The organism is Shewanella sp. SR1, from assembly GCF_020447145.1.
GTDB lineage: Bacteria > Pseudomonadota > Gammaproteobacteria > Enterobacterales > Shewanellaceae > Shewanella > Shewanella baltica.
Genome location: NZ_JAJAEF010000003.1, coordinates 57672 through 115342, shown reverse-complemented (window position 1 = coordinate 115342; position 57671 = coordinate 57672). Strand labels below are relative to the sequence as shown.

Here is a 57671-nt window from a genome sequence, read left to right as displayed (position 1 = left end):
GCTGTGCTCATCGAAGCCTTTGCCTGTGAATTACCCGAACAGGTAAAAGCGCAGTTGGTTTATTTACATCAGAACGACCCCGAATCTGTGCCTATCTGGTTGAATTTAGAATATTTAAGCGCTGAGGATTGGGTCGAAGGCTGCCATGGTTTGCCTTCATTACAAGCCAATGGTTTAAAGAAGTATTTTTACTTCCCGGGCTTTGGCGCAAAAACCGGTGGGCTCATCTGCGAGCAATATTTGTTTGCCGAACGCGATGCTTGGCAAGCTAACTCAGCTAACAAATTACAGCTTTTTAGTCAGCTAGGTCTTAAGGGGATTGAGGCTAAAGATACTGTGATTAGCATCTTTAGCTATGAAACCGAGGCACTGCCGGCGTTATGCGAGTTATGGCAGCAATCGGCCGAGAAAATCCATGCGCTTATTCCCAAGGGTCGCAGCTTAAACAGTCTGACGCATTTACTGCCCTGTGATATTGCCGCGCTAGTGCCGGGTCAGCAGATAAATCATGGCAATTTAACCCTGCATATTTTACCCATGACAGACCAACAGGGGTTTGATCGCCTGCTCTGGAGCTGCGATTTTAATATTGTCCGCGGTGAAGATTCCTTTTTACGCGCCCAATGGGCCGCAAAACCCTTCATTTGGCATATTTATCCCCAAGAAGATGATTATCACCTCGTAAAATTAGAAGCTTTTCTCAAACTTTACTGCGATAATCTGCCACCTAAAATTGCTTGTTATTGGTCTGAATTGAATCTTGCGTTCAACCAAGCACAGCAATCTGCCGTGAGCCTTCACTGGCAAAACCTTAATCCTGTTAATTTGCCCTTGTTGCACCATGCTAAACAATGGCCAATTAATGCATTAAATGCTGCAGATCTCGCTACTCGACTAGTTCAGTTCGTTAAAAACAGCTAAGATACTGCGCGAAAACAGAAAAATCTAAATATAGGAAATAGTGTAATGAAAACTGCTCATGAAATCCGTCCTGGTAACGTGATCATGTTAGATGGCAGCCCATGGGTTGTGCAGAAAACTGAAACAACTCGTTCTGGCCGTAACGCTGCTATCGTTAAGTTAAAGTTGAAAAACTTACTGCTTAACTCTGGTACTGAAACGACTTTCAAAGGTGAAGATAAGTTAGAAGACATCATCCTAGATCGTCTTGATTGTACTTATTCTTACTTTGCTGATCCTATGTTTGTATTTATGGATGCAGAATATAACCAATACGACGTAGAAGCTGAAAACTTAGGTGATGCAGCGGCTTATATCGTTGACGGTATGGAAGAAACTTGCCAAGTGACTTTCTACGATGGCAAAGCTATCTCTGTTGAAATGCCAACCACTATCGTACGTGAAGTGATCTACACTGAGCCTTCAGCTCGTGGCGATACTTCAGGTAAAGTGATGAAGCCAGCAACTATCACTGGCGGCGGCACTGTTACTGTTGCTGACTTCGTGAAAGTTGGCGACAAGATTGAAATCGATACTCGTACAGGCGAATTCAAGAAGCGCGTTTAATCGCCCTTCTGGTTTCCAGCCGAAGAAAAGCCAGTGCTTGCACTGGCTTTTTTGTTGCTGTTTTTTAGTCGCGTGATTTGTGGGATGTATTTGTGGGATGTTGAGTCACTCAAGGAAATAAAGCGTTATCCAGCAACATCCCCTCAGCAATTAAGCGCTAGCATTGCGGCCCTAAGAAACGTCGCTCCCAAGCACCTATCTCACTCAAATAACTTTGAAACTCAATCTCCTTCACTGACACAAAACCCGTGACAAAATCATCCCCGAGTAAACGCCTTGCCGAATCACTTTGGCGCATTTGCGTTAATGCAGCGAGAAATGTCTGCGCTAAGTCATGGCTGCTCTCATAAGCACTACCGGTTTCAGGCGCGCTTGGGGATAGTTTTTCTTCCATTCCCGCAAGTCCCGCAGCAAGTGACGCCGCAATCATCAAATACGGATTGGCATCGGCGCCCGCAATGCGATTCTCTACCCGTCGCGCCACCGGAGCACTCAATGGCACACGTAAGCCTGTGGTGCGGTTATCTACGCCCCAGCTTAAATTAATCGGCGCTTGGCTGCCGGAAATGTAACGTCGGAATGAATTGATATTGGGTGCGAATAACAACATTAAATCAGGTAGATACTTTTGTAATCCGCCGATGTAATGGTGAAAACGTTCAGTGTCACTACCATCTGCATGGCTGAAAATATTCTTGCCTTTATCATCCACAACACTTTGGTGCAGATGCATAGAACTGCCGGGTTGGCCTGCTATGGGTTTCGCCATAAAAATCGCGTTCAAGCCATGTTTAATGGCGATTTCTTTCGCCGCGTATTTAAACATAAAAGCTTGATCTGCTAAGGCCAGCGGATCGCCATGCACTAAGTTAATTTCATATTGCGATAGCCCCATCTCATGGATCCAAGTATCACCTTTAATCCCAATCGCATCGATGGCGGCATTAAACTCATCCCAAAATGGCGCGAGTTCATTGAGCATATTCATGCTAAACGCAGATTGGCCGTTTTCAGCTCGGCCACTTTGTGAAATGGGCGCCTGATACGGCGCACTCGGATCGGTATTGGCTTCAGTCAGATAAAACTCAATCTCAGGTGCGACCACGGGCGTTAACCCAAGGGCTTGGTAACGGGCCAACACATTTTTTAAAATGGAGCGCGGCGCAAATGGACATAAATTGCCATCGAGCAACACACAGTCATGGATGGCAAATGCCCGCGGCACTGTGCTCCACGGGATCGTTTTTAGGGTGCTGTAATCGGGGACGAGTAACAGATCAGGATCAGCATCGGGGAAAATAGGATCGTAGGAATACTCACCGGTAATCGCCTGCATCGAAATCGCTTGGGCAATACGTAACTCAGCACCCTGAGCAAAGCTTCGGGCTGGCATGAGCTTCCCCCTTGGATAGCCTGAGATATCAGGGAATAAACATTCGACATCACGTATTGTGCCGTGCTGGAAAAACGCAGTAAGAAGGGTTGAGTCCATTTGATTCGTTTGCCACTAATGTTGAAAATAACACCATGAAGGATGCAAAGTATAATCAGGCTTTGATTTGAAAAGCTACATGGCAACGATGAAATATGTAAAATATAAATGACAATTCCGTAAAATATAATTTGACATCAGCTGGGCGTCTTCATTTAAGAGTGTAATCACGGTTATCCTAGTTCAAGCCTATAGCCACTCTCCACTCGCCTTTTCCCCACTTCAACCGCTAAACCCAATGACGGCAGATATAAAAAAACCAGCCGCAGCTGGTTTCTTATTCTAATCATGAAAGTATTTACGCAATCACGATAAAGCCGATAAACGCCAGTACAGCGGCGATCAGCGCATAAGGTAACTGAGTCACTGCATGGCTCACTAAGTTACAACCTGAGCCTTGTGCGGCCAATACGGTTGAATCTGAGTAGAAGCACGCTTGGCTACCAAATGATGATGCCGACAACAAGGCACCAATCACTAATGGGATATCCGCGCCCACCGATTGCGCTAATGGCATCACGATAGGAATGGTCACCGCAAAAATGCCCCAGCTAGAACCCGTCGCAAACGCGAGGATCGCCATGGATAAGAACACCACTGCAGGCAGCAATTTAGGTGTCATAAACGGGCTTAAGGATTCAATCACGTACTGCGGCAGTAATAACTGATCGCATACGTCCTTAAACACAAATGCCGCAATCACAGTGCTAATCGCCGGTAGCATGCTCTTAAAGCCATCAATCATCTGATCCATCATCTCGGATAACGGCATCAAACGCTGCACAGCATAATAAGGAATAGTGATGACTAAAGTCGCCAGCAAGCCTTTCCACACGTCGATATCAAAGTACACGGTAAAAGCCACTAACAGACCTATCGGCACTAAAAAGTTGTGTAATTTGCCATGATTATCGGCGTGCTTAAATTCCTCTTCGATAGCTTTAACCGCATATTCGTCCGAGGTTTGCACTTGGTCGAAATCCACTTGAGCTTCTGCTGGCTCGCCTTGGGCGGCGCGCAGCTGCGCAGTTTTCATCGGGCCAATGGCAGGCACTATGCCGAGTACTACAAGTAGCACCATAGCCACGGCTAACCAAGCGTAAAGCATGTAAGGAATCGCTTGCATGTAGACAGCAATGCCCTGACCTTCGGCCGCAACACCGTTATCGACCAATAACCCACCAAAGAATACTGCCCAAGTCGATAATGGCACTAACACGCACACAGGCGCGGCAGTGGAATCTACAACATAGGCGAGCATCTCACGGGACACTTTAAATTTATCCGTTACACGCTTCATGGTTTCACCCACGGTCAGCGCATTGAGATAATCATCAATAAAAATCACGATCCCAAGAATAAACGTCATCAACAGGGAAGATTTGGGTCCCTTAGCAAATCTCAGTGCATTACGACCGAACGCTAACGCGCCGCCGGTGCGGACCAAAAGCGCAATCAGCGCACCAAAACCACCACACACCAGAATCAACCAACCTATGGTTTCATCGGCCATGACCTTCAATGACACACTGGCAAAATTGTTTAAGACTTGACTGGGATCGAGTAACAGGAAACCGGTTACCGCACCTATGATCAGAGATAAAATGGGACGGCGTAACCAAATAGCTAACACCAATACCACCAAAGGTGGGATGAGACTTAACGCTGTCGGTTCAGACATGCACTTAGGTCCTCTAAATAAATCGCCTAAAAGGCAAATGGTTTTAGAATAACGTCTGAAATCAACATGATTCAGAACGTCAACACAGCTGCTTCATGATGACTAACCCTGAAGATAAAACCCGCTAATTGCTTGCTATCTGAGGTGCCTTGCCAAAAACATCGCGCAGAAAATAAAGCGCATCGAATATTGAGTCAACTATAAATTTAACTTGATAGAAAATATTTTTAACGACCACAAACAAAATCAATATAACATCATGACTTTAAAGTCTTTTAACTCACTCGCAACGAAACCGTTTATGATCCTCTCAGCTTAATAAGCATTCAATAAATATGCCTATTTATCACAAGGTCATATACAGCTTGCATAAGTTGATCTTATCGAGGAACTGTGATTAAAAATCAACCATTAAGCTTTTGCTAACATACACTTTTCCCCTACTAATATTTATAGGGCAAACAAATAAAACAAAATAGCCGTCAACCACTGAAAACGCATTTCCATCAAGCGTGATTATTTTCTTTCTACATCCAAAAAACACGTAAAGCGGGTTTTATTTACCGTCAGCATTAGCTAAACACTCTTAAAATTCTCTAAAAGTCAGAATATAAAACTTGTTCTTATTTCATTAATTGACTGTTAAAGCATATTTAACTAAGTGGTATTTACAAAAAAAGTCCCATTCTGTGCTGCTCCCCCCTTTCATCTACAGTGAAATTTCGTTATGGTGCGCTAACTTAAGCCAAACTTTATGCATGTTCCGAGGTGTAAATGCGCCCTATCATCAAATCCAACAAGCTGGATAGCGTTTGCTATGACATCCGCGGCCCAGTGCACAAGGAAGCCAGACGTTTAGAAGACGAGGGTCATCGGATCCTCAAACTTAACATTGGTAATCCCGCCCCCTTCGGTTTCGAAGCGCCGGAGGAAATTGTGCGCGATGTGATCCTTAATCTACCCAGTGCCCAAGGCTACTGTGAGTCAAAAGGATTATTCTCTGCCCGTAAGGCCATAGTGCAGCATTATCAAGCCCAAGGGATTTTTGGTGTCGATATCGAAGATATCTATATAGGCAACGGCGTCTCTGAACTCATTATGATGGCGATGCAAGGTTTGCTTAACACGGATGATGAAATTTTAATCCCCTCGCCTGACTATCCACTGTGGACGGCGGCGGCCAATCTCGCCGGCGGCAAAGCGGTGCATTATCGTTGTGATGAAGAAGCAGACTGGTTCCCCGATCTCAACGACATTAAAAGCAAAATTTCATCGCGTACCCGCGGTATTGTACTGATCAACCCGAACAATCCTACGGGCGCGGTTTACAGCAAAGAATTACTACTGCAAGTGGTTGAGCTTTGCCGTGAACACAGTTTGATTTTATTTGCCGATGAAATTTACGACAAAATTTTGTATGACGAAGCCAAGCATGTTCCTGCTGCTGGCCTGTCGGACGATATTTTAACTGTTACCTTCAATGGTCTATCAAAGGCTTATCGCGCAGCGGGATTTCGCGTCGGTTGGATGATGTTGTCTGGCAATCTTAAGGCAGCGAAGAGCTATATCGAAGGTTTAGAGATGCTGTCCTCAATGCGCCTGTGTGCAAACGTGCCCAATCAACATGCGATTCAAACCGCGCTCGGTGGCTATCAAAGTATTAACGAGCTGATTTTACCTAAGGGTCGCCTGACAGTTCAACGGGATGCCTGTTACGAGCTGTTGAATCAAATCCCGGGCGTCAGCGTGAAAAAGCCTAAGGGCGCACTGTATGCTTTCCCTAAACTGGATATGAAGAAATTCAATCTGCGGGATGATGAGCGCTTAGTGCTGGATTTACTCAGAGAAAAGAAAATTTTGTTAGTGCACGGCACCGCCTTTAATTGGCCTGAGCCCGACCATTTACGCGTGGTTTTCTTACCCTATAAAGAAGATCTGAAAAAAGCATTTACCGAGTTTGGCGCCTTCCTCGAAAACTATCGGCAGTAGGTTTAGCCTCGGCTAACGGTTTGAGTCATAAAGCGATCCTAGTGGTCGCTTTATTTTTAGCGATTTTTACAAAATCTCCCGCTCATACTCACGTGTCATCCGAGGCTGTGATAATCTAAGACTTCATTAGCGTCAATACTGCTTATTCAACGCGTGTCACGTCTTCCAATGCAGCTTGTCGCCTTTCTACTCACTCATTAGCAGGCAAACTAAGAATCATTTATGTGCCGTTTTTAGAACACGAATGACGCTTATCCAACGCTGACCCTCGAATTAACAGGAAAACTATGAGTCACTTATTTGCCCATTTAGCTCGAATGAAACTTATCCAACGCTGGCCTTTGATGTACAACGTTCGCACTGAAAATGTTCAGGAACACTCGCTACAAGTCGCCATGGTCGCCCATGCACTGGTGATCATCAGCAATAAAAAGTTCGGCACGACGCTTGATCCCCATCAAGCCACGAGCCTGGCGATTTTTCACGATGCCAGTGAAATTCTCACGGGTGACTTACCGACGCCAGTGAAATACTTCAACAAAGAAATCGAAGCCGAGTATAAAAAGATTGAGGCGATTGCCGAGCAGCGCATGCTGGATATGGTGCCTGAGGAATTTAAAGAAGATTATCGCAGTCTGTTCATCAGTGATTACGCCGATCCCATTTACAAGACCATAGTGAAATCCGCCGATACTCTGTGCGCTTACCTTAAATGTCTTGAAGAAAACCGCGCCGGCAACAGTGAATTCAATACCGCCCGTAAGCGTCTCGAAGATATGCTGGCGACAAATCCTGATCCCGCAGTACAGTATTTTATGAGCTGCTTTGTGCCCAGTTTCACCTTGAATTTAGACGAAATTAACAAGATGCTTTGATTTTCCACTCTCGCTAGGAATGCATATGACTTCAAGTGTTTGGCAAGAACGCCGCCATGGTGAAGATAAACAACGGCGTAACGATCACCGCAGCCCTTACCAAAGAGACAGGGCGCGTATTCTCCACTCGGCCGCCTTTCGCCGCCTGCAGGCCAAAACGCAAGTGCTCGGCGTTGGCATGAATGACTTCTATCGTACTCGATTAACCCACTCACTCGAAGTCTCGCAAATTGGCACTGGCATAGCCGCGCAGCTCAGACGTAAATATCCACAGCATAAGCAGCTGCTTTGCTCTATGAGCTTATTAGAGTCCTTGTGTTTAGCCCACGATATTGGTCATCCTCCCTTCGGCCATGGCGGCGAAGTCGCATTGAATTACATGATGCGCGACCACGGAGGCTTTGAAGGTAACGGCCAAACTTTTCGAATTCTCTCTAAGCTTGAGCCCTATACATTAGATTTTGGGATGAACTTATGTCGGCGTACCATGCTCGGGATTTTGAAATACCCCGCGCCGCACTCGAAGCTGTTTGTCGCTGGCGAGCATAGTGAAATAACCAACCATAGACAGCTCAAGCCGTCACAATGGCCGCCGGTTAAGGGCATTTTCGACGATGATAACGACATTTTCGCTTGGGTGCTTGAGCCTTTGTCTGAGGCAGACCGCAGTCGTTTTACCTCGACGCAGCAAGGATCACACCCCGCCCTGCACCACTATCCACATCTGCGCACTCAGTTTAAATCCTTCGATTGCTCGATTATGGAACTGGCAGATGACATCGCCTATGCGGTGCACGATCTCGAAGATGCGATTGTGATGGGCATAGTCACGGCATCCCAGTGGCATCAAGATGTGGCGCCGACACTCACAAACAGCGGCGATACGTGGATACGACAAGAGCTTGCCGATATTGGCAATAAGCTGTTTTCCCATGAGCATCACCTACGTAAAGATGCCATAGGCACCCTCGTTAATGGCTTTGTCACCGCGATTGTTATCTCAGAAGATGACGTGTTTGAAGAACCATTATTACGCTTTAATGCCACCTTAGAGCCGGAATTTGCCATTGCGCTCAATGTGCTCAAGCAACTGGTTTATAAATACGTGATCCGTAAACCTGAGATCCAAATGCTCGAATATAAGGGCCAGCAGATTGTGATGGGCTTATTCGAAGCCTTCGCTTCCGATCCAGAGCGTTTACTGCCACTGAACACCCAAGAGCGCTGGCGCGAAAGTGAGCAACAAGGCTTAAACAGCCACAGAGTCTTGGCGGACTATATTTCGGGAATGACCGATGAGTTTGCGGGGCGACTGTATCAACAGCTATTTAGCCCCAAAGCGGGTTCGAATGTGGAACTGAGCAAGGAAATGTAGGCAAGCAGACATTGCGCTGCCCGACTTGCTATGAAGCCAGACCGTTTGTAAATGTGCGAATTTCTATAAAAGCTAGACTTTCTATAGCGCCAGCTATCGCAGACATTCTTTATCAAAGGCTAAAGATGAAAGACAAAAAACCACCTTACGGTGGTTTTTTATTTTTGTCGCTATTTCAAGCTCGACTTATAAAGCGCCGATGGCATCTTTACAAAGTTGAGTGATACGATCCCAATCGCCGTGTTCCATTGCATCCGTTGGCGCAATCCAGCTGCCACCAATACAATCGACGTTTTTCAGCGCTAAATAATCTTTATAGCTGCTTGGCGTAATGCCACCTGTTGGGCAGAAGCGAATATCCGCTAGCGGACCCGAGAAGGCTTTCAGTGCATCCACACCACCCGAGGCTTCGGCTGGGAAAAATTTAAAGTGGGTGTAACCAAGCGCCATACCCGTCATCACTTCTGAAATGCTCGCAACGCCTGGGATCAATGGTACAGGACCATGCATACCGGCTTTGAGCAGTTCAACTGTAGCGCCTGGGGTAATAATAAACTGCGCACCAGCGGCAATCGCAAGATCAAGCTGAGCTTCGTTTAAGATAGTACCCGCGCCCACTAAGGCCTCTGGCACTTCTTTGGCGATTTTAGTGATAGCTTCGAGTGCGCAAGGTGTACGCAAAGTCACTTCTAACACGCTAATGCCGCCGGCAACCAGTGCTCGCGCTAATGGCACCGCATGTTCAATCTTGTTAATCACCATAACAGGAACAATAGGGCTGCGTTTAAAAATATCTTGTGGCTGTAGTGACCAGTTATTCTCAAGCATTGCGTTATTCTTCCTTTGTATTAATAAAGTTCATCGATGGCATTAGTACAACGCGCACCAGTTTCTGGACTGCTTAGATTGGAACGTAGCGCACTAAATAACTCGCGGCCCATGCCATAACGTGACCGATGTAAATCGACTATTCCGGCGGTTCTGGTGGCAAGTTCAGCTTCAGAGACGAGCAGACTCAGTTCGCCTGTTAACGCATCGACACGGATCAAGTCGCCATCTTTGACTTTGGCAATTAAGCCGCCATCTAAAGCTTCCGGCGTCAAGTGAATGGCCGCAGGGACTTTACCCGACGCGCCAGACATACGACCGTCGGTCAGCAGCGCGACTTTAAAGCCTTTGTCCTGAAGCGTGCCCAATAATGGGGTTAACTTATGCAGTTCTGGCATACCGTTGGCTTTCGGACCTTGGCCTTTAACCACAACCACACAATCTCTATCCAGAGCACCGGCTTGGAACAAGGCATCGAGTTTGTTTTGATCGTCAATTACCACAGCGGGCGCTTCAACGACACGATGTTGTTCTTGTACCGCTGATACTTTGATCACAGCGCGGCCCAAGTTACCTTTCAGTAATTTCAAACCACCGTTACCTTGGAAAGGCGATGCGACTGAAGTTAACACTTCAGTATCTAAACTTGTCGTTGGGCCATCGACCCAGCGCAATTCACCGTCGAGCAGTTTTGGCTCTTGGGTATAACGGCGTAAACCAAAGCCCGCAACGGTATTCACATCTTCATGCAATAGACCCGCATCAAGTAATTCTTTGATTAAGTACGCCATGCCGCCTGCAGCGTGGAAATGGTTGATATCGGCGTGACCGTTTGGATACACGCGCGCCACTAATGGCACGGCATCGGATAATTCAGAAAAATCATCCCAGTTCACGATAATACCGGCAGCTCTAGCCGCGGCGACGATGTGCATAGTCAAGTTAGTAGAACCGCCGGTAGCCAAGAGTGCCACAATGCCGTTAACCACAGACTTTTCACTGACCACTTCACCGATTGGGGTATATTGAGTACCCATTTCTGTTAAACGACACACTTGCTTAGCGGCCATCTTGTTTAAGGCTTCGCGCAGTGGATCATCAGGATTTACAAACGACGAGCCTGGTAACTGCAGACCCATCACTTCAAGCATCAGCTGATTCGAGTTTGCAGTGCCGTAGAAGGTACATGTTCCTGCACTGTGGTAAGACTGGGCTTCTGCTTCGAGCAGCTGCGCGCGATCCACTTTACCTTGGGCAAATTGCTGACGAATACGGGCTTTTTCTTTGTTCGGGATACCTGATTTCATCGGCCCTGCGGGCACGAATAACATAGGTAAGTGACCAAAGCTTAAGGCGCCGATAAGCAAACCTGGAACGATTTTATCGCAAATGCCGAGCAGTAAAGCACCATCGAACATGTTGTGAGACAAGCCCACAGCCGTTGCCATAGCAATCACTTCACGACTCAGTAAGCTCAATTCCATACCGGGTTGACCTTGAGTCACACCGTCACACATGGCCGGAACACCGCCCGCCACTTGTGCAACACTGCCGACTTCCTGACAGGCTTTTTTAAGCAATTCAGGATAGCTTTCATAGGGTTGGTGCGCAGATAACATATCGTTAAATGCCGTCACTATGCCGATGTTCGCCTTATTCAATTGACGCAATGCATTTTTATCGTCTGGATTACAGGCGGCAAAACCATGGGCTAAGTTGCCACAGCTCAATGAGCTACGGTGTACGCCATGGTTACGGGCATCATTCAATGCGGCGAGATAACCTTCACGTGACGCTTTGCTACGGGCAATAATTCTGTCGGTAACAGCTTGAACTACTGAGTGCATCTTGACTCCTTAAGCGCTCCAGAACACATCAACGGGCGTTTTACGCTGCGCTAATACGGCTCTGATAGGCATAGCATGGACATCATCACTTTCTAACGCTTGACGATATACGGATAATTTCTGTTCCCCGACCAAGTGCAGATAAATTTGTCTGCTGTTCAGAATCGCACTCTTAGAGAGCGTGATCCTGCCGTGGGGCGCTGTGGTGGGGTTAGTCGCCACGCACAGGGCTTGGGTTGTGAGCGCATTTTCAAGCTCAGCGCTACAGGGAAACCAAGAACAAGTATGACCATCGTTACCCATGCCTAATACCACCACATCAAAAGGACGTGGGAAATTAGACAAAGACTCGGCGGCCATATCGGCGCCCGCTTCTGCGGTCGAAAACATGTTTTTTAAACCACGGAATTTGGCATTCGACGCACGGTTTTGTAATAAATATTCACGCACTAGACGTTCATTAGAAGCATCGGCGTCGGCTTCAACCCAGCGCTCATCGGCGAGAGTGATATAAACATCACTCCAATCGATGGACTTCATGCTCAATAGTTGAAATAACTTAAGCGGCGTCGAACCACCGGAAACCACTAGGCTCGCTTTTCCGCGGGCATCGACGGCTTCCTGCAACTGGCTTGCAATCTTGCTGGCCAGTTGCTGTTCTAACGCACTTGGCGTATCGAAAGATTTGAATACGGTTTCTTTAATCATCAAAGTCTCCTACTCGTCCCACGAACGGCCATCTTTGGTGATCAAAGCAACTGACGCAACTGGACCCCAAGTACCCGCAGGATAAGGTTTTGGTTTTTCGTTGCTTTGTTCCCACGATTGGATAATGCCATCCACCCAAGTCCATGCCTGCTCGACTTCATCGCGGCGCACGAACAGCGCTTGATTACCGAGCATAGCTTCGAGTAATAGACGCTCGTAGGCATCGGCGATACGTTCATTTTTGAAGGTATCGGAGAAGCTCAAATCGAGTTTAGTGGTTTGTAGACGTTGTTTTTGCTCCAAACCTGGCACTTTGTTCATCATCTGGATTTCAACCCCTTCATGGGGTTGCAGACGAATAGTCAGCTTGTTGGGTGGCAGATTACGGTAGCTTGAGCGATACAAGTTATGCGGTGGGTTTTTGAAATACACCACAATTTCAGAGCTCTTAAACGGCATACGTTTACCGCTACGCAAATAGAAAGGCACGCCCGCCCAACGCCAGTTGTCGATATCCACACGAATAGCCACGAAGGTTTCTGTGTGTGACTGAAGGTTAGCGCCTTCCTCTTCTAAATAACCCGGTACTGGGCTGCCCTTTAAGAAGCCTGCGCTGTACTGACCGCGTACGGTATTTTCATACACATTGTCAGAATTAATCGGACGCAGTGATTTAAGCACTTTGACTTTTTCATCACGGATGCTGTCAGCGTCTAAGTTGACCGGTGGATCCATAGCAACGAGCGTTAACACTTGTAGCAAATGGTTTTGGATCATGTCGCGCATCTGACCCGCTTTGTCGAAGTAACCCCAACGGCCTTCGATACCCACTTCTTCTGCTACAGTGATTTGGACGTGATCAATCGTACGGTTGTCCCACTTAGAGGCAAATAAAGAGTTAGCAAAACGCAGCGCAATCAAGTTCTGAACGGTTTCTTTACCTAAGTAATGGTCGATACGGTAAACCTGACGTTCTTTGAAGTAAGCGGAAACTTGATCATTGATAACGCGAGAAGAGTCTAAATCTGAGCCGATTGGCTTTTCGAGCACCACGCGTGAATCAGGATGGATAAGATCTTGTTCATGCAAACAACGGCAAATGTCGCCGAATATGGCAGGTGGCGTAGCAAAGTAACTGACCATGACGCGCTCTTCTGGTTTGAGCAGTTCATGGAAGGCACTGTAGCCCGCTGAATCGGTAAAGTTAGTGCCTATATAGTGGCAGCGGGACAGGAAACGTTGGAGAGTCTCTTCGCACAAAGGCTCTTTCACGAAGGTGTTTAATGCAAGCGTGACTAATTCGATAAACTCATCTTGAGTAAACTCGTCTTTCGCGACACCGATCACTTTCGTATCTTTATCGAGAAGTTCAGCTTTATCTAGCTGGTATAAAGAAGGTAACAACTTGCGTCGTGCCAAATCGCCTTTAGTACCAAAGAGTACGAAGTCACAAGCTTTGGCGCCTGATGTTGTTTTGCCCATTGCGTTACGATCTCCTTTGTATGTCGTGTCCCTTCATGTCAATGAAGAAATCCACACTTTTGTTGTAATATAACAACAGAATTTGTTAAATGCATCTATTTTTATAAATATTAACATTCTAGCTAACTAGGCACTTACAGCATTAATCTGATATGCTTTTTGTGCTTAAATTACTGAAGGTAGTAAAGTCTTATTTCAAAATTGTACTGAAAAGTTACTACATAGAGTCTCTTTGTGGGCCGCCAGCCTTGATCTGTCCCCACAAAACAAAAATAAATAAAATTACATTCTCAATTTAGCGGACATACGCGTATGAATACCCTAGAAAAGGTTCAAAAAAGCCTCACCCATTTTAGTAAATCAGAACGCAAAGTTGCAGAGGTGATCTTAGCATCACCACAGACAGCTATACATTCTAGCATCGCCACACTGGCTAAGATGGCAGATGTCAGTGAACCTACTGTGAATCGTTTCTGCCGCCGCTTAGATACTAAAGGCTTCCCTGATTTTAAGTTACATCTAGCGCAAAGTCTTGCGAACGGTACTCCTTATGTGAGCCGCCACGTTGAAGAAGATGATTCGACTGAGTCGTATACAACAAAAATCTTCGAATCTTCAATGGCTTCGCTTGATACCGCACGTCAAAGTTTAGATATTTCAGCCATAAACAAAGCGGTTGATATACTTACTCAAGCTAAGACTATTTCCTTTTTCGGCCTAGGCGCATCCGCTTCTGTTGCCCATGACGCCCAAAATAAATTCTTCCGTTTTAATGTGCCTGTCATCTGTTTTGACGATGTTCTAATGCAACGCATGAGCTGTATCAACAGCAATGAAGGTGATGTTGTTGTATTAATTTCCCACACAGGCCGCACTAAGTCATTGATTGAGATAGCACGTTTAGCGAGAGAAAACGGTGCAGCTGTGATTGGTATTACCGCCCGCAACTCGCCTTTGTCGATGGAATGTACGCTGCCCGTGACAATGGAAGTGCCAGAAGATACCGACATGTATTTACCTATGGCCTCGCGTTTAGCCCAATTAGTCACTATAGATGTATTGGCAACCGGCTTTACCTTACGCAGAGGTCCACGTTTCCGCGATAATTTGAAACGAGTGAAAGAAGTATTAAAAGAGTCTCGCATCAATAAAGATCCGATACTGTAACTCACTTCCTTTTCTAAAAATGGCTAGTGTTGATCCTTAACCTAGCCATTTATCGTGCAAATATCAGCGATACCTCACAATTTTCATACATAACTTTAGATCAATTTGATTGTAACTTTACTACATAATCTGGAATTGCATGGTAATATAGGCCCAAGATTTTTTTAACTTTAACGGAGTATCCTTATGTTCCGCAGAACCAAAATCGTCACCACTCTAGGTCCCGCTACCGATCGTGATGATAATCTACGCCGCATCATCGCGGCAGGTGCAAACGTTGTACGCCTTAATTTCTCCCACGGTTCCCCTGAAGATCACTTAAAACGAGCCACTCAAGCGCGCGAAATCGCTAAAGAGTTGGGCGTTCATGTGGCTATTTTGGGTGACTTACAAGGCCCTAAAATCCGCGTTTCTACTTTCAAAGACAATAAGAAAGTGCAACTGGTGTTAGGTCAAGCCTACGTGCTTGATGCCGAGTTAGCAAAAGGTGAAGGCGACGAGACCCAAGTGGGTATCGACTACAAGCAATTGCCTGACGATGTGACTGTTGGCGATATCTTGATGTTAGATGATGGCCGTGTTCAATTACGCGTTGAGCGTGTTGAAGGCCGTAAAGTGCACACCACAGTGACTGTGGCTGGCCCTTTATCTAACAACAAAGGTATTAACAAGCAAGGCGGCGGACTTTCTGCTGCAGCGCTGACCGAAAAAGACAAGGCTGACATTCTGACTGCGGCATTGATCCAAGTGGATTATTTGGCCGTTTCGTTCCCACGCAGTGGTGCTGATTTAGATTACGCCCGTGATCTTGCCCGTCAAGCTGGTTGTAATGCCTTGATCGTGGCTAAAGTTGAACGCGCTGAAGCCGTCGCGACTGATGCAGCTATGGATGATGTGATCTTAGCGTCTGACGTTGTCATGGTTGCCCGTGGTGACTTAGGTGTTGAAATTGGTGATGCTGCGCTCGTTGCTGTGCAGAAGAAGTTAATCGCCCGTTCACGCCAACTGAATAAAGTCGTCATCACCGCCACTCAGATGATGGAATCGATGATTTCAAGTCCAATGCCAACCCGCGCCGAAGTAATGGACGTGGCGAACGCAGTGCTTGATGGTACCGATGCTGTGATGTTATCAGCTGAAACCGCTGCCGGTGACTTCCCAGAAGAAACCGTTAAGGCAATGGCAAACGTCTGTGTTGGCGCAGAATCTCACCCAAGTGTTATTGTGTCTAAGCATAGATTAGATGTGCGTTTCACTTCAGTTGAAGAAACGATTGCACTATCGACTATGTATGCGGCTAACCACCTTGAAGGCGTTAAGGCGATTATTGCTTTGACTGAATCGGGTGCGACCCCACAGTTGATGTCACGCATCAGTTCTGCACTGCCGATCTTAGGTTTATCACGTCACGCAACAACACTGGCTAAAATGGCCTTGTACCGCGGCGTATTACCAATCTACTTCGATTCAACTATCCACCCAGCCGATGAGCTAGCGCAAAAAGCGTTAGAAGCATTAACAGCTGCAGGTTATTTGAATAGCGGTGATATGGTGCTGATGACCAAAGGCGATGCAATGGAAACGATTGGCGGCACTAACACCTGTAAAGTGTTGATCGTAGCTTAAATTGCTTTAGCTTCTTCTAACGACTAAAGCGCGTTAGAAAAAAGCCAATAAAAAACCACCTTATGAAGGTGGTTTTTTATATCTGCAGTTCTCTGTAAATGCTGTTATCTGTAAGTGCTGATTTCTGTTAATGCAGATGTATCATTCTCTCATTGCTGAGGAAAATCTCAGCGGCCCTATCGCCCAAGCGGAGTAATCATTGAACCTAATACCGCTTAGACCAGACCGCACTAACATTAAACGCTCACATCAAACACTATTAATCACTATAACGCTTCGAAATCATTCACATTAATTGCCGCTAAGCGTAACTTATCAGCATGCTGCAATTTCTGCTCTTCATCGGCAGTGATAACGCCAGTCTCAAGTGCTTTTGCAAACAAAACTAGATTAGGCACTTTGGCTGGCAGTTCACCGGCACGCTGCGCTTTCTTCAGTTTTTTATAAATATCTTTACAGGCATATTGCGCAACAAACGCTTGCTCAACTTCTGCAATACCGCCTTTATCTCCTTCAAATTCAGGACATAAGAAGGTAATACGGTCACGAGCAGGGCCAGGCTTCAACATGCCGCCGACTAAATCGGTCGCCATTTTATCGCTCGGCGCATTGAAGTGATTACCCAGCGGGAAAATTAAGCCGCGCAGTAACCATGCCACAGGACGGCTCGGGAAGTTACGGATCGTGTCTTCCAGTGCTTTCGCCGCTAAGTGCAAACGATTGGCCATTACGTAACGTACCGCGGGTAAATCGTCCTGTTGACGGCCATTGTCTTCAAATAGCTTCAAGGTTGCTGAGCCTAAATACAACTGGCTGAGCACATCACCCATACGTGCCGACAGCATTTCTTTGCGTTTTAAATCGCCACCCATGATCAGCATTGATAAATCCGTCATTAAGGCTAATGCAGATGAAATACGCGACATATCTTTATAGTACTGCTTAGTTTCACCGCTCACTGGCGCACTGCCAAAACGGCTACCACTTAAGGCACTAAACAACGCACTGAAAGCATTACGCGTGGCATAACCCATGTGGCCCATTAATAGCGCATCAAAACGCTCTAAGGCTTCATGTTGGTTCTCCATCGCTGCGGCTTCCATTTCGGCAAGCACGTAAGGATGGCAGCGAGTCGCACCTTGACCAAAAATCATCAAGGAGCGGGTTAGAATGTTCGCGCCTTCCACAGTGATCGAAATTGGATTCGACATATAAGGGTGTCCTAAATAGTTTTTAGGTCCTAATTGAATGCCCTTACCCGATTGAATATCCATGGCATCGTTCATCACAGAACGGCCTAATTCAGTCATGTGGTACTTAGCAATCGCAGTCACAACCGAAGGTTTAACCTTAAGATCGATACCCGTAGTCGTTAAACGACGTGCGGCTTCTAACTGATAAGTGTTGGCAATAATACGTGCCAGCGCTTCTTGCACCCCTTCGAACTGGCCAATCGCCATACCAAACTGATGACGCACATAGCTGTATGCCGTTGTCGTCTTCGTCGCCATGTGACCAGAAGCCGTTGCCAATGCAGGCAATGAAATACCGCGGCCCGCCGACAAACACTCAACCAGCATACGCCAGCCTTTACCGGCAAATTCAGGGCCACCGATAATCCAATCCAGCGGGATAAACACTTCTTTACCTTGGGTGGTACCGCTCATAAACGCCATACCTAGCGGATTATGACGACGACCAATAACCACTCCAGGATGATCCGTTGGGATCAACGCACAGGTAATGCCTAAGTTTTTCTTATCACCAAGCAGGCCTTCAGGATCGCGCATTTGGAACGCTAAACCCAGAACCGTTGCTACAGGCGCCAGCGTGATATAACGCTTATCCCAAGTGAGTTTTAGCCCGAGCATTTCTTCGCCATTAAAGGTATCACGGCACACAATGCCCAAATCCGGGATAGCGCCAGCATCACTGCCTGCTTCTGGACCGGTTAACGCAAAACAAGGAATTTCATCGCCTTTAGCTAAAGCAGGTAACCAACGTTCTTTCTGCTCACTCGTACCATAATGGGTCAACAACTCACCAGGGCCTAAAGAGTTCGGCACCATTACGGTCACGGCGGCGCTTACGCTACGGCTGGCTAATTTGCTGACAATCGTAGAGTTAGCATAGGCAGAGAAAGCTTTACCACCGAATTTCTTCGGAATGATCAGGGCGAAGAAACCTTCTTTCTTGAAGTATTCCCACAACTCTGGCGGTAAATCTTTGCGGTTATGCACTATGTCGAAATCATCGATCATCGTCAGTGCTGTCATCACTTGATTATCGATAAAGTCTTTTTCTTCAGCGGTCAGCGTCGGTTTACCGTAGCTGTGCAAGGTATTCCAGTTAGGATTTCCGCGGAATAACTCCCCTTCCCACCAGACATCACCGGCTTCCATCGCTTCGCGCTCGGTATCTGAAAGTGGCGGCAAGACCTTCTTGAAAAAACTAAAAACTGGGCGGGTAATAAACTGCATCCGGATATTTTTCACCGCAAACAACACGACAATGGCTATCAGGGCAAGAATTATAATCGTCAACATTATCAAGACCTTTTAATTAAGAAGAAACGGGGACTGATACGCCAGCCGCCATGTATGGGATCACTTTACGGATCACGGCTTCGATGTCGTTATGCTCACCAAACTCAGCAGCAGCGATATCGTTTAGGGCATCGGCGGACGCCATAGTGAATACGATAGTGCCTAAGGTAAAGTGTAAACGCCAAAACATTTCAGCGGGTGGAATATGTGGCGCACTGGCCGACACGGCTTTAACAAAAGCATCGAGATGCTGGCCGTAATGGGTAGTGATAAACCAACGTAAATGTCCTTGGCTTTCGATATAGCCACGGCCTAAAAGCTGCAGGAAGATCGTGGTGCCTTCGGTACGTAGCGCGTTTAAATCCAATAAAGGATCGACCAGTGAAGACAAAATTTCTTCGAGTGTTGCTTGTGCTGGCGCGGCATTTAAGCGATTAATTTGGTTTGAAGCCGCAGGCATAAACACGTCTAAATAACGCGCTAATACTGCACGGATCAGCTCTTTTTTAGAACCAAAGTGATAATTGACCGATGCTAAATTCACCTCAGCCTTACTGGTGATGAGTCGCAACGAGGTCTCAGAAAAGCCCCGTTCGGCGAACAGTTTTTCTGCGGCATCAAGTATTCTAGTTTTTGTATCGGATCGACTTGCCATTCCGTGACCTTGAATTAATTTAAAACACTCGTTTAAATTAAACATTGGCACCACGGATGTCAAACTAAAATTGGACAAACTCGCCGCTTTCTAGCCTGCATACCCACTGCATGTCGAACATCTACGAATTAAGTGTGACTAACAAGCCCATTAACCCTTGTGCAATAAGCCTTAGCTTTAGGTAAACTGTGTAACACAAAAACAACAAGGACAAGTAGACATGGTTATTTCATTAAATCGTCGCAGTAAAATCGCCCTTACAGTCGCCTTAGCGCTGGGATTAACGGCCTGTAATGATGCACAAAGTAAAACCGACAAGCCTGCTAGCACTGAAGCGGCTGTCATCAATACCGCCCCAGATAAAACACAAGCCATTGCTTTTATTAACGATGCTGAAGCTAAAATGGCTGAATTGTCGATTGAGTCTAATCGCGCCGAATGGATTTACAGCAACTTTATTACCGATGATACCGCGGCTCTGTCTGCCGCAGTCGGTGAAAAGGTCAGCGCAGCGTCGGTAAAATTTGCAACAGAGGCGGCTAAGTACGCCAATGTGCAACTCGATCCCGTTAATGCCCGTAAGCTTAATATTCTACGCAGTGCGTTAGTATTGCCCGCCCCGCTCGATCCTGCGAAAAATGCCGAGCTTGCGCAAATTAGCTCAGAGTTAAATGGCTTATACGGCAAAGGAAAGTACTGTTTTGCCGACGGTAAGTGTATGACCCAGCCTGAGCTATCGAGCTTGATGGCCGAATCACGGGATCCCGCAACCTTACTAGAAGCGTGGAAAGGCTGGCGTGAAATTGCTAAACCCATGCGTCCCTTGTTTCAACGTGAAGTGGAACTGGCCAATGAAGGCGCGAAGGATCTTGGTTATGCAAACCTGTCTGAGCTATGGCGTAGTCAATATGATATGAAACCCGATGATTTTTCACAGGAACTCGATCGTCTTTGGGGCCAAGTGAAACCCCTTTATGAATCATTGCACTGTTACGTGCGCGGTGAACTCAATAAAGAATACGGCGATAACATCGCACCGACTACAGGACCTATCCCTGCACATTTACTCGGCAATATGTGGGCCCAGCAATGGGGAAATGTGTATGATTTAGTCGCCCCAGACAATGCGGACCCGGGTTACGATGTCACTGAACTACTGGCAAAAAATGGCTATGACGAGCATAAAATGGTGAAACAAGCCGAAGGCTTCTTCACGTCTCTAGGATTTGCGCCATTGCCAGAAAGTTTTTGGGCACGTTCTCTATTTGTTCAGCCAAAGGATCGTGATGTGGTTTGCCACGCTTCGGCATGGGATCTCGATAATCTCGACGATATTCGCATAAAAATGTGTATCCAAAAGACCGCCGAAGATTTTAGCGTGATCCATCACGAACTTGGACATAACTTCTATCAACGCGCTTATAAGCAGCAACCATTCCTGTTTAAAAACAGCGCCAACGATGGTTTCCATGAAGCGATTGGTGACACGATTGCGCTGTCGATCACCCCAAGCTACTTAAAGCAGATTGGCTTATTAGATGAAGTGCCTGATGCCTCTAAGGACATTGGCCTCTTACTGAAGCAAGCTTTAGATAAAATTGCCTTCTTGCCCTTTGGTCTGATGATAGATCAGTGGCGCTGGAAAGTGTTTAGTGGTGAAATCACGCCTGCCCAATATAACCAAGCATGGTGGGATCTCAGGGAAAAATACCAAGGCGTAAAAGCACCGACGAAGCGCAGCGAAGCTGACTTTGATCCAGGCGCTAAATACCATGTGCCAGGTAATGTGCCTTACACCCGCTACTTCCTCGCGCATATTCTGCAATTCCAGTTCCATCAAGCGCTATGTGAAACTGCGGGCGATAAAGGTCCGGTTCATAGATGCAGTATTTATGGCAATCAAGCTGCGGGAGAGAAACTCAATAAGATGCTCGAGTTAGGCTTAAGTAAGCCATGGCCTGAAGCATTGAAAGAAGTCACCGGCAAAGAAACCATGGATGCCAAAGCTGTGCTCGATTACTTCGCACCGCTTAAAACATGGTTAGATGAGCAAAATACCACAGCAAACCGCCAGTGTGGTTGGTAAGGGGTCATTAAATTATCACCCAATAACATAAAACAAAATGCCCAATAAAATTGGGCATTTTTATTCAATACTTATCTGTTTAATCTAACGCCATCCCATACCTTTACGATTGGCTTCACGGTTTTCAAGCTTTAGCTGTTCAGACTTAGTTAACATCACATACAGCGCTCCAGTGCCGCCCTGCTCAGTTTTCGCCGAATGATAGGCCAGCACCATATCCAGTTGTGATAACCAACAACACACAGCGGATTTGAGTAATCCAGCAAAGGGTTGACTCTGATAACCTTTACCGTGGATCAACATCACACACCGCTCACCGTGCGCCTGCGCTGCCAGTAAATAGTTGAGTATGACCTCGCGAGCTTGATTAAGCCGATAAGCATGCACATCAAGCTCCATCTTGATGCTGTATTGCCCCATTCGGAGTCGTTTAAAAACGCCGCCTTGTACCCCCTCACGCTTAAAGCTGACAATGTCATCCGGCGCTTGCTGCACAAACGCTTTTAAATCCAGCGGCATACACGCTAAATAAGCTTCCCTTTGTAAGGCATCACGTCTGTGGATTTGTTCCGCCGTTAACGCTTTGGGCGCAAAACTCACCACAGGCACCTCGCCTTTCAGTGGCACAACTCCAGCCATTTCCTCAAAAAACAGTGCTGATTCATCATCCAGCATGGCAAGCTCCTTTACTTCACACTCTTGTACAGAAACACACTTTGTAATCATTCAAGGCTTTAGTTCAGCGGGCGGCTCCATTATAGTGACGCCATGATTGCCAGATTAGAATAAAGTAATGAAATTTTTGCCGCTAGTCCTGATGTGCCTATTGTCGCTGCCAAGCTTAGCCAATCCAGCTAAAACGCATACAAAATCCACCGATGATCAATTGATCAACGCTAATTATCCTTTGTTTATTAGCGCTTTTAATCAATTGTCACCTGAAGTGACCCGTGAGATTTATGCCGATGACGCTAGCTACTTGTCTGAGAGTCAAAGTAAAGAAATTTACTATGGCCGAGATAATATCGTCGCGATTTACCAAAAGTTTTTCGATAAAATCCGCGCGAAGAAAGCCACTATCGACGTCGATTTTCGCATCACCAAGCGTAAAATTATCGGCGATGGTGCCATAGATACTGGCTATTATTTGGTTCGATTTTACCCAGCAAAAGAAACGGGCGAACCTGTGAGTGAATTTGCAGGCAAATTTGCCATTGGTACAGAAAAAGTCTCAGCGACCCAATGGAAAGTGAGCTTAGACACGAATAATCGTGCAGAACCTAGCTATTACCTGAATGCGAAACCTGTGCCTAACTTGTATTATGGTCGCCAGTTCCCGCCTTTACCTGCGGGTAAGAAGCTGCCCTAAGTTTTGTGCTGACGATATTTAACGCATTCAGATACATGCTTAATGCATTAAAATAAAAGTATAATGCGTTAAAATAAAAGCCTAATTTATTGAAATAAATTGTCATTTAATTTATGTAGCAAAGAAAACATGATTACAACTGAACAAAGCTGCCCCTGTGGCAGTAGCAAACGCTATCAAGATTGCTGCAATCCACTGCATATTCATGTCGATTCTGGGCAAGTCGTTGCGCACACGCCCGAGCAACTCATGCGCTCACGTTACTGCGCATTTGTGTTGAAAAATTTTGATTACATTTTGAAAACACATCATCCCGAGTACCTAAACGGCCTCACCCTAGCGAGTCTTAATACTGGCCCTCACCCACATTGGCTAGGACTAGAAGTACTCAGCAGCAGTGAAACACCCGCCCACAACTCTCAAGCTGCGAATCAAGCAATCGCGGAGCCAAGACATGGCAATGTGACATTTAAGGCTTGGTACAAACTCGAAGGTGAAATTAATGCTATCTATGAGCGTTCAGAATTTATCTATCAAACGGGCCGCTGGTATTACAGCCAAGGCCAGCAAATGACGGCGAAGTTACCCGGCAGAAATGATGCTTGCGTTTGCCATAGCGGTAAAAAATTCAAACAATGCTGCTTAAAATCCCTCTGATTTAACAAGTACACCAGTCTAGTGGGTCAAGACCGAAGGGCTTTTGGCCGACAAGATAAATTGTGCAAACTCAGGCTCCCGCAATGCAGGACTGTAGAGATAACCCTGCGCCTGATGGCAAAAGCTTTTCGCTAAAAAGGCTTCTTGCTCAAGGGTTTCAACCCCTTCTGCCGTCAAGGAGATATTCAAAGCACTCGCCATGGCGATAATGGCTGAGACAATTTCGCGGCTTTCGCGACTCACGGTGAGATCTGAAATAAACGACCGATCTATTTTGAGTTTACTGATCGGGAACTGCTTCAAATACCGCATAGAGCTGTAACCCGTACCAAAATCGTCAATCGCGAGCCCCACGCCTAATTCAGCCAATTCTTGGCATAACAAGGTCGCATGGCGAATGTCGCCCATCAACTCAGTTTCAGTGATCTCTAAAATTAACGTCTTAGGTTTCAATCGATAACGAGTTAATAGCTGCCACACCTGCTCGAATAAATTGCCACTGAAAAACTGACGGGCCGACACATTCACGTGCATTGTCATGTCCGCGTTATGGTGTTGCCACAGGTTCAACTGGCGACATGCGGCCTCTAACACCCAGCTGCCGATGGAATTAATCATCCCCGATTGCTCGGCAATATCGATAAAAGATGCGGGAAATAACACGCCTCTTTTAGGGTGATGCCAACGGATTAAAGCTTCAGCGCCAATATAGGTATTCTGCTCCAAATCCCTCAGTGGCTGATAATAAAGCTCAAACTGACGACCACGGATGGCACTGTGTAAATCGCGCTCTATCTGTGCATCTTCTTTAAATGCGCTCAATAAAGTGCTGTTAAACACTTGGATTGCTGTGCCCTTTTTCTTTTTAGCATACTGAACGGCAATATCGGCACAGGTTAACGGCGCAAACAAACTCGCCACCGAGGCGATATCAACCACAGCTAAGGCAGGCTTGGGCTCGACTTGTTCGCGACCGATTAAGATAGGCATAGCCAGATGCTGATACAGACGCGTACTAAAATAATCGAGATCGTATACTGCGTTATCATCAGTCAGCAGCACGGCAAATTCATCGCTGCCGACACGGGCAATTTCGGTGGCTTTATTGATCTCGGAGAAATGTTTCAAACGGCGGGCAATTTCAATCAATAAGCTATCGCCATTCTCATGGCCATAGGTATCGTTAAACCGCTTAAATCCAACCAGATCGACTAATAACAACAGTCCCTTATTGGTACGTTCAAGCACTCGATTAAAGTGGGTGCGGTTATGTAGCCCCGTTAATCCGCAGCGCCAAGCGAGGCGTTCAAGCTCTGATTTGTAGTTATGCTCATCGGTATTTTCCTCACACGAGACCAAGGCATAATGATTGCCACGGTCGGTAATAAATTGACTCAGCAAATATGTCAGCCAATAGCGGCTGCCATCGGCACGGCTAAACTGCGCTTCGCCTTTGGCAATCTCGCCCCTAAAAATCTGCGCTAGGGTTTGCTCGGCTAATTGGGCATGCTGCTTAAAAAAAGCCAATTCACGGATATTTGCGCCGATTATCTGCTCACGGGGCATGCCAGTGATTTCACTGTGCGCCTGATTAACATACTCGACTTTTTCAGTATGCAGATTAATGAGCATACTGATCTGCCGTGATTGCTCTGTTGCGCAGCGAAATAAGCTCAGGCTTTCTTCTTTGTCGTAGCTGTGTTTTGTCGCTAAGGTCAGAGCTAATTGGTCGGCCATCTGGCACGCGAGGTGGATTTCGCTGTCGTGCCAGTGAGGGGTGAATTGCGCCCGCTCGATGCAGAGCACACCTTCCAGACGACCATTGATGCGAATGGCGATGTCGAGACTCGAATTGATGTGCCGCGGGATAAAATAGCACTCTGCCAATTCACTTAAACGGGGATCGGTCAGCGTATTGCCAGCATCGATATGGCGCAGGGTTTTAAGCTCGTGCACATAACGGGGACAAGCTTGTAATAGTTTAGGCCTATGAATGTCTTGCAACATCATAGAACCAAATTGTGCAACGAGTGTTTGGGTTTGTTGATCAGCTGAAAACGTCCACACTGACACCAAAGAAACCGTTAAATTCTGGCACAACAACTCTGTGGCTAACTCTGCTGTCTTGATGAAATCGCCCTGCTGTTTTGCAGTCGACTGAACCAAAGACTCCAATAAATGCTGATGCTGACGTCGCTTCACGCTGATTCCCTACAAAACTTCGTGTTGGGCTAAAGGTCTTTACTACGCGCAAACGTAGCTTGAAATGTGCAATTAAGCTGATTGAATTATTCTTATTTGGAGGCAGATTACACTATCTATTGTAAGTGCAGCAACATGTGGCACAATTTATTACAATTCAGTTAACAACTGCAGCATTTTTAGACAGTTAAAACGATTAAGTTCGAATTCTATCCGCTAAAAGTGCTGCACAAAAACTTATAAACCGTTTTCCAATTGGAAAATCATTTTCTCGGCGCTCACACCAAAGGTCAGCAGTAAATCGATACCCGCCGCCGTGGTCACAAACTCAGTTTGTACTTCAGCAAATCGAGCTTGGGCACGGCTCGCCATACTTTCTGCATCTGTTTGCGCGCTATCGCCAACAAAATTTAACGTCAATAAGGTATCGTGTTCATCAATGACGGCGCCGATATCGACAAAACTGCCACAATCGGTGCAAGTGTCATTTACGGCCGGATTCTGTGCTTCTATTATGCCTTTCATCTGTATTCCTTATTTATAAAGCGACTGATTAACGGCATCACTAAACTATGCTCGCTAATTTATTTGCGCGGTAAGTGGCTAACTCGATAGGTTAATCAGAATTATAGGTAATTAAGCCTCAAGATAACTGGCTTTAGCTCACGCTTATTTACTGAAATAGCGCAGATTGACTCGATTGGCATTGAAGACCACTTACGGGAAGACTGCCCTAGGCTGAAGCGAGCAGAGGCACGAGATTACGTTGGATTGCCAATTGATCGGCAAAATGCATGATTTCAACCTTAGGCGCGCTGAGTTGGCCCCTCTGCCTGAGCTGGGTGACATGATCACAGTTACTCAGGGCCTCGGCCATTGCAACGCTCTCACCGCCTCGGATCACTAAGGCTTCCGGTCGCAGTGCCTGCTGTAATTGAAATGCCCGCGGACCTTGAGCCATAAAAATACTGCTGTTATCGACTACAGGTTCGGCAGAAGATAAATCTGCCATTAAGCTTTGCTGCGGTGGCAACTCGAACTGACGCTGTAATTTTTGCGCCATATCAAGCTCGTTTTGCCATTGAAATTGCGCCATGTCCCGTGCGTCAACCGACAGTAACGACAGCAACAGGGCGAATTCGCCCCGTCTGTCGTTTTCTATCGCCGCGTTTAAGCGGGTGCCAATTTGGGCTTCGTTGACTAAAGGAACATCAATTTGCATAAAAAAACATCGTCAAAACAATTCGTTGTTAGTTAATCGACCATTTGATGCATAACTTTAGGAAAATTTTTAAATTGGGTATTTACATGCAAAAGGTTTCTGACTACTATGGCGGCCGCAATTGAGGAGGGGTTCCCGAGTGGCCAAAGGGATCAGACTGTAAATCTGACGGCTCAGCCTTCGAAGGTTCGAATCCTTCTCCCTCCACCATTTGCACTGTAAGTTTGTGAGTGTTGTTCGAAAATGATGTAGAGTTTTACAAAAGCGTTAAAGGTATTAGTGGAGGGGTTCCCGAGTGGCCAAAGGGATCAGACTGTAAATCTGACGGCTCAGCCTTCGAAGGTTCGAATCCTTCTCCCTCCACCATCTTTATCTCTAACGCAGATAATCATTTTCAAGTATCAAACATGGCCAATGTTTGGTTCAGCTTTAAAAGTACAGAAAGTTTGTGGAGGGGTTCCCGAGTGGCCAAAGGGATCAGACTGTAAATCTGACGGCTCAGCCTTCGAAGGTTCGAATCCTTCTCCCTCCACCATTTCTTTCATTATCTATACCCCTATTCTTCAATTTCCGTTTTGGCTATTCCAGTTTTATCTGCCATAGCTTCATCTATTCCTTTTGTTCTGATTACATTCTTTGTATTAAACTGCACTTCTGTTTGAAGCCATCTTTTTAGTTCGCGATATTTGTCGTTAACATCAATCACGCCTCGCGCGACTTCAAGCTAATGCTCCCAAGCGAGTAACGCCAAGCAGATCCAATAAAACCGCTTTGCCCGTCCCTGTGATATGCTCTGAAAATGATCCCTTTCGAAGTGACTATGATGATATCTAACACAATTCAACCGCCAGTGGACTCACACAGCGCTCACAGACTCTGCCCAACGTGGGAAGCCCATGCGATAGGCAAGATTGAAGCGGATTTTCAGCGCAGCGCCGATACCCATCTGATTAAACTTGAATTACCTATGCTCGATGGCATAGATATTTATCTTAAAGATGAAAGTACCCACCCGACAGGCAGCTTAAAGCATCGCCTCGCCCGCTCACTCTTCCTCTATGCCCTGTGTAACGGCTGGATTAAACAAGGCACGCCGATTATCGAATCCTCATCTGGCAGCACAGCGATTTCTGAAGCCTATTTTGCCCGCTTACTCGGTTTACCTTTTATTGCCGTGATGCCTAAAAGCACGGCTAAAAAGAAGATTGAACAGATCACTTTCTATGGCGGCCAATGTCATTTTGTCGACCATTCCAGTGAGATTTACGCCGAATCGGCGCGCCTAGCCGCAGAGCTGGGCGGCCATTACATGGATCAATTCACCTACGCCGAGCGCGCAACAGACTGGCGCGGCAATAACAATATTGCCAATTCTATTTTCAATCAGATGGAACGCGAGCCACACACAATCCCGCGTTGGATAGTGATGAGTCCGGGTACAGGCGGCACATCGGCGACCATAGGCCGCTACATCCGCTATCAAAGGTTGGCGACCCAGCTTTGCGTAGTTGATCCACAAAACTCGGTGTTTTTTGATTTCTATCAGAGTGGCGATGCCAGCTTAACCTGTTGCAATGGCAGTAAAATTGAAGGCATAGGTCGACCAAGAGTTGAGCCATCCTTTATTCCTGGCGTTGTGGATACTATGCTGCAAATCCCCGACGCAGCATCAGTGGCGACAATTCATTGGTTAGAACAACTGATTGGCCGTAAAACCGGCGCATCGACGGGCACTAACCTTTACGGCGCATTGCAACTTGCCGTACAAATGCAAGCGCGTGGAGAACAAGGCTCAATCGTGACCCTAATTTGCGACTCGGGTGAACGTTACCTCGATACCTATTACGATGCTGATTGGATTGCAGCTAACGTCGGTGATATTGCCCCCTATCAGCGCCAACTTGCGGCATTTAATCATTTTGGTCAGCTAAGCGAGCTTGATTAACCGACGAGATTAAATTCCTTGAGTCGATGGCTTTAAAGTCCACCGCTAAACGTCAGCCATAAAAAACGCCCCACAATTGTGAGGCGTTTTTTTATCGTTTATAGATTAACTGAAGGGCATTAATCAATATTCAAATACTTATGGGTTTGGATTGATAAACGCCAATTACGGGCAATACACACCTTCATAGCCAGTTCAGTCGCTCTGAGCTTTTGGCTAATCGGCTGCAGGCAAATCGTTTTCGCTGAAATATCGATGTCTTGTAGCAATTCATCCAATTCAGCAATGTGATTTTCAGTGGCGATAGGATGCTTGATCTCATTGGCACGGTTCAGCGCCTGCGCTAATACCTTATAGCCACCTTTCATGTTCACCTTGGGCGATACCGTCACCCAAGTGTTATCGGCACAGTTGATGTCGAAGGTGCCACTGGTTTCGATTTGGGTGGCAAAGCCTTGGTTGTGCAAGGTTTCAGTTAATTCGCGTAAATCGTACATACAAGGCTCGCCGCCGGTGATCACTATATGGCGCGCAGTAAAACCTTTAGCATGAAAAGCTGCGATAAGACTTTGCGCCGTATGTTCTGCCCAGCGCCCAATAGTGCCGTCTACGGTAATGACTTGCTCTGGCGTCACTTTATTCACTTCAAGCACATCCCATGTCTGTTTCGTATCGCACCAAGCGCATCCCACGGGACAACCTTGCAGGCGGACAAATATGGCGGGCACTCCGGTAAAGACACCTTCACCTTGAATGGTTTCAAATACTTCGTTGACTGGGTAGTTCATGCTGGCGTTCCACTTTTCTGGGGCGGCATTTATAGTGGATTTTAGCTTGAGCTGCAAGTTTTTGCGCCGAGAAAGCCTATTTGATCTAGATCGCCAGAGTTTGCAAGGACTATGGCCTGAGTTACACTAACGGCCTATTTATGAGTGTTCTACGGTTAAGTGAAATCTTTTATGTCAACGAGCTTAGTGTCAAAACCCTTAGCGTCCAAAGCAGTGGTGGTATTCAGTGGCGGACAAGATTCGACAACTTGTCTTATCCAAGCCCTAACCCAGTACGATGAAGTACACGGGATCACCTTTGACTACGGTCAACGTCACCGCGAAGAAATTGAAGTCGCCAAATCCTTAGCCAAACGCTTGAAGATCACTAGCCATAAAGTCATGGATGTCACCTTACTCAATGAGTTAGCGATATCGGCGCTGACCCGTGATGCGATACCGGTTTCACATGAGTTAATGGAAAATGGCCTGCCGAATACTTTTGTGCCTGGGCGTAATATTCTGTTTTTAACGCTTGCGGGCATTTATGCCTATCAATTAGGCGCTGAAGCGATTATCACAGGCGTATGTGAAACCGACTTTTCGGGTTACCCAGATTGCCGCAACGATTTTGTTAAAGCGATGGAGTCAGCCTTAGTTCAAGGCATGGATAAACAACTGAAGATCATCACGCCTTTGATGTGGCTCAATAAGGCACAAACCTGGGCGCTTGCGGATAAATACCAGCAACTCGATCTAGTTCGCCACCATACCCTCACTTGCTATAACGGCGTGATTGGTGATGGTTGTGGCGATTGCCCTGCCTGTCATCTGCGTAAACGTGGTTTGGATGAGTACATGCAGGATAAAACCGCAGTCATGGCTTCACTCGACGCTAGCGAGCCTAAGGCATGACACGCAGTCCCTATTGGGTCGCGCTGATAGTGAGTCTGATATGTGCGGGTTTGTATGTCGCAGGCTTAGCCAGTCCTGCTGTCGACAACCTGCTCGCCTATCGCCGCAGTGCTATTGCTGATGGTGAATGGTGGCGCTTAATCAGCGGTAATTTACTTCACACGAATCAGTGGCACCTGTTGATGAATCTTGCGGGTCTGTGGGTTGTGCTGTTTTTGCATCATTTCCACTACCATCTCAAAGGCTTAAGCGAACTATTCCTGGTATTATGCTTACTCGAAGGCATAGGCTTATATTTGGGCTATCCGCAATTGCTCGGTTATGTCGGCTTAAGCGGCATGTTGCACGGCCTATTCGCCTACGGCGCGGTGCAGGATATTATCCGCAAGCTACGTTCAGGCTATCTGCTGTTACTTGGCGTTATCATCAAGGTTGGCCACGAACAGCTTTATGGCGCCAGCAATGATGTCACCGCCATGATAGGCGCGCGCGTGGCAACCGAGGCGCATTTGGTTGGCTTAATCTGCGGGCTGATTTGTGCTTTAGCGGTATTCATCACGTTGAAGTTTAGTCCCGTAAAAGTCTCTGCGTAATTCTCTGACAGACATAAACAAGCCGTCGCAGCATAACTGCTGGACGGCTTTTTTAATCTTTAGCGCTAAGGTAAATCTAGGCCTTGATCAGCAGGTCACGCAGATGCTTGACTTCATCACGCATCGCCGCTGCTTGTTCAAACTCTAAGTTGCGCGCATGTTCGTGCATCTTCTTCTCAAGCTGATCGATTTGATGGCTCAACTCAGTCGCATCGGCTTTATGGTAATGGGACTTAGGTTCAGCCACTTTGCCATACACAGCTTTACTGTCGCGGCCGTCATCCACATCCATCACATCTGTGATCCGTTTAACCACGCCCTTAGGTGTGATGCCGTGCTTTAAGTTGTGCGCGCGCTGGCGTTCACGTCGGCGGTCAGTTTCACCAATGGCCTTCGCCATCGAATTGGTAATGCGATCGGCATAGAGGATTACTTTGCCATTAACGTTACGCGCGGCGCGGCCAATGGTTTGGATGAGCGAGCGTTCTGAGCGCAGGAAGCCCTCTTTATCCGCATCTAAAATACACACCAGTGACACTTCTGGCATGTCTAAGCCTTCGCGCAATAAGTTGATCCCAACCAACACATCAAACTTACCTAAACGCAGATCGCGGATGATCTCCACCCGTTCGACTGTGTCTATGTCCGAGTGCAAATAACGCACTTTTACGCCATGTTCGTCGAGGTATTCAGTCAAATCCTCCGACATGCGCTTGGTCAGCGTCGTCACTAACACCCGCTCGTTAACAGCGACGCGCTTGGCGATCTCGGACAATAAATCGTCCACTTGAGTCCCGACAGGACGCACTTCTAATTCAGGATCGAGTAAACCCGTTGGCCGTACGACCTGCTCGGCAATCTCACCTTCGCTTTTTTCCAGCTCGTAGACACTCGGTGTCGCCGACACATAAATGGTTTGCGGCATCAATTGCTCAAACTCTTCAAACTTGAGCGGTCGGTTATCTAAGGCTGATGGTAAGCGGAAACCGTATTCCACCAGTGTGGTTTTACGAGAACGGTCACCTTTGTACATGGCGCCGATTTGCGGCACAGTCACATGGGATTCGTCGATAATTAATAGACCGTCAGCGGGCAAATAGTCGAGTAAGGTTGGCGGCCCTTCCCCCGGTGCGCGACCAGATAAATAGCGCGAGTAGTTTTCGATGCCAGAGCAATAACCTAACTCCACCATCATTTCCACATCGTATTGCACTCGCTCATGGATACGCTGGGCTTCAATTAACTTGTTGTTATCGAGTAGAAATTGCTTACGCTCGCGCAGCTCTTCTTTAATGAACTCAGTGGCGGCAATGATTTTTTCCCGCGGCGTCACATAGTGAGTCTTAGGGTAAACCGTTGTACGGGCGATGCGCTTAATGATATGGCCGGTTAACGGATCAAACTCGCTTAAACGCTCAATCTCATCGTCGAACAACTCAACACGAATAGCATTACGCTCAGAATCGGCAGGGAAAACATCAATCACTTCACCACGCACGCGATAGGTGCCGCGCTGTAGCTCGATATCATTGCGTTTATACTGCAATTCACTGAGACGAATTAAGATATCACGCTGCCCCATCACATCGCCTTGGCGTAGGTGCAGCAACATTTTTAAATAGGAGTCGGGATCGCCCAAACCATAAATGGCCGACACAGAGGCGATAAGCACCACATCTTTACGCTCTAATAGCGCCTTCGTCGCCGACAGGCGCATTTGCTCTATGTGGGCATTAACCGACGCATCTTTCTCGATAAAGGTATTCGATGCAGGCACATAGGCTTCTGGCTGATAGTAATCGTAGTATGAGACAAAATACTCAACCGCATTATGGGGAAAGAACTCTTTCATCTCGCCATAAAGCTGCGCCGCCAAAGTTTTATTTGGCGCCATGATAATCGTGGGGCGACCTAACTTTTGGATCACATTGGCAATCGTGAAGGTTTTACCTGAGCCGGTCACCCCGAGTAAGGTTTGGCAAGCTAAACCCGCTTCGAGTCCATCGACTAATTTGGCTATCGCTGTAGGTTGGTCGCCTGCGGGGGCGAATTGCGATTCAAGCTGAAAAACAGATTCTGACACGCGCACATATCCTTTTAATGAGTCGCCCCATTCTAATCAAGTCACCGACTAAGCTCCACCGTTATCCTTCCTGTCGTCAATTCAATACGCAGTAACACCGCCAGATGACAATTTAGTGGAAGAAACATGAAACTTTTAGACCAAGCCATTTTCAACGGCTTTTGCTCACAAAACACCCGCAAACTAAGCAAAAATGCCAATTTAATACACAAGAAATCAATTTCGTTCGATTACAAAATTGCAACCTTGTTTTCACCCTCAACAAAAACCACTTGCTTTTAATACTCAATTGATAATATTGAAGTTTATTTTTCCCACCCAAAATAGTGCATTTTAAGTCCGACGCCCATACGCCAAGGCTTTGACGGCCATTTATTTGGACAACTCACAGGGTTATCCACAGATTTTGTTGATAAGTCGAAATAACCGAGAAACCACGCGGGATTGGAGGCTGTCATGCACCATAACAACAGCCACTCAACATTTGGTAATTTAATTACATTTGATAAATGTTGCTACTTGTATCGTGTAGCGCGCCACGAGATTTGATAAACGAATTCACCTATATTGAAAATTAGTGATTGATTTATTACTAAGTGCTTCACTTAGTTTGATAAATATGGGTTCATTCAATTTGATAAACTTCTCAAAAAGCCCCCTAAAACGAGAGCTATTGAGTCTTTTCCACCTAGTTAATACATTGGCTTACCAGTTCCAAATAAGCAGTTCTTGCTGCTCTCCAGAGCGTTGTGAGCCTCCAACTGTGTATCGTATGTCTAGAGTTTTCATTTGCAACCCAGCGAACGCGTCGCGCATTTCTGGTATGTCATTAACACTGATAACCATTTTACCTTTTATTAACTTAGCAAGTTCAGCCATTAATTCATATTGCTCTAATCCAAACTCTACACCATAACCTGCGGTATTCCAGTATGGAGGGTCTAAATAAAACAAAGTTTCTGGCTTATCGTATCGCCTTACGCACTCAGCCCAGTCCAATCGCTCGATATAGGTTCTCGCCAAGCGTAGGTGAGCAATGCTGAGATCCTCCTCAATTCTTAACAAGTTCAAGCCAGCGGGTCGAGACGCTGAACATCCAAAGTTCTGACCGGAAACTTTACCGCCGAAGGCCAGTTTTTGCAGATAGTAGAAGCGACTCGCTCGTTGAATATCAGTCAGTGTTTCAGGGTTAGTATTCTTCTGCCATAGGAACTCTTCACGGCTAATTAAAGCCCATTTAAAGTGCCTTATAAACTCTTCTAAATGGTGTTTAATCACTCGATAAAGATTGACGAGATCGCCATTCATATCGTTGACCACCTCCACCCTCGCCTCGTCCTTGCTAAAGAACATTGCAGCGCCGCCGCAGAAGGGTTCAACATAGGTATGGTGATCAGGGAATATTGGTAAAATCTGTTTAACTAATCTACGTTTACCACCCATCCAAGGGATAATAGGTTTTGGCATGTGAGCCTCCTTTTTTAGGATTTTTTATGCTAGGCTCGGTTCGCCGTGTCGACGCGGTGAGGGAGCCTTGGTTGGCTCACAGGGTGTAATCCTGTGTGTTGACGGTCTAGCAGTGTTGGTAGCATTGCTAGACCGCTCTCTTTTATCAAATCTCTAATTCTACATACGTCAGGTCGGCGGCTTGGCCTTGGATCTGACCATCAACGATATACACTTTTCCGCTGACAACTGAGTCCCCCAAAACGGTCTGATAACTGCCATCGGCGTGCTGTACTGTTGTGGTGCCATTCGTCACGTTAATCACAGTGGCAACACTGCGCTGGGGCTTAGGGTTTAAGTTCGCTAAGCGTTGATAGATGTTGCTCATGCTGCCACCTCATTACGCAATAACGTCACGGTCTGATTCACTGTAACCATCCCCGTTGACTCATTAACGCTGCCGCTTATGCTGAAGCTTTCACACACTGACTTAAACACCTCGGCACCTTTGCGAACCCCAATTAACATGCCTGGGCGCATGGGTGGTAAATCCGCCATGACCTTAGCGCGAATGCTGTTTTGCACCTTATTACCTGCGTTGGCTAACTCGGCCGTTGCGCGCATTCTCGCAGCTTGATTATCAGTGATTAACTTATCCACTATATCAGCAGCAAAGTTGTCACCAGCGGTCCCGAAACGTTTCACTTTCGCCGCCACGCCTTGTTGCTCACCACGCACAAACACCGCATTAGCATCGGGACGAATGTCGATACGCTCGTTAAATTCGAGGATCACTCCATCGTGCAAAATCACATCGGGAATTGCGCTTGCGGTATTCCAAGGCACGACTGGCCACTGAGGGATCACAGTTATAGTCTGAGTTTCATCATTCACATCGAGCATGGCCCCAATGCTGTTGGCCATCATGTTAATCGCTTCAGCGGGAGTTTTAGCGGCATAACTAAAGGCGTTTGCAGGTACAGGGTAATCACTAATTTTACTGGCGACAGTCCACCCAGTATTGGCCACAATATCGGCCATTAAGCCAATAAAGCTGCGGGCTACCACGTTCACATAGTTGATGGCCTTTCTGTTCGGGCTGGCGAGTGTTGCTAAGCGACCTCGACCTGTCGCGCTATAACTGGTTTTGCCGAAGGCTTTAGATTCGCTGGGAGACTCACAAAGCAGGTAAAAGTCATAGCCGTTAATGCTTATTTTCAGTAATTCATTAGCGGCACGCTCGGCATCAATACGGGATGAAAACGCTAAGCTTCCGCTACTAGCCCATTGCGAACGGGACTGAGAAATGGATACTGATTTGAGCACCACAGCAACGCCGTCACTCACACGAACACAACTGATTTGAGGCTGCATGAGGTAACTCCTTCTGATTTGCGGTTCTATGGGGATCTTAAAATCAATGGTAGGTAACGGTGGATTTGCATCAATGAGGCCGCCGCCATCGTCCCAGTAGCAATAGTTCGGTGAAGCCGTTAACCGTAAAAAAATAGGGTTTTGTTGTGTAGATAATGGCTCGTTGAATCGAAGTGTGAGCTTACCAACAGGTGGGCGGTACTTGGTAGAACATACCCAGCGCGGTTCGTGGAAGCCCCATTTAATCGACTTCTCATCATCGACCACAATGCCGCGGTACTGAATAATCAAGGGGCTTTCTTGGTCCTGACCGTCTATCCATGCGACAGCAGTCTGCAACTGGTGCGCGGAAATATCCAGCCAGTTGATTGAGGATTGTATTTGATGCTCATCGGGCACAACCCAGTTAACGCTTAATGTGACTTGGTGATCGATTGGCAGCGACCAATTAATGCTAGTATCAGTTCTGATATCTGGATTAAATAACCAAGCTATTGATAATGTCGAATCGTTGGCAATATTAGATGACCATGCAGAACTTATGTCGGTTTCATCTGCGTTATAACTCAACCAAGGTGACTCGGTTTTTGATTCGATATCATAGGCAGACTCAGCCAACATTAATGCCTGTTCGACTGCATCTAATGCGAACCAACTTACACCAATCTCAATACCAAATGTTCGGTCGATTACTATTTCACTAACATTGAAATCAACTACGATGTCAACGGGGATAGTAATTGGCACTCTCACTGGTACATCATTACCGCTTTCAACAAACCGTAAGGTGATCGGTGATGTTTTATTTAACCAAGGCTTACTGAATCGCAGAATGATTGCCATTGGTTAAATCTCAATATAAGTTGTGGTGGCCTGTAATACGAAATTAGAAGGTGTAGTAACATCTTGTGCGGTAATGGGTTGCGACAATACGAAGGTCGCACCGTTCCAATAGCCCACATGTGTAATCGTCACAGGGTCAGTGATTGACATACTGACATTATCTGTCAAATAAATGCGCCCACCACTGGCTGCACTAAATACTACAACACCCCTAGGTACATCTATTTCACCCACAGTACCGTCCGCACCCGGTTCATCAGTGTGTAAGCTAACATGGGTTAAGGTTATCGTATTGAGCATGGTGTTTCTGGTCGCTACAGTAATCATTTTATTGACCCATATCGAAATCAGATTGCACAAATTCACACGTAACCCCATCGGTAACATTGGTATTATAAATGCTGTTATCATCGAGGATACCAACCAACAACCTATTCTCGACAGCATACCAACTCGGTAATTGTACTTTCACCACATTGCTCTGTGGTCGTACCGTCACAAATAAAACCTCAAAAGTAATGCGATCAATTACAAATAGCCGTTCAGCATTAACATCCATGTCGACTTGTAATACGCTAATTGGGCGATTTATTGGTGCAGTCATGAATGCACCGACATAGTTGAATGCTGGCATTAGTACCATTCCTCAATATTCAACCAACCACAGCAACCTATTGTCGAACCCGATGAGTCGGCAGTTAGCATGTGTTGCTTGCCATTTATGGACCGAAATTGCGGGAAGGGTTTATTTCTATAACCTCTGAAACTAGAGGTTAATGCTCCCGGTAATACACCACGAAAATAAGGTTGCAGAATGCTGCGGTTTACAGGTGTTCCGATTGAATCTGTACTATTACTCGGAATTGGTGCCGTAATGGTAATCATGCCTGTAGCAAAATTAATACCAAGAACAATATCATCATCTTTAGTGGCGCTACCACCAGATTGTGACGTTACTGTTTTATTCGTAGCACCGGGTACATATGCGCTGCTACCATCAGTTTGATACAACCTAGGTAATAAACCATCAAATACATTTGTAGGTGCCGAAGATAATGTAAGGTCGGAGCTAGAACCAGTGAACCCAATCAAACGACCAGCATCATTGTTGTAGTTACTATGAATATCACCGATAAATGCCACACACGTTTGAGTGCCTTGACAGTTATAATCTGTATAAACATTACTGAGTGTAAATAAATAAAACCCTGCTACAGTGCCTATAACCATCCAACGCTGCACCCCGACTGGTGTACCGCCTGCCCAAATGTTACCGAGCGGGCATGGTTTTATAAAATTATCTAGACCAGACATACCTTGTGCAGAACGATATGAAAATCGGCTATTAGTAGCATTAGTCCCCTCTGGACACCAAAACTGTACATAACCACCACTGCCATCCACAGTGCTGTTACGAAACGCAATCTTATTTAAAATTGTATCTTCAAATGCGACAGACCAACCTAAACCAGCTTTTACACCATACCCATCAACTAACACTTTTTTTAGCACGTTGACAAATTCCGCAGGTGTACGACCAGTGAGTTGTGGCGCACCTGCATCCTCCCAACTATAAACTGTGACTGGTAATCCCATTTCTCTCTCCTAAAATCTGCCTATTAAGATTCGTTGCCACGGAACGCGAGCACGGCGCGGTCGGTGGTGATTTGACTGTGACCGCTTTGCACTGTACGCAATAACATGACGGGCTTACTCGCGGCATAACTCATAAAACGAATGGCCTCGCCTGCTTGCCAGCCGCCACCAAATGCGCCAGAACGAATAATGAAGTACGGCTGCAGGGTTAGCGGGTTAACAGGTGCAAAGTCATTAAGCGTGTCGCCAGTCGCAATTTGACCTAGGCGACGACCAACACAGCGGAATGCGGTTGCTGAGGTGAAGATCAACACCCAGTCCTCATTTACTGCAGTGTCGTTACGGACCTCGATGGGGAAATCAACGGTATTCATGTTGCCTGTGGCGGGTGCGCCATCGAGGTCCCAATTGTTAGCCCATGCCGTCATATCCCGTACCGTGCCGATACGGGCCTGTAAGTCTCCCAAATTTTGCACACTCGATACATTGGCACCAATGGGATAGCTTTGACTCAGAGGGGACGCAAGGATTAAGGCTTGCTCTTGTACGTCTGTTACTAGCGCAATTTCGCCAATGGTATCGGTGAGAATGAATGGCGCGGTAAAGCCCGTAAAATCGCTATTGATAGTGACAACACCTGTCGCTTTAACCCATGTGTAATGGGTATTAGCCAGCGTCCAAAGTGATTTACCCTCAGCATCGGTAATATCAACAAAGCGCGCATTGGCGCGAGCGTTGTAGGTTTGGGCTGGCGCTGGGCTGCTCACTACTTGTATTTCAGTATGTTGCACCGAAATCGTGTTCCATGCGGTGAATGCATTCACCACCCCGCCGTTCTTAATCCGCAATGGATTAAGGCCATACAGTTCTGGGGGCGGTGATAGCGTGACGGTTTCACTTATGTCATAGCGCAGCGTGGTTAAATACACGTGCTGAGTAAAAGTGAGCGATACGGCCCCATTGTTGATTGTCCCACTAACGCCTGAACCAGATACAACACCATTGCTATCAGCACTGGCGCTGAGCACCGTATCTGAAGTGGTAGACACGGTAAGATAAAATGTATCGAGAATCGGCTCATTCGATTTGAGAATAAACTCAACCGTTAAATCGCCTGGTGGGGTCACTTCACCTGGTACTGTTTCAACCAACATACAGTTATAGGTGTAAGTGAAATCGCCCCTGAAATCAGGGTTTTTAGTAAGCGCACCTGTAGTAGCATCAATCTGAGCAATAATATTGCCATTGGGCTCGACCAGTGATGCGTTAACACCAGATTTACCTTGCCCCATTTTAATAGCGCTTTTACCGTAGGTTGGATTTAAAAATGTAACTTCACCATACAGTCGATTATCGACCATGACTCGATTCGCAGGGAATGATGCTGGGGTGTAGTAAATATCGTATTTATCATCACTTATGTAATTGATACCGATACTGTAACCAACTGGTGGGGTAAACCCCGTGAATATAACGGTGACAGTCGTACCTGTAACAGTGACACTGGCATTTTGAGGCCACGCGCCAGTATATTTCACATTTTGAATACCATTATCGTTGAACCAGTTTGATATCAATAAATCCGGTAATTCAAAAATATACGTGCTCTGCCCTGCAACGGATGGCAGCGATACCGTTTTATAATACATTGAAGGCAGGCTGCTAATGCCACCCACTGTGCCACCCTGCGAATCCGATACACCATCAAGTGCATTACCTGCACTCACTGAAATCGTTTTGACCTTCGGTAATAGCTCGACTTGAGTTGACTCGACAGCTAAAACCTCAGAGGTTGCTGCTGCTGTTAATTGAGTGACACCATGATATTTAATGCCATCGTTACTGCTGGTATAGCGCAACTTGGTGCAGCCTGACTCACCGTTAATTGTTATATCGTAGTTAGGTGTGATAAACGGAATAGCAGGTTTAAACTTCACTATGCCTGTGGCACCGCCAGTGACCGTTTCTTGAATTTGGCAGAAATGCTCAAACCGTGGATAAAGAGCACTTTCGGCACCAGGGTACTCAACAGAAATAACAACGGTTTGTCCCTGCAGTAATGTGACGTTAGCCCAATACTCAGTCCCATTAAACATATAACTAGATTGCAGATACGACTTAGGAAAGGTGTCTTGCCCTTCAAGAAAGCCAATCAGTCGATTGCGGATCAACTGGCCAGCACGAACAGATGATTCCAGAATCTCCACCATATCGGTCATGCGGTCAGCATCGTCTAATGTGGCGGCCTCGGCGATCAATAAACTGACTAGATTATCGGTTGGCTTTTGGCTCATGAACACATGACCATCGAGCAAAATGCTTGTGTCAGGGGTATCGAGTGCAGGGTAACACTTCACAATATCAACCGCTGATTGCGCGTGATCTATGTCTGAAATAGCGCGAAACAGTTCGTTAAGCTTGCCAGATTCAACCGCCAGCTTGGTACGTTGTCCACCCGCATCATCGCTTGAGCCCAATTGCTCGGGTTTGAATACTTTTAAATCTGCACGGGAAATAGTCATAGCACTCTCACAATAGATAAATGGCCTTTAAACGGTGATTAACTTCAAGGTGATTGCCTCGATTTCGTCGGGGTCGGTATCGCTGTAATTGATCGCTGGCGTGCCGCTAATGGGCTGTTCGCTGTAGTCCCACATCACAGTTATTGCAGTGCCATTGATATCCAGGTTAAAGCTGTTCGCGCCCTTTGAATTGGCGTGGGCCTCAAGGGTGTTAAACACCGCTAATGTTTCTGCATCGCTGAATAACACCACAGGGCGGCCCGCTTGTTTGGCGGCGACTTCAACATGCTGCGAGCCATCGAGAGCAAACTCAGTGCTACTCACAAAGGGCGTATAACCAAAACGGTTAAGCCAAATAAAATGCGGTAATTGAAGCGTGTCTAAGGTGATCATGAGGTGGCCTTAATCTGTTCTAGTTCGCGCAAAAACAGCTGCTTAAACTCATCAAGCAAATCGGCTTTCACCACATTGCCCGACGGCATTGCCAGCTCTAGCCGATAAATTTGTACGCTGCCGCCTGTGTTCTGATTGCTCACCGATGGCGAAGTGGTTTGGCTTGTAGTACTGCGAGTGGAATTCGTCGCGGTGCTTGCACTGCTCGATGCACGCTCGATCGCCTGTGAGTTACGTTCTGCCGATTCGGCCTCGATTTGTTTCAGCTTAGTGCTGTAGATTTGCTGACTCAGTTGCAGTGCTTCTTGGGCACTGGCGATGGACTCTTTATCCTGGGCCGTGCGGGCAGCTTCGAGCTGCGCCTTAAGCTCAGCCTGTTGCTGCTCATAGCGACGCTTCTCGATAGCGGCTTGGTTATTGTTGAGCTGATCCATCTCATCTTTGAGACTGCTCAAGGTCGCGTTGATATCATCACGCAGGCCGAGAATACGATCGCGGGTAGCATCAATGGCCGCTTGCAGTGGCTTAAGATCTTCGTCGCCTAGCTCGCGTATATTCCACTTAGCCTCGCGGCTAATTTGATTGACGCGATCGAGGCTAATGCTGGAGCTTTCGAGTTCTTCAGTCCATTTACGGGTCAGTAAGGTTTCATTGATGATCTGCTTTTCGCGGATAAAGGCTTGGTTACTGAGCTGCGCCAGCACACCCCAAAAGCCGGTATTCACCCGCATATTATTCATGATGCTGTTAGTCAGCTGATCGACGCGGGCGTTGAGTTTTTCGGTGCTATCTTCGTTAAAGTTGAACTGTTTGTTTAAGTGGGCATAGGCACCTGCGAATAGGTTTACATACTCAGTGGCGCGGCCAGTGGTTTCCTCTAATTGTTCAAGTTCTTGGCGTTGCTCAATTAAGGTTTTAGTGGTCTTTTTTACCTGTTCGTCAGTCTCTTGTTCACCATCTTCCAAGCCGCCCATTAAGCGTTGCAATATTCTGAGCACTTCGACCAAGCGCTCTTTTTGTCGCAGGTATTCCTCTGCCGTAATACCGCCGTCTTTATAGGCTTGTTCGAGCCTCAACATCTCATCAGATACAGCGGCATACTTACTTTTTATCTGTTCATAATTCGCCGCTTCGAGTGCCTGAACCTCACTGAGCTGCTTAGTTTGGTCACTCAACTTGCCCTGTAAACTAATCAGATCTTGCTGGGCTTTGGCTTTATCTTTGCTCGATACCGTCGAGCTGTTCATCACATCGCGGCATTGCTTCAAACGGGCTTCGGTGTCAGCAACCGCACGGCTTAGCTTGGCTTGCTCGGGTGACAGTTCCTTCACGCTATCTGTATAGCCGTATTGCTTTGCTGTCAGATCGCTCAGTTCCTTGGTTAGCCCAAGGGTGGCGGCTTGCGCTTTCAAGGTTTCTGGTACCGCTGCGCCCGTCGCTTCGGCGGCCGTTAATGCCGCTTTAGCCCAGGCTAAAAACGCATCCTTTTGTTGCTCAATCGGTTCACGGTTGTTCTTAATCAGATTAAAGGCCGCTTCGGCTTTCGTATTCACCTGCTCTAAGGCATGGCTACTGGTCAGCCCTAAGTCCTTATAGGCTTGTTCCAATGCCTCTGCGCCCTTAGCAGTGGCATCAAGATAGGTTTGCTGCTCTTCAAACTTGGCGCGCAGTATCGTGAGTAACTTAACGTGGCCTTCGTATTGATCCCCCGCAGCCTTTAACGGCACTAAGGCGGCATCAATTTGGCGAATGAAACCGCCCATACCACCTTTAACACCATCGAGCGTTTTAGTCTGTTCGCTTAAGGTAAAGGTCAGGCGCAGCGCTTCTTCAACCGTTAATTTAATCGGCTCAACAACGTCAACGGCAGCCTGCTTGACTTCTTCCATGGCTTTAGCGGCGTTCTTCCACTTACCAGTGGCGTCGTCATAAATCAGTTTGCCTTCGTCTACCGCCTTGTTGAACTCGGCCATAGTGGTAAAGGCTACGCCCGTTTGCAAACTGAGATCCTTAAGTGAGTACTCCAACTGTTTGGCGCTAGACGCGGCAGCGCGTTTAGATTTTTCCAGTGCTTCTTCAGCAATCAATAACTCTTGGTATACCCGAGCAACCTCGATCAACTCGCTAATCAGGGCTAAGTACAAACCCGCTTTAGCCGCCGCGGCCAAGGCGATTTTAAGTTTGCCTGCGGCTAAGGCCGCGCCCTCACTCGCCGCAGTGGTACCCATGATCGCGCCAGTGTAAAGACGCATCACGCCGATGGCGGCATTGGCTCCGGTAATCACATCACTAAAATAGCTACCGACTTTTAACGCGAGAAATGCCTTAGCCACAAAACCAATTTCATCACGGAAGTGGTACAGCATAGCCGCGCCATCTTGCACCGCTGAACCTATGCTGACGATCGTGTCGCTGACTTGCTGCGCCCATTCCTTTAAACGGCCATCAGCGGCCATGGCGGCAAACTCAAGATTCAACTCACTGATCTGGCCCTTGAGCCAATCAAGTGCACCGGACTGAGCCACGAGATCATAGAAGGATGAAAGGTTATCTTTAAGGTTTGATACTTGGCCACTGAGCAAAGCCATCTGCGCCGCTGCGCTGCCATTTGCGGCTCGGCCCATTTCATCAATCAAGCCTTGGATCACATCGCGGCCAAGCTTGCCTTGCTCACTGAGTTTTTGCAGTTCGGTGGTGTTCTTTCCCGTGACCTTAGCCAGCATGTCCCATACGGGCACGCCGCGCTCAATCAGTTGCAGGATCTCCTCACCCTGTAGCTTTTGTTTTGCCCAGGCTTGGCCGAGTGCCAAGGTGATCCCCTCGACCTCTTGAAAACCGCCACCGAGTTTAAAGGCTTGATCCACAATCGCCTTCATGGTGCCGTTCATAGGATCAAGGCCAAAGGCTTTGGCCTTCACAAACGCTTGATTGACTTCGTTCAGTTGCAGTGGCACATCGATGGCGAATTGCTTTACCCAAGCGGTGGCTTGTTTGCCAGATTCAAAACCGCCCATCACGGCATTCATTTGCACGCCAAGACGTTCGAATTGATCGCCCGTGGCAAAGACATCCTTCACCGCTTGGGCCACGCGGTCAAAGCCCAAATAGGCACCCGCTAATGCGGTCACTTGGCCGATCACGCCACGTAGGGAACTGGCATGTTCACGGGCGCTGGCATTGCCCTTATCTAACTGATTGGCAAACTTATCGACATTGCGGCCAGTGCCGTCAAATTCGGCGCTTAACTTGCGTTGCGCTGTGGTCAGGTTGTTGTAATCAATGCCCGATTTCGACAGGGCATTTTGCAGCTTAATGTGGCTGGATGATTGCTGCGCTAACTCGCGCTGCATTTGCTCCAGCTCTTTTTCGGCCACATCAATAGAGCGTGCCAGCTGCACAAAAGGCGCATCCGTTTGGCTCGCACGTTGCTTTAAGTCCTGCAGTGCTAGGGCTGCAGCAGTGACAGCAAGCTCTTGTTGTTCAAGCTCATTACGTGACCGCTTAAAGGTGTTGATCAGGTCTTGCTGGTTAGCCAGTTCATCGAGCTTATTGGCTAAGGTATTGGCTTTTTGGCTGGTCGATTGGCTGCTATCGCCTACGTCATCAAGCCCAGTTGCTAAAGGCTTGAGGTCATTAGTGAGCTGCTCTGTTTGGTTGCTGGTATTGCGGCCGCTTTGGGCCACTTGGTCTAACTGGTCGCTTAACGGATCAAGGCTATTTTTGAGTTCATCAACTTGATTCGCACCCGCTTGGCTGGCATCACTCACGCCATCGAGTTCATCAGCGAGCGCCTGCGTCTTAGGATTCGCCGCATCCGACTCAGTGCCGATGCGCTTAAGCTCATCGACTAAAGCCGCAATGTGTTGCTTGCCCGTGGCTTCTGCCACGATCCGCAGGGCGAGTTCTAAGGTTTTATCAGCCATGGCTATCTCGTTAATGCTCTCGTTAGTATCTAAATAATCGGTGTTTAAACGGCGGTTAAATGGGGATTAAAGGGCATGGCAATTGAGTACGGCCATGCCCTTGGGTTAAGCAAAACCGCTTATGCATCCAGCTCTAGGTACTCGAACGGATGATCCTTACCCGCGACTAACTGGGCTTTACCCGCAAGGGTGGCGCTCACAAACTCACTGGCGGCAAAATCGATCGCAGCCGTAGGAGATAAGTTGGCGTCGAAAACATCAAGCTTAATCGGCTTGCCTGTTTCTAAGTTGGTACCTTCTCCGAAGATCCGCGCACGAGTTTGGGCGTTAATGCCACCGCGAATGAGGGTGCCGCTAATGGCGTTATGTTGGCCTGTCACCGTCACCGCGCCACCCGCTTCAATAGCGCCGCCTTTTACGGCGCGCACTAGCCCTAGGGCATAGTTCACCTCATAGTCAGTGCCCAGCACTAAGGTGGCAGCGTCTTTCTTCACCACAAAACCGAGGGCGGCAAAGTTACTTTTAGGTAGCTGTATCCAACGCTGATTATCCGGCAAGGTCACGGCCTCATCAGTTAAGGTGCCGCTGCCCGTGTTCAGCACTTGGGTATCACCCAACAGTGCCATAGCAATCAGTTCGGCGGGTTGATCGTCAAACGACCATTCCACCTCAACAGGTTTTGCAATTTTCACCACGCTTAAAGCTTGGCCATAGCTGTCTTTCTTTTTACTGCCACGTACCTTTTCGTCGGCGTCGGTTTTAATGGCGAGCTTAGTGGTGTTGATGGGACCAATGATCCCCGTTGATTGCCCTTGGGCATTTAAGCGGTCAACAAAAAAGTTGCCTGCGACTAATAATCCATTCATAGGATTTTCCTCATCTTAAGTTGTTGGGTTAGCTGGGTTTGAATCTCAGTTGCACACTCACGGCCACGGGGTAATAACCGTGGCTTTTAGTGAAACGGGGTTTAATCGGGCTGTTCACTCGCACAAAGGGGCCAAGCATCTGACCATCCACCCCAATGGACTTACCCACAATCGCGTTTAACAGGCTGACTAATAGCTCACCTGCTTGGCATTCGTGAATAGATAAACGGCAAGCCAATACCACAAGCCAAGTCTGCTTAATTTGGCTGGTGTTGCCGCCTTGTGCGGTATCCGCCAGCGTATCGCCCAGATACAACACATGGGCGGCGGGGGTGATTTGGCTGCGCTCATCCACTTCGCTTAGCTCATTGGCTTGATAGACCTTTTTCAGCTTCTGGCTCGTCACTAATGGCTCAAGTATTTGAGTCAGCGCATCACCTGCAGCAAGGTAGTTATCTTTAATTTCAAACATCAGATAAACCCCTTAGACGATGCACGGCCAAACACGCTGCCTGCACTTTCGATACTGACCACTAACTCACTTTGGCTAGCGACTTCTCCCGTATCAGCTAGCCCCAAACTGATATCGCCTTTGCTCACAGCGGTTAAAAATTTCACCACAGCGGTATAGCGTTTCTCGACTTGTTCAGGGGCTTTATCGCCATACAAGAAGTAACGGGCGATATCGCAGCAGTTACGCTCCAATACGGCGGGAACCGTGGTTAACGGCAAGGTGTAACGGCCCACGATATAGCCATCAATCTCGGCAGACGCATCGCGCAATGCTTGCTCAAGCACGACGGTATTGATTTCCCCTGGCACGCTGCCTTCGCGTTCGGTAAGCAGCATTAAGTCCTGTGCACCAAAGCGACTCAGCATGTTGTCAGGGGTGGCGTACATCACTTGGGCCATAACTATTCACCTGCTGCGTTAGTTGCGGTGCCCGATTTATCAGTGCTTTCCGTTTCAGTGCTAGGTATTTCAGCGCTTGGATTAGCAGTTTCGTTTTCACCTGGCACAGTGACTTTTACTGCCTGAATCGCACTAACTAAGTCAGTTTTATTCATCGAGTTAACACCCGTGATCGCTAAGTCTTTTGCCAGTTCTTTCAGCTCTTTTGCTGTCAGTTCATCCAAGGCTTTCTCTTCACCATTGGGCTCTTTCACACCAGTGAGCGTACCTGTGATATCGGTGCCTAATGTCTGATCACCGTCTGGAATGTCCACACTCCCCGACGCTGGTGCCATATCACGCACGGATACCTTAAGGCGCTGATCAGCTTCAAACGCTGCAACTTGCTCATCCGACAGCTCGGCCAGCGGTATAAGGTTTTCGCCTTTGTTAAGCGCCATGCCCGCACGGCGATAGCCAGTGTGCGCAAGACAGATAACCAACAGGACTTGAATGTTCTTAGAAGGATTCGCCATTTCATTGTTACCTCACTCGATGTTGGGGTGCAGGCGCATCCTTGTGCCTGCGATTCGCTGCTCAAACTTAAGGGGTGAACACCTAAAGCTGTGGCACCACTAAGATTTCAAACTTGCCCTTAAGCTCGTTGTTCACTGTGGTTCCGCCTTCATCAATCAGCTCACGCTCAAGTAGCTTGCGGGCAGCTTGTTCGAGTGATGCGGGCACCACCAACAAGTTCGGGCGAATTTTGAGTTTCTTACCGCCATCACGGGTGAAGGCCGTCATCTTCTCGTAGCTGTCCCACAGGTTGGTTGCGTTAAGGGCACGCTTGTTAGCAAAGGCCATCTGCCAGAAACCAAAGCCCGCTTCACAGCGCATATCGGTACCGAACTGGAACTCGTTATTGGTCCATACCGCAGGATCGGTTGGATTAAACAGGGTGTTTAAATCCAGCTTGCGACGCTCTTGGAAGATGAGTGGCTTTAATGGGCGCGTGGTATCGAGCAAGAACCATGGCTCACCCGTATAGGCACCATCTGCCACCATGTTGGCCACAGAAACATCGGCACCCGTGCCATCGTGCTTGACATTCACAGGGTGGTCAGTGTCAAAAAAGTTCTGCCCGTCATAACACAAAGTGCCAAAGCCTTCGGCTAATAGCTCGAACACCAGATCATCGGGGAACTCTTCACCTTCCTGCGCCAATGCCTGCACCATAGGTTTGTAAGTGCCAATGGTGTCGTCTTCAACATCATCACGACTAATGCCAATCGTGGTTTCAAACGTCTTGTTGGTAATTGAGTAACCATGCTCTTTGATGGAGTTGATCACCCGCGCACCAATCCATTCGCGCATGGTCGGCATTGAGCCTAACCAGCCGTAGGTATTGGACTTAGTATTGCTTGGCACGACTGAGGCAATTTTTAAATACAGTGGCTCAGTCTTAGCTAAAGCATTTTGAAACTCGCTACGCACCATAGTGCGCAGGGCTTGTAATACTGGGGCGTTAATAGCAGCCATTATTTTTGCTCCTGATCAGCGGCGATAGCTTTAGCAAAGTCAGCGTGCGACATGCCCCAAGAATCGGCCATTTTGATTTGGTCGGCAGTCAGTGCCGCGACCTTAGATTTATCTACGGGCTTATCAACTGTGGTGGTTTGGGTGGTCGTTAACGCGCTAATAGGCTTACGGCCCGCCAAGTGCGCAGACAGCGCCGCAAAGCCTTGCTGTTTACCCAATTGCTCCAAGTAGTCCTTCTCACAAGCCAGCACGCTGCCTTCATCCAGCGCTTGCTTAACCGCTTGCTCAATGGTTAACTGACCGTTTTGTGCACTGAGCGCCACCAACTGATCACGCATGGCGTTCACTGTGGCAACGGGCACATATTGAGTCAGATCAACTTGGCCAGCAGGTAAGTTAGTTTGTGTTGTGACCTTAGCCGATAGCGCAGCCACGTCTTCCTTAAGCCCATCGACACTGCCAGCAGCTTTGACTAAATCATCTAAGCGCTTCATGGCCTCGGCTTGTTGCTCCTCGGTCACTTGCGCACCTTCCGCCATCTCGATACCGAGCGCGGCTAATAGCTTTTTCAATAGTGGATTCACATGGAGTCCCTCCGGTTGGGTTGAATTAGATTCATTTGCAGATAATTGAGAGAGTGCCAATGCTGACAGCTGCGCTAATGGCAACATGCCATCGACACCAGGGCGGTTAGTTAACGCTGCTGAATGGATAAATTGCGGGCGGCCTGTGGCTTTGTCATAGCCAAACACCAACGAGAAATACTTGTATTCCTTGGCGCTTAAAAAGGCGGTGGCGTTATCGGTAAAGCGCGGCTTAATGAACAAGCCGTGGCCCTCACGATATTGCACGTCATTGATGTTGAACCAACCTGCAGCGGGTGCAGGTTGGCCGTTGACTTCTTTGTTCAAGGTTTGGTGTTCGTAGTCAATGACCAGATCACCGGCTTTATGGGGGGTATTTGCTTGCAGGGCCGCGAACGCAACGCTATCCATCAACCACTTGCCACCAGCTACATCATCAGGGCGACCATCTACGCTGGCAAAGTGGCCATCAGGCAGCGCCTGAATGTAGCCATCTTCACCAACCACAAAGGCGGCTTCTGTATTGACATTTAACTGGCTACTTAAGGCGGCAAAGCCAAAAGCGGTGGTGGTTGCAGACATAAAAAAGGCACTCTCAATAACATTGGAGTGCCTATGATGATCTCGCTCGGCTCGCTAGCGGATTGGAAAGGTTTCGGGATTACTATTTTAACTCGAACCACACATGTCCATTTTCTCTGTCGGTAAGCTTTACGGTCGCATTTTTATATATGAGATCCCTAAAGCCATTTTCATAATTCAAAATAAAAAAGTCTTCTTCAGAAACTGCGCACTCGCCAAATAAAAACCTAAACTCTCTCTGATATGAGTATGATAATGACTTGCATCTACAGCTAAATTTCGCTGAATCATTACTGTACTCTACCTCACCATATTGTAAATCCTTGATACTGACTGATTTAAGTCGATGAATTAATTCATTTAGGTTAGAGTTAGGAATAAAAGCATAATCACTACCAAATTCTTTTTTCATCCTATCAAGATCAGATTTCAATACTGCTAATCCGTCTTCACTATCAGGTATATTTAGTGTAAACCAACAATGCATCCAGGAGTCTTTATACGGATTATTATGAACAGTAAGGCTTAGAGGATCAGTGATTTCTATATCATTTATCATTATCACAATTGGTGGATCATTTCTTTTTACTCTATAAGAATATGCACAACTCTCTATTTTATCTGAAACACCAAGCTGCTCATCCATTCTATATCGCTCAGGTGGTGAGCAGTGAAAACAACCTGAAAGCAAGCTATCTAAAAACTCTTCATTTCTAAAAAATTTTACCAGTCCTACAAATTTCATTTTCACTAAAATCCTTTTAATATCAATGATTAATGTTTTTTCGCATTGCTAATTAGAAAGATTTCAAGATTAATCCTGAAATCTTTCATCATGTATTACTGACCTATCTTGATGGTTTAGGTGTTGTCGGTCTTGGCACATCAGTGGGCGATGGTCTTGGTACATCACCTCTAACATTTCTTGGACCTGGGTTTGGTGGTGGTGGCGGTGGCTGACGTTTATCTGACATTCTACTTTTTCCTTTTGTGGTTTTACTTTTTTTACATCATCGACGACTAATTGATAAGGCATTAATGTGATAAAAGATAAGCACACTGCGCAAGTTAATGACAGAGTAACTTTGGATAGGTATTCACTTTTACTATCATTATTACTAGCGTTAGTGGTTGCATATTCCCTATAGCTTTCAAGCATAAACTTCTTAAATGACTCTTCTGTTAGCTTCTTCGCATTTGGATAAGTAAAGTATAATTTCCTTAGTGTTAAATAATGACCATCAATAACTTCTGCAGTTGGGAAAAATTTATTCTTATGCCCATACCAAGCAAGACAAAAAAACCTGAATGCCACAAATAATGCCAAGCAGGATAATCCCCAAAATATTCTGAAAATTATAATTTCAAAGCCTTGTGCGTCCGGAATATTTTGGAAAATGAAGGAGAGTAAACCAATGAGTGCAACAAAGACGGTCAGTGGGACATTGAGTCGAGCATTAAGTAACTCGCCTCGATTAACTTCTTCTTGATATAATTTTTCATATAAGGCTATCCGTTGCTCTATATTCAATTTTAACTGCCGATAATATGGTGTTTATCATATCTTATTTTACAAGTACCACTAAAGACAACTACCAAACCATGTTTAAAACCCGTTTAAATCCTTGTTAAAGCGTTTAAGTGGGTTTTAGATAAGCCGTTATACCAAGTTGAAGGCTTAGGCGCTTAAATCGTGTCTGAGGGCGTTAGCAGACAAATCCATTCAACCCTCTTTTTACAACACATTCTTACAGCAAATAGCTTCCCAAGAACCCTAGCATAGACTGCTCATCCTCACGGCTTACACCTAGGTATGGCCGTGCAGGAATACCCGCTGGGCCTGCGGGCATATCGTCGGTGCCACCAAACTGGTGAATGGCGGCATAGATTTTATTGCTACCAATCGCCGCCCAAAAGTCGCCGCTGTCGGCAGTTACGCTGGCAGCTAGCCCGCCAGCACTGGCTTGTAATATCTTACCGCCCTGGCGTTTAGGGTTGGCCTTAAGGTAGGCATCACTTAAAGAGGCCCAGGCTTGACCTGTAACTGGATCGGCCTCGGCCTCAAAGGCACCCTCTGTAGCGGACTCCAGAACGGCAGCAATATCGTTCATCGGTTCGCTTAAGTCATCGAGCTTATCCAGCAAACTCCCCAACACTTGCAGCACTGGGGAGTCACTTAAGACGATCTCTACCTTGTTCATTTTTTATCCTTAGCACTGTCAACTTGGAGGAATGGTGATATGCTTGAACACAGGGTGGCGTGTACTCTTAACTGGTAAAGCAGACTCTGATCATTCAGGGTGTATGTGGGTTCGACTCCCACCACGCCACCACACTTCACTTATACCAAACTCACTTACAGACGACCTTCAATCACTTCATATTCTGGTTGCAGCAGGTTCGCTCGATCCGTCTTATAGACGTTGATCACTGCATCCATTGCCTGTTGGCGTTTCATCTTCCACGCACTGTTAATAATCACTTTGACCATACTGCCTGCATCATCCGCAGCGGGATAGACATACAACAGATTCTGGTTCTTGCTATCCCAAAGCACGGCCTCGGGTTCTGCCAACATCTGCGGTAATTGCTGATACTCATCACGACTTAACGCAACACCCTCGGCAATGTGCCTTGCACTATCTGCATGCACTAATTGCTTTTCTCCTATGGCCAGTAAGGCCGTAGGTTCTCGCCCTAAACGCGCTGTCACTGCGGTTTGAATCGAGGGCGTCATAAAACCTAAAGCCTGTACGCCTAAGCCTGGTCGTCGTTTCTGCCCTGGATTGGCGGCAAGGACTTCATCCGTCCATTGGGCAAACTGGGCGTGGCGCAGTGGGCTATTATTGAGTGCTTGAATAAACTGCGCGCGGGTATCGAGGGATTGAATAGTGCCAAGCTTTTTAGCGACGGCCACGTCGGTACCAAAGGCGGCTTCGCCTGGACTATAGGCCCAGCCTAAATCGGGGCTCATGCTGCTGCCATCGGGCAGATCGATACGCGCATGGGGCACGGTTAACACTTCACCCGTTCCGCGCGCGACTGTCTCAGTGTCAAAGCGCTGGATATAACCTTCGCCATTTTCCACAGTGATCCCCATCGCTTTCACTTGCGCCTCGGTGAGCGCCCGAACGCGGCAACGACAGCCCCATCCATTGGGAGGATAGATGATGTCCCATATTGGATCGTCAAAGCGGAACACTTTACCCCTAAGCCGCGCATGGGCTGGCCGTGTTTGGCCGTCATCTATCGCCACATACTGCCAATAGGGGTGGGTTTTGCTGCGCGATAACATGCGACGATAGCGCCCAGCCATGTAAGCGGTTTGCAGGTTTTGACGATAGATAGTGTTTAAGCGGTAGGGACTCCCCAGCTGTACCTCGCGGCCATCGACTTCCTTTTTACCCCACCATCCGAGCTTTTCAAGCTGCGGTTTAAGGTTGGCCTGAAACTGCTTAGCGGTTAACCCTTGGCTTAGGGCTGCATCCACTTCATTACGGATCGCCGTGAGCACATCCATCTGTGCCGCCTTGGCCACCGTAAAGGCACGGGCGTGGGCGCGGGTCCACACGTCTTGCCAATCGTCACTGATGGCAAAGCCTTTGGCACGAAAATAAGCCACCGCATCGGCGGGGTCTTGGTTAATGGCAATGCTTAAATCAACGGTTTTAGGCACTCTTGGTTTAGGCATTGGCCATGCCCCACAGTTCGGCCACAAACATTAACCGCGCTAAGGTTTCGGTAAGCTGCTCGGTATCCATGGCGGGATAGTCCTGTTCCAGTTGCGCCCGCAGCTGCTCCGGCTCGCTCTGCAGTTGTGTCAGTAATGGCTCAACCATGACCATATAGGCTTCGCTCATTTGACCTTGAGTGAGTGCATCCAAGGCTTTATCTAAGGCGGTTTGGCTCGGTTCACTCAACGGGGCACTAGACGGTTGAGCGGCTAAAGCCGCCAATGCTGTCTGGTTAGCAGCGCTGGCATTGGGATCTTCTTGCTGGATCACCAGCACGGCTTCGCCATTAGCGGGCTTAGGGATACGGGTCTTTTCATGCAGCCAGTTTTGTGGGATCTGCATGCCCATGCTGACGAACGCACGCAGCGGATACGCTAAGGCCCGTAAGTCTTCGGCTTCTGTGGTATCAAAGACTAAACGTGGATGACGACGGTGGCTTTGATAACTCTTGCAGTTAAGCGCATATAAAGGGGCCACTAAGTCGCGGGTTAAGGTTTCGGCAATCAGGGTAAGGTCAGCATCGCGCAGCTCTTGGCGCACTTCGTTATGCACGTTACCGAGCGCATTAGTTGAGCTTTTACCATCGGCTTGGCTGGTCAAGGTGCCGCCTAAAATCACCTTGCTCATGGTCTTTTCAGCCCAGCTAATCATCAAATCAAAGGGATCGGCTTGACCTGTGGCGGCACTCTCAAAATCCATCACCATGCCCTTGGGCATAATGCCACCCGCGTTATGGCCAATGCTCATCACTGCATTTAACAGGGCGCGCTTTTCTTCATCGCTGGCACCCGCAGGATACTGACCAATCCGCAGCGGCAAACCATAGATCTCCAAAAACTCGGCTAAGTCGCGCACACTGTAGTTTTTAAAAATAAAAGGCCAGATTAACTGACGCACTAAACCACTGCGGCTAACATAGCCCGACTTGGCTGGGTGAATATGTTTGATCCAACCAAAGGGCCACAGGTCAGCGCCATTGACCGTGGCATCACGCAGCCGCAGTTCGTTGCGCCGCTCAGGGTGAGTCATAAACCAAGACGGATCGCGATACTCTGGCACTTCAATAAACCATTCGCCTAGCTCTCGCGTCCAGGCTAACTCGTGCATACTAAAGCCCTTGAGAATGGCATCACTCATTGACTTAATGAGCGTCTTTATCCAGTTACCTTCTTCGAGCATTTCTTGCAGATATTCAGTGTCGGCCTTTTCCTGTGGCGTCGGGTTACGCGGCGGTATTAAATAGTAATCCACGCCGATCAGTGCCCGTTTACGCTTGTCTAACTCGGCATATAGGTGACCGTCTTTCTCTTCGATATCTTCTGCCAGTTCACATTGGGCAATGAGATCGCCTTGCTCGGCGGCCTGTAAAATATTGGCTGCACTGGCGGGCGTCAAGCCGCTACTTGGGTGCTGGCTAAAGGTACGTTGCAAGCCAATTAAACGCACATCGTCGGTCTGCAGTGCTTTGGCTTCACGCTGTTTAAACGGCCGACCACTGGCGTCCAAAATACGTGATTCAGTTGTTTTTTCTTGCATTACCAGCAACCTCGCTGCGTTTGATGATCATCATCCTCATGGGCACTTGCATGGGCATTCGGATTGCGGTGATCACTTCTAGGAATGGGGGTGAACTCTATGGGGGCACCGTCTAAGGTGGAGGCGTATACCATCAAGAACAGGCTGATCGCGGCATCACCGTGGCGTTCTTTTTCTTGACCTGTACGCACATCGCCAAGGCATGGCGTACCTCGACGGTTAATGCTTAAGGCCCGTAGGTCAGTACTGGTGTCGTCATCCCTTGGGATAGTGATTAAGCCGTCTTCAAAGTGACTTTTAAAACGTGGCATTTGTTCGCGGTAAAAGGACTCAGACAGCATCACACAGGCGATCACTTCACTGCCGTATTTATCCTGGGCGTATTCCGCTAACGCTTGGCCATTACCGCGCGCATCCATCGCGCCGCCCCTCAGCCGTGGCAAGCGGTCCACAATGTAAAACAGGATCTGCTCTTGTTGGCGAAAGGGAATGTTTTTAAGCTCGACCTGTAACTTGGTTTTGATGTGGAGATCTTGAGCGATTTCCCCCACGTCAATCACAGTTAAGTCACCACTACGGGCAAAGTCTTCACCAAAGCAATGGGGGCGTGCAGGGTCTAAGCTATCGAGAACCGGCTTTAGTTCATCCTCACACCACTTAAGGATCTCCGCCGCCCGCAAACCCTCTGGCCACTGTCCAAAAGCGTCGTCTTTTTTAAGGCGAACAACGGGGCCGCTATCTGTCACGCTGGCCATGCGGGCTTCGATTAACGCGCGGTTAAGATAGGCACCACCGCCCGATTTAGGCACGCAGAAGTATTCTTCTAATGCGTCCTCTTCGGTAGCTGTGGCTTTGAGTAATTTTGCTTTCCAGTCATCCTCGGCCGCTTGGCTCCATTCGATGCCGCGCACTTGGCAAATACGCTTATACAGCCCCTCATTACAGGCATCATCTAAGGTGACGCGGTGAATGGAGTAATCTTTTTTACCCGCACGGGAATCATTAATCAGCTCATTGAACTGGTTATCAATGCCATTATGGGTGGAGATCAAGCGTACCTTCGCGCCCCACATGGTTAGCGCTAATGCCGCTTTTAGCACTTCGGCCAAGCGTTCGTGGAACGCGGCCTCATCAATGGTCACATTGCCTTGCATACCGCGTAGGTTCGAGGGATTACTCGATAGCGCCTGCACCTTAAAACCTGAGGCAAAGTAAATGGCAAAGGTCAGGATCTCTTTACCGTCTTGGCCTTCATCGACAAAGACTTCTTCTTGGATTTCACCTGCGGCCTTATCAAATACTTTGGCCCACATGGCAGCAGCGTCGATAAATTCCCGTGCCATCTCCTTGTTACTGCCCACATAAAAATGGTTAGTCCCCCCTTGGCCACGGGCAGCGCCTGCAGTTAAAGAAGCATCGGCAGCTTCGGCCCAAGTGAGTCCAGTTCGGCGCGACTTTTCGGCAATTTTCAGCGGTGACTCGTCGGCTATCCAGCGTTTCTGATAACCGAGCAGCACCTCTTTAGGATCAAAGATGCTGAGATAACTGGCCTCAAGCGCAGGATCAAAGACAGGTTTAATGAGGCAGCTCATCATGCAATCCCCAAGATTTCACGTTTAAGCAAGGCAACTGCATCACTGGTTAAGCCTGCGGTTTTCGCGACCTTCTCGGCGGCATTAGCCGCTTCGGCCGCGAACGCAGTGCGGATCTCTTTCTCGCGCTTATGGCTGGCCATTGCAGCAGACTCCAAACGCTGCACCGCTAACATGGCGTCTTTAATCATGCCAACGTCGGCACCTTCGCCTGTTTCATCTTGGTTTAATAGGGCTTTAAACAGCTGCGAACGCGCCATTTCGAGGATGAGTTTAGTGACTTCACCTGTGGGTTTATCGCCCAGCTCTGCCGTCCACACTTGGGTGATCTCACGCATTTCGCGCAGGGATTTACCCACGGCCTCCATCTTGGTGGCGTAACGGTTGATGCCTGCACGGGAAAGCTGGTTTTCCTCAGGCAAGCCAGCGGCTTTAATCAGCGCATTGATTTCATCGAGCAAATCAATCTGCTGAATCGAACCATTACGCAGCCCCGCATCGAGCTTCTTGCGAATAGGATCAGGCAGTAAATCCACCTTAGAGCGGCGGCCTCGGGTTTCACTCGCCATGGCTACTCTCCCGCCCGTGGACGTTTAACCCCTGGCACTACCGC

51 protein-coding genes and 4 tRNA genes (2 of these 55 cut by a window edge) are annotated in these 57671 nt (G+C 47.4%); 17 read left to right on the top strand and 38 right to left on the bottom strand.

Annotated elements, in window-relative coordinates; all coding sequences use genetic code 11:
- Both earP and efp read left to right on the top strand, forming a co-directional pair.
- On the top strand, positions 1-921 hold the 3' portion of the coding sequence (gene earP / locus KV201_RS03915) for an elongation factor P maturation arginine rhamnosyltransferase EarP (RefSeq protein ID WP_226058570.1). Its footprint begins 258 nt before the window's first position; 921 of the gene's 1179 nt are visible here — the last part of the coding sequence; the start codon falls outside the window, past its left edge; its stop codon occupies positions 919-921.
- A gap of 45 nt (positions 922-966) precedes the next feature.
- On the top strand, positions 967-1527 hold the full coding sequence (efp, locus tag KV201_RS03910; protein WP_006081573.1) for an elongation factor P: 561 nt from the start codon (positions 967-969) through the stop codon (positions 1525-1527).
- A 157-nt stretch (positions 1528-1684) separates the two neighbouring features.
- Here the strand turns inward: efp and KV201_RS03905 are convergent, their stop codons facing one another.
- The gene (locus KV201_RS03905; RefSeq protein ID WP_319000206.1) at positions 1685-3019 is read right to left on the bottom strand and encodes a glutamine synthetase family protein; all 1335 of its coding nucleotides are present in this window, start codon (positions 3017-3019) and stop codon (positions 1685-1687) included.
- A 298-nt stretch (positions 3020-3317) separates the two neighbouring features.
- Positions 3318-4700 (bottom strand): Na+/H+ antiporter NhaC family protein, encoded by a 1383-nt coding sequence (locus tag KV201_RS03900; protein WP_006081571.1) that lies wholly within the window; start codon positions 4698-4700, stop codon positions 3318-3320.
- Between the two features lie 774 nt (positions 4701-5474).
- Here KV201_RS03900 and KV201_RS03895 point away from each other — a divergent pair.
- The 3 genes from KV201_RS03895 (at position 5475) to KV201_RS03885 (ending at position 8939) form a co-directional block, all read left to right on the top strand.
- Entirely contained in the window at positions 5475-6689 is a 1215-nt protein-coding gene (locus KV201_RS03895; RefSeq protein ID WP_006081570.1) for a pyridoxal phosphate-dependent aminotransferase, read from the top strand.
- A gap of 287 nt (positions 6690-6976) precedes the next feature.
- On the top strand, positions 6977-7564 hold the full coding sequence (gene yfbR / locus KV201_RS03890; protein ID WP_115334657.1) for a 5'-deoxynucleotidase: 588 nt from the start codon (positions 6977-6979) through the stop codon (positions 7562-7564).
- A 25-nt stretch (positions 7565-7589) separates the two neighbouring features.
- Complete coding sequence (locus tag KV201_RS03885; protein ID WP_226058568.1) at positions 7590-8939, top strand: anti-phage deoxyguanosine triphosphatase; 1350 nt, start codon at positions 7590-7592, stop codon at positions 8937-8939.
- A gap of 186 nt (positions 8940-9125) precedes the next feature.
- On the opposite strand, the gene KV201_RS03880 is transcribed toward KV201_RS03885, so the two are convergent.
- Genes KV201_RS03880 through zwf form a run of 4 tightly spaced genes read right to left on the bottom strand, consistent with a single transcriptional unit; the run spans position 9126 to position 13804 of the window.
- A complete protein-coding gene (locus KV201_RS03880; protein ID WP_006081567.1) occupies positions 9126-9767 on the bottom strand; it encodes a bifunctional 4-hydroxy-2-oxoglutarate aldolase/2-dehydro-3-deoxy-phosphogluconate aldolase in 642 nt (213 codons plus the stop codon).
- 20 nt (positions 9768-9787) lie between these two features.
- Positions 9788-11614, bottom strand: coding sequence for a phosphogluconate dehydratase (edd, locus tag KV201_RS03875; protein WP_006081566.1), 1827 nt, complete (start codon positions 11612-11614; stop codon positions 9788-9790).
- 9 nt (positions 11615-11623) lie between these two features.
- Complete coding sequence (pgl, locus tag KV201_RS03870) at positions 11624-12322, bottom strand: 6-phosphogluconolactonase (RefSeq protein WP_226058567.1); 699 nt, start codon at positions 12320-12322, stop codon at positions 11624-11626.
- Between the two features lie 9 nt (positions 12323-12331).
- Positions 12332-13804: a glucose-6-phosphate dehydrogenase gene (gene zwf, locus KV201_RS03865; protein ID WP_006081564.1), complete on the bottom strand. Its 1473-nt coding sequence runs from the start codon at positions 13802-13804 to the stop codon at positions 12332-12334.
- A 312-nt stretch (positions 13805-14116) separates the two neighbouring features.
- Between zwf and KV201_RS03860 the strand changes: the two genes are divergently transcribed.
- Positions 14117-14971, top strand: a complete 855-nt coding sequence (locus KV201_RS03860; protein ID WP_006081563.1) for a MurR/RpiR family transcriptional regulator — start codon at positions 14117-14119, stop codon at positions 14969-14971.
- A 186-nt stretch (positions 14972-15157) separates the two neighbouring features.
- Positions 15158-16597: a pyruvate kinase gene (pyk, locus tag KV201_RS03855; protein WP_006081562.1), complete on the top strand. Its 1440-nt coding sequence runs from the start codon at positions 15158-15160 to the stop codon at positions 16595-16597.
- Between the two features lie 266 nt (positions 16598-16863).
- On the opposite strand, the gene KV201_RS03850 is transcribed toward pyk, so the two are convergent.
- The gene (locus tag KV201_RS03850) at positions 16864-19143 is read right to left on the bottom strand and encodes an acyl-CoA dehydrogenase (protein ID WP_226058566.1); all 2280 of its coding nucleotides are present in this window, start codon (positions 19141-19143) and stop codon (positions 16864-16866) included.
- A gap of 16 nt (positions 19144-19159) precedes the next feature.
- The gene (locus KV201_RS03845) at positions 19160-19798 is read right to left on the bottom strand and encodes a TetR/AcrR family transcriptional regulator (RefSeq protein ID WP_006081559.1); all 639 of its coding nucleotides are present in this window, start codon (positions 19796-19798) and stop codon (positions 19160-19162) included.
- 220 nt (positions 19799-20018) lie between these two features.
- Here KV201_RS03845 and KV201_RS03840 point away from each other — a divergent pair, with 220 nt between their 5' ends.
- Positions 20019-21884 carry a M2 family metallopeptidase gene (locus KV201_RS03840; protein ID WP_226058565.1) on the top strand — a complete coding sequence of 622 codons (1866 nt, stop codon included), beginning with the start codon at positions 20019-20021 and terminating at the stop codon, positions 21882-21884.
- Positions 21885-21968: 84 nt separating this feature from the next.
- On the opposite strand, the gene smrA is transcribed toward KV201_RS03840, so the two are convergent.
- Entirely contained in the window at positions 21969-22559 is a 591-nt protein-coding gene (gene smrA, locus KV201_RS03835; protein ID WP_226058564.1) for a DNA endonuclease SmrA, read from the bottom strand.
- Between the two features lie 118 nt (positions 22560-22677).
- Here smrA and KV201_RS03830 point away from each other — a divergent pair, with 118 nt between their 5' ends.
- Positions 22678-23253, top strand: a complete 576-nt coding sequence (locus KV201_RS03830) for a nuclear transport factor 2 family protein (RefSeq protein WP_006087192.1) — start codon at positions 22678-22680, stop codon at positions 23251-23253.
- Between the two features lie 129 nt (positions 23254-23382).
- Positions 23383-23910 carry a YchJ family protein gene (locus KV201_RS03825; RefSeq protein ID WP_226058563.1) on the top strand — a complete coding sequence of 176 codons (528 nt, stop codon included), beginning with the start codon at positions 23383-23385 and terminating at the stop codon, positions 23908-23910.
- Between the two features lie 18 nt (positions 23911-23928).
- Here the strand turns inward: KV201_RS03825 and KV201_RS03820 are convergent, their stop codons facing one another.
- The 3 genes from KV201_RS03820 to KV201_RS03810 form a co-directional block, all read right to left on the bottom strand.
- Complete coding sequence (locus KV201_RS03820; protein WP_226058562.1) at positions 23929-26112, bottom strand: bifunctional diguanylate cyclase/phosphodiesterase; 2184 nt, start codon at positions 26110-26112, stop codon at positions 23929-23931.
- A 237-nt stretch (positions 26113-26349) separates the two neighbouring features.
- A complete protein-coding gene (locus KV201_RS03815) occupies positions 26350-26637 on the bottom strand; it encodes a DUF406 family protein (RefSeq protein ID WP_006081553.1) in 288 nt (95 codons plus the stop codon).
- Positions 26638-26845: 208 nt separating this feature from the next.
- Positions 26846-27334: a VC2046/SO_2500 family protein gene (locus tag KV201_RS03810; protein ID WP_006081552.1), complete on the bottom strand. Its 489-nt coding sequence runs from the start codon at positions 27332-27334 to the stop codon at positions 26846-26848.
- Between the two features lie 125 nt (positions 27335-27459).
- Between KV201_RS03810 and KV201_RS03805 the strand changes: the two genes are divergently transcribed.
- The 3 genes from KV201_RS03805 to KV201_RS03795 all read left to right on the top strand — a co-directional run bounded on the left by KV201_RS03805 (position 27460) and on the right by KV201_RS03795 (position 27869).
- Positions 27460-27544, top strand: a tRNA-Tyr gene (locus KV201_RS03805).
- Positions 27545-27615: 71 nt separating this feature from the next.
- Positions 27616-27700, top strand: a tRNA-Tyr gene (locus tag KV201_RS03800).
- An 84-nt stretch (positions 27701-27784) separates the two neighbouring features.
- A tRNA-Tyr gene (locus tag KV201_RS03795) sits at positions 27785-27869 on the top strand.
- Positions 27870-27890: 21 nt separating this feature from the next.
- Here the strand turns inward: KV201_RS03795 and KV201_RS03790 are convergent.
- Positions 27891-28040 (bottom strand): hypothetical protein, encoded by a 150-nt coding sequence (locus tag KV201_RS03790; protein WP_226058561.1) that lies wholly within the window; start codon positions 28038-28040, stop codon positions 27891-27893.
- Positions 28041-28133: 93 nt separating this feature from the next.
- Here KV201_RS03790 and KV201_RS03785 point away from each other — a divergent pair, with 93 nt between their 5' ends.
- Positions 28134-29279, top strand: a complete 1146-nt coding sequence (locus KV201_RS03785; protein WP_226058560.1) for a PLP-dependent cysteine synthase family protein — start codon at positions 28134-28136, stop codon at positions 29277-29279.
- 119 nt (positions 29280-29398) lie between these two features.
- On the opposite strand, the gene queE is transcribed toward KV201_RS03785, so the two are convergent.
- Entirely contained in the window at positions 29399-30067 is a 669-nt protein-coding gene (queE, locus tag KV201_RS03780; protein ID WP_226058559.1) for a 7-carboxy-7-deazaguanine synthase QueE, read from the bottom strand.
- A 171-nt stretch (positions 30068-30238) separates the two neighbouring features.
- Here queE and queC point away from each other — a divergent pair, with 171 nt between their 5' ends.
- Together queC and rrtA are read left to right on the top strand one after the other, a co-directional pair.
- Positions 30239-30961 (top strand): 7-cyano-7-deazaguanine synthase QueC, encoded by a 723-nt coding sequence (gene queC / locus KV201_RS03775; RefSeq protein WP_011839925.1) that lies wholly within the window; start codon positions 30239-30241, stop codon positions 30959-30961.
- A complete protein-coding gene (gene rrtA, locus KV201_RS03770; protein WP_226058558.1) occupies positions 30958-31554 on the top strand; it encodes a rhombosortase in 597 nt (198 codons plus the stop codon). Before queC ends, rrtA begins: the two co-directional genes overlap by 4 nt.
- A gap of 76 nt (positions 31555-31630) precedes the next feature.
- Here rrtA and uvrB read toward each other — a convergent pair whose 3' ends face one another.
- From uvrB to KV201_RS03675, 19 genes are all read right to left on the bottom strand, one after another.
- The gene (gene uvrB / locus KV201_RS03765; RefSeq protein ID WP_006087199.1) at positions 31631-33637 is read right to left on the bottom strand and encodes an excinuclease ABC subunit UvrB; all 2007 of its coding nucleotides are present in this window, start codon (positions 33635-33637) and stop codon (positions 31631-31633) included.
- Positions 33638-34342: 705 nt separating this feature from the next.
- A complete protein-coding gene (locus tag KV201_RS03760; RefSeq protein WP_226058557.1) occupies positions 34343-35104 on the bottom strand; it encodes a DNA adenine methylase in 762 nt (253 codons plus the stop codon).
- Between the two features lie 145 nt (positions 35105-35249).
- The gene (locus tag KV201_RS03755; protein WP_226058556.1) at positions 35250-35471 is read right to left on the bottom strand and encodes a hypothetical protein; all 222 of its coding nucleotides are present in this window, start codon (positions 35469-35471) and stop codon (positions 35250-35252) included.
- Entirely contained in the window at positions 35468-37300 is a 1833-nt protein-coding gene (locus KV201_RS03750) for a hypothetical protein (protein ID WP_226058555.1), read from the bottom strand. Before KV201_RS03750 ends, KV201_RS03755 begins: the two co-directional genes overlap by 4 nt.
- A 3-nt stretch (positions 37301-37303) precedes the next feature.
- A complete protein-coding gene (locus KV201_RS03745; protein WP_226058554.1) occupies positions 37304-37627 on the bottom strand; it encodes a hypothetical protein in 324 nt (107 codons plus the stop codon).
- A 1-nt stretch (position 37628) separates the two neighbouring features.
- Positions 37629-37904, bottom strand: a complete 276-nt coding sequence (locus tag KV201_RS03740; RefSeq protein WP_226058553.1) for a hypothetical protein — start codon at positions 37902-37904, stop codon at positions 37629-37631.
- A gap of 29 nt (positions 37905-37933) precedes the next feature.
- Positions 37934-38896, bottom strand: coding sequence for a hypothetical protein (locus tag KV201_RS03735; protein WP_226058552.1), 963 nt, complete (start codon positions 38894-38896; stop codon positions 37934-37936).
- A 23-nt stretch (positions 38897-38919) separates the two neighbouring features.
- Complete coding sequence (locus tag KV201_RS03730) at positions 38920-41418, bottom strand: hypothetical protein (RefSeq protein ID WP_226058551.1); 2499 nt, start codon at positions 41416-41418, stop codon at positions 38920-38922.
- A gap of 27 nt (positions 41419-41445) precedes the next feature.
- Positions 41446-41811, bottom strand: a complete 366-nt coding sequence (locus tag KV201_RS03725; RefSeq protein WP_226058550.1) for a hypothetical protein — start codon at positions 41809-41811, stop codon at positions 41446-41448.
- Complete coding sequence (locus tag KV201_RS03720) at positions 41808-45734, bottom strand: tape measure protein (RefSeq protein WP_226058549.1); 3927 nt, start codon at positions 45732-45734, stop codon at positions 41808-41810. The genes KV201_RS03725 and KV201_RS03720 overlap by 4 nt, the downstream gene beginning before the upstream one ends.
- 119 nt (positions 45735-45853) lie before the next feature.
- Complete coding sequence (locus KV201_RS03715; protein WP_226058548.1) at positions 45854-46600, bottom strand: hypothetical protein; 747 nt, start codon at positions 46598-46600, stop codon at positions 45854-45856.
- A 28-nt stretch (positions 46601-46628) separates the two neighbouring features.
- Entirely contained in the window at positions 46629-47072 is a 444-nt protein-coding gene (locus KV201_RS03710) for a hypothetical protein (RefSeq protein ID WP_226058547.1), read from the bottom strand.
- Positions 47072-47512, bottom strand: coding sequence for a gp436 family protein (locus tag KV201_RS03705; protein WP_226058546.1), 441 nt, complete (start codon positions 47510-47512; stop codon positions 47072-47074). The genes KV201_RS03710 and KV201_RS03705 overlap by 1 nt, the downstream gene beginning before the upstream one ends.
- Before the next feature lie 2 nt (positions 47513-47514).
- On the bottom strand, positions 47515-48027 hold the full coding sequence (locus KV201_RS03700) for an HI1506-related protein (RefSeq protein WP_226058545.1): 513 nt from the start codon (positions 48025-48027) through the stop codon (positions 47515-47517).
- Between the two features lie 82 nt (positions 48028-48109).
- Positions 48110-49030 carry a Mu-like prophage major head subunit gpT family protein gene (locus KV201_RS03695; RefSeq protein ID WP_226058544.1) on the bottom strand — a complete coding sequence of 307 codons (921 nt, stop codon included), beginning with the start codon at positions 49028-49030 and terminating at the stop codon, positions 48110-48112.
- Complete coding sequence (locus tag KV201_RS03690) at positions 49030-50196, bottom strand: phage protease (RefSeq protein ID WP_226058543.1); 1167 nt, start codon at positions 50194-50196, stop codon at positions 49030-49032. Before KV201_RS03690 ends, KV201_RS03695 begins: the two co-directional genes overlap by 1 nt.
- Positions 50197-50278: 82 nt before the next feature.
- The gene (locus tag KV201_RS03685; protein WP_226058542.1) at positions 50279-50941 is read right to left on the bottom strand and encodes a hypothetical protein; all 663 of its coding nucleotides are present in this window, start codon (positions 50939-50941) and stop codon (positions 50279-50281) included.
- Positions 50942-51010: 69 nt separating this feature from the next.
- The gene (locus KV201_RS03680) at positions 51011-51727 is read right to left on the bottom strand and encodes a hypothetical protein (protein ID WP_226058541.1); all 717 of its coding nucleotides are present in this window, start codon (positions 51725-51727) and stop codon (positions 51011-51013) included.
- Between the two features lie 217 nt (positions 51728-51944).
- On the bottom strand, positions 51945-52397 hold the full coding sequence (locus tag KV201_RS03675) for a phage virion morphogenesis protein (protein WP_226058540.1): 453 nt from the start codon (positions 52395-52397) through the stop codon (positions 51945-51947).
- Between the two features lie 55 nt (positions 52398-52452).
- Between KV201_RS03675 and KV201_RS03670 the strand changes: the two genes are divergently transcribed.
- Positions 52453-52527, top strand: a tRNA-OTHER gene (locus tag KV201_RS03670).
- Between the two features lie 25 nt (positions 52528-52552).
- Here the strand turns inward: KV201_RS03670 and KV201_RS03665 are convergent.
- The 5 genes in view from KV201_RS03665 to KV201_RS03645 are tightly spaced (at most 2 nt apart) and all read right to left on the bottom strand, a layout consistent with a single transcriptional unit that may run on beyond the window.
- On the bottom strand, positions 52553-53887 hold the full coding sequence (locus KV201_RS03665) for a phage minor head protein (RefSeq protein WP_226058539.1): 1335 nt from the start codon (positions 53885-53887) through the stop codon (positions 52553-52555).
- Positions 53880-55466, bottom strand: coding sequence for a DUF935 domain-containing protein (locus KV201_RS03660; RefSeq protein WP_226058538.1), 1587 nt, complete (start codon positions 55464-55466; stop codon positions 53880-53882). The genes KV201_RS03665 and KV201_RS03660 overlap by 8 nt, the downstream gene beginning before the upstream one ends.
- Positions 55466-57058, bottom strand: coding sequence for a hypothetical protein (locus KV201_RS03655; RefSeq protein ID WP_319000207.1), 1593 nt, complete (start codon positions 57056-57058; stop codon positions 55466-55468). Before KV201_RS03655 ends, KV201_RS03660 begins: the two co-directional genes overlap by 1 nt.
- The gene (locus tag KV201_RS03650; RefSeq protein WP_012089151.1) at positions 57058-57627 is read right to left on the bottom strand and encodes a DUF3486 family protein; all 570 of its coding nucleotides are present in this window, start codon (positions 57625-57627) and stop codon (positions 57058-57060) included. Before KV201_RS03650 ends, KV201_RS03655 begins: the two co-directional genes overlap by 1 nt.
- A gap of 2 nt (positions 57628-57629) precedes the next feature.
- Positions 57630-57671, bottom strand: the end of a protein-coding gene (locus KV201_RS03645) for an ArsR family transcriptional regulator (RefSeq protein ID WP_226058536.1). The gene runs 255 nt beyond the window's last position; 42 of the gene's 297 nt are visible here — the last part of the coding sequence; its start codon lies off the right edge, out of view; it ends in the stop codon at positions 57630-57632.

What these genes read in the sequence shown, in the direction of transcription:
- smrA (WP_226058564.1), bottom strand. Translation starts at nt 22,559, where the DNA reads ATGCTGGATGATGAATCAGCACTGTTTTTTGAGGAAATGGCTGGAGTT.
- KV201_RS03660 (WP_226058538.1), bottom strand. Translation starts at nt 55,466, where the DNA reads ATGCAAGAAAAAACAACTGAATCACGTATTTTGGACGCCAGTGGTCGG.
- KV201_RS03755 (WP_226058556.1), bottom strand. Translation starts at nt 35,471, where the DNA reads ATGAGCAACATCTATCAACGCTTAGCGAACTTAAACCCTAAGCCCCAG.
- efp (WP_006081573.1), top strand. Translation starts at nt 967, where the DNA reads ATGAAAACTGCTCATGAAATCCGTCCTGGTAACGTGATCATGTTAGAT.
- KV201_RS03665 (WP_226058539.1), bottom strand. Translation starts at nt 53,887, where the DNA reads ATGCCTAAACCAAGAGTGCCTAAAACCGTTGATTTAAGCATTGCCATT.
- KV201_RS03840 (WP_226058565.1), top strand. Translation starts at nt 20,019, where the DNA reads ATGGTTATTTCATTAAATCGTCGCAGTAAAATCGCCCTTACAGTCGCC.
- KV201_RS03895 (WP_006081570.1), top strand. Translation starts at nt 5,475, where the DNA reads ATGCGCCCTATCATCAAATCCAACAAGCTGGATAGCGTTTGCTATGAC.
- KV201_RS03860 (WP_006081563.1), top strand. Translation starts at nt 14,117, where the DNA reads ATGAATACCCTAGAAAAGGTTCAAAAAAGCCTCACCCATTTTAGTAAA.
- pgl (WP_226058567.1), bottom strand. Translation starts at nt 12,322, where the DNA reads ATGATTAAAGAAACCGTATTCAAATCTTTCGATACGCCAAGTGCGTTA.
- yfbR (WP_115334657.1), top strand. Translation starts at nt 6,977, where the DNA reads ATGAGTCACTTATTTGCCCATTTAGCTCGAATGAAACTTATCCAACGC.
- KV201_RS03825 (WP_226058563.1), top strand. Translation starts at nt 23,383, where the DNA reads ATGATTACAACTGAACAAAGCTGCCCCTGTGGCAGTAGCAAACGCTAT.
- KV201_RS03880 (WP_006081567.1), bottom strand. Translation starts at nt 9,767, where the DNA reads ATGCTTGAGAATAACTGGTCACTACAGCCACAAGATATTTTTAAACGC.
- KV201_RS03705 (WP_226058546.1), bottom strand. Translation starts at nt 47,512, where the DNA reads ATGGCCCAAGTGATGTACGCCACCCCTGACAACATGCTGAGTCGCTTT.
- KV201_RS03815 (WP_006081553.1), bottom strand. Translation starts at nt 26,637, where the DNA reads ATGAAAGGCATAATAGAAGCACAGAATCCGGCCGTAAATGACACTTGC.
- KV201_RS03745 (WP_226058554.1), bottom strand. Translation starts at nt 37,627, where the DNA reads ATGATTACTGTAGCGACCAGAAACACCATGCTCAATACGATAACCTTA.
- KV201_RS03720 (WP_226058549.1), bottom strand. Translation starts at nt 45,734, where the DNA reads ATGGCTGATAAAACCTTAGAACTCGCCCTGCGGATCGTGGCAGAAGCC.
- KV201_RS03695 (WP_226058544.1), bottom strand. Translation starts at nt 49,030, where the DNA reads ATGGCTGCTATTAACGCCCCAGTATTACAAGCCCTGCGCACTATGGTG.
- rrtA (WP_226058558.1), top strand. Translation starts at nt 30,958, where the DNA reads ATGACACGCAGTCCCTATTGGGTCGCGCTGATAGTGAGTCTGATATGT.
- KV201_RS03650 (WP_012089151.1), bottom strand. Translation starts at nt 57,627, where the DNA reads ATGGCGAGTGAAACCCGAGGCCGCCGCTCTAAGGTGGATTTACTGCCT.
- zwf (WP_006081564.1), bottom strand. Translation starts at nt 13,804, where the DNA reads ATGGGCAAAACAACATCAGGCGCCAAAGCTTGTGACTTCGTACTCTTT.
- edd (WP_006081566.1), bottom strand. Translation starts at nt 11,614, where the DNA reads ATGCACTCAGTAGTTCAAGCTGTTACCGACAGAATTATTGCCCGTAGC.
- KV201_RS03700 (WP_226058545.1), bottom strand. Translation starts at nt 48,027, where the DNA reads ATGGCGAATCCTTCTAAGAACATTCAAGTCCTGTTGGTTATCTGTCTT.
- KV201_RS03905 (WP_319000206.1), bottom strand. Translation starts at nt 3,019, where the DNA reads ATGGACTCAACCCTTCTTACTGCGTTTTTCCAGCACGGCACAATACGT.
- KV201_RS03750 (WP_226058555.1), bottom strand. Translation starts at nt 37,300, where the DNA reads ATGGCAATCATTCTGCGATTCAGTAAGCCTTGGTTAAATAAAACATCA.
- KV201_RS03730 (WP_226058551.1), bottom strand. Translation starts at nt 41,418, where the DNA reads ATGACTATTTCCCGTGCAGATTTAAAAGTATTCAAACCCGAGCAATTG.
- KV201_RS03845 (WP_006081559.1), bottom strand. Translation starts at nt 19,798, where the DNA reads ATGGCAAGTCGATCCGATACAAAAACTAGAATACTTGATGCCGCAGAA.
- KV201_RS03830 (WP_006087192.1), top strand. Translation starts at nt 22,678, where the DNA reads ATGAAATTTTTGCCGCTAGTCCTGATGTGCCTATTGTCGCTGCCAAGC.
- KV201_RS03655 (WP_319000207.1), bottom strand. Translation starts at nt 57,058, where the DNA reads ATGAGCTGCCTCATTAAACCTGTCTTTGATCCTGCGCTTGAGGCCAGT.
- pyk (WP_006081562.1), top strand. Translation starts at nt 15,158, where the DNA reads ATGTTCCGCAGAACCAAAATCGTCACCACTCTAGGTCCCGCTACCGAT.
- KV201_RS03785 (WP_226058560.1), top strand. Translation starts at nt 28,134, where the DNA reads ATGATCCCTTTCGAAGTGACTATGATGATATCTAACACAATTCAACCG.
- KV201_RS03735 (WP_226058552.1), bottom strand. Translation starts at nt 38,896, where the DNA reads ATGGGATTACCAGTCACAGTTTATAGTTGGGAGGATGCAGGTGCGCCA.
- KV201_RS03850 (WP_226058566.1), bottom strand. Translation starts at nt 19,143, where the DNA reads ATGTTGACGATTATAATTCTTGCCCTGATAGCCATTGTCGTGTTGTTT.
- queC (WP_011839925.1), top strand. Translation starts at nt 30,239, where the DNA reads ATGTCAACGAGCTTAGTGTCAAAACCCTTAGCGTCCAAAGCAGTGGTG.
- KV201_RS03685 (WP_226058542.1), bottom strand. Translation starts at nt 50,941, where the DNA reads ATGAAATTTGTAGGACTGGTAAAATTTTTTAGAAATGAAGAGTTTTTA.
- KV201_RS03710 (WP_226058547.1), bottom strand. Translation starts at nt 47,072, where the DNA reads ATGTTTGAAATTAAAGATAACTACCTTGCTGCAGGTGATGCGCTGACT.
- KV201_RS03675 (WP_226058540.1), bottom strand. Translation starts at nt 52,397, where the DNA reads ATGAACAAGGTAGAGATCGTCTTAAGTGACTCCCCAGTGCTGCAAGTG.
- KV201_RS03885 (WP_226058568.1), top strand. Translation starts at nt 7,590, where the DNA reads ATGACTTCAAGTGTTTGGCAAGAACGCCGCCATGGTGAAGATAAACAA.
- KV201_RS03725 (WP_226058550.1), bottom strand. Translation starts at nt 41,811, where the DNA reads ATGATCACCTTAGACACGCTTCAATTACCGCATTTTATTTGGCTTAAC.
- KV201_RS03810 (WP_006081552.1), bottom strand. Translation starts at nt 27,334, where the DNA reads ATGCAAATTGATGTTCCTTTAGTCAACGAAGCCCAAATTGGCACCCGC.
- KV201_RS03900 (WP_006081571.1), bottom strand. Translation starts at nt 4,700, where the DNA reads ATGTCTGAACCGACAGCGTTAAGTCTCATCCCACCTTTGGTGGTATTG.
- KV201_RS03760 (WP_226058557.1), bottom strand. Translation starts at nt 35,104, where the DNA reads ATGCCAAAACCTATTATCCCTTGGATGGGTGGTAAACGTAGATTAGTT.
- KV201_RS03715 (WP_226058548.1), bottom strand. Translation starts at nt 46,600, where the DNA reads ATGAATGGATTATTAGTCGCAGGCAACTTTTTTGTTGACCGCTTAAAT.
- queE (WP_226058559.1), bottom strand. Translation starts at nt 30,067, where the DNA reads ATGAACTACCCAGTCAACGAAGTATTTGAAACCATTCAAGGTGAAGGT.
- KV201_RS03740 (WP_226058553.1), bottom strand. Translation starts at nt 37,904, where the DNA reads ATGACTGCACCAATAAATCGCCCAATTAGCGTATTACAAGTCGACATG.
- KV201_RS03690 (WP_226058543.1), bottom strand. Translation starts at nt 50,196, where the DNA reads ATGTCTGCAACCACCACCGCTTTTGGCTTTGCCGCCTTAAGTAGCCAG.